Source organism: Kordiimonas sp. SCSIO 12603 (assembly GCF_024398035.1).
Lineage (GTDB): Bacteria > Pseudomonadota > Alphaproteobacteria > Sphingomonadales > Kordiimonadaceae > Kordiimonas.
Genome location: NZ_CP073748.1, coordinates 2,639,824 through 2,697,494 on the forward strand (window position 1 = coordinate 2,639,824; position 57,671 = coordinate 2,697,494).

The following is a 57,671-nucleotide window of genomic DNA, read 5'->3' on the forward strand; positions in this document are numbered from 1 at the left end:
GTTCTGTTGCACCATCCTTAATCAAATCTCTAAAGAATGGGATTACACTCCCCCTAGACCCAAGGACATTGCCGTACCGGACCACCGAAAACCGTGTCCCTGTTCCTGAAGCCAAAGCATTGGCTGCGACAAATATTTTATCAGAAGCAAGTTTACTGGCTCCGTATAAATTGATTGGGTTCACGGCCTTGTCCGTAGAAAGAGCCACCACTTTTTTCACACCAGCTTCAATCGATGCCTGTACAATGTTTTCTGCACCGATGACATTGGTTCTAATGCATTCGAATGGATTATACTCTGCCAAAGGAACTTGTTTTTGAGCAGCAGCGTGAATAACCAAATCCACTCCACGCAAAGCCATCTTCAAGCGGTCTCTATCTCTAACATCTCCGATAAAGAAACGAACACGCTTTCTATGTTCTTCTGGTAGGCTGTTTTGAGTTACAAAATGATTATATTCGCCACGAGCAAAAATTATTACCCTCCGAGGGGTATAATCTGTAAGTAACCGGTTGAGCAGCATGGTACCAAATGACCCTGTCCCACCTGTAATAAGAATAGATTTATTGTTCAGATCCAGCCCGGAGCAATCAAAATCGGTCAGCGCCACAGTCGCTTCTCCCCAAAATCACTTTTCATGCCATCAGCCTAGCACTTGTAAGGGAAGCTTAAAAGCCTTCTTTTTATAGAGGCTTACTGTGTTTTTTGAGTGAAATAGAATAGGTGTAATTTAGAGGCGAAACATACGAGGTAATATCTCCTGCACCTCTGGTAGATGTTTCATCACTTTCATGAGCACTCAACATAACTCTTACAAAATAATTACTCGCTACCTCTTGCGCATGTACCATCCCAAGAGCGGCAATATCTGACCGCCTGCATTCAAGTGTCATCGCCTTAGTGGCATCCCCTAATTCTATGACACCATCAGTCATACCAAGGGCTGAAGAAGAAGAAACCAACCGAGATACTGATTTACCTTGTTCTATAGGGAAACTTATAGGGAACTTCTCTCGCTTATCCCCACCATTTGCAACTTCGTAATATAGCGTTTCTCTATCAAACGCCTCAGGAACCAGTGTTATATTCCCCAAACGGAGACTTCCTTCTACTTGATCCAACCATTCAGCATCATAAAACACTTCCAATCTGGAACTATTTGCATCAAGAACGAGGCGCTTGAATAACGGCCCCCACCGTGTTTGTACCGTACCTTCGATCACCAACAAACCGTCCGAACCATATATTTCTGGCTCAAGATTGCTTAGATCGGTGACCTTATGACTATTTCCGGGTTCACACACCATATGGCCGCTATAAAAATCGGCTCCAAAAGAGATATCATCGTAATAACCATGCGCTAAAGTCCCGATAAGCGAGTTTGCGGCAGGTGCCCCGCCTTCAGAACCTGCATAATCACCAAATCCAAATGCCTGAATTGCCATACCACGATATAGATTCAGAACCAGATGCAGGTCTCCGCATTCTACCGTTAGAAACCTGCGATCACGAGAAACTCTATAGATATCCTGAATATGCCCCTGTTTTAAAACAGCCCTATTCGCTTTGATTTCTGGTAGTTTTTTAAGAAGGTTATCCCAACGTTCTTCAGTGATATGGGTACGAAAATCACTGGCCCAAATACCGCATAATTCACGCCAATCTCTGGCTGTACCTTCTTCATTGTTTTTAAGCTTTTCAAACTGCCGCCAACAATGGGTGTTCAATTGCAAATCTGCGCGCCCGGTCACTCCCCAACGGGTGATATTATATTTACGTTGTTTCTTTACGGGAACTGGAACTGCTGGTGTTTCAAGCCTGATACTGGTTTCAGCGTTATCCAGCAAAGAGAGAGCTTTCGAAGGTAAAACAATTTCCATTTCATTTTGCGCCTCCAAGGTTTTGAAAAGCATTTCTATACGAGCATGCTCAACTGCACCCGAAAGCTTACTTTCAGCTTCAAACCTACCTGGCCGATAATCAAACACTTCACCATCACTGGTATACAGGGGAAATGCCTGCACACCTTTTGCCAGCTGAAGATTGATAAATTCCAGATATTCATCAGCTTCTATCTCACCATGCGCATAGCGTTGAAACTTCTGAAAAGAAATAGCATCAGACCATAAAACAGGCAGCAGAACATTATCCTGACCTTCAAGCATGGCCGGACGGTGCATAATAGAGGCTGGCCATTCCGGGTGATGGCTTGCGGGTTCTGCCCAATCCATCATAACTGCCTTAAAGCCAGCTTCTTTATAAAGAGGTAATATTCCAGATGAATATGCCTGTTCATTCACCAAGGCTATTTCAGGCGTAACACCTAATATTTCTTGATAATCTTCAAGGCCCAGTTTCAGGTTCCACCTTGTTACTTCCGCAGGCACAAGGGGAGCAATCATTTGGGTGAAACCACTACCAATGAGTTCCGCCTTACCTTCGTTCAGCAATTGCTTAAAGGTGGCAATCCACGTCGGGTCGACACTCAAAATAGCTTGTAGTGTATAACTTGTTGCCTCAATACCAATTGGTATTCCATTTTCAGCGAGCTTGAGTAAAGGCCAATAGCATTTCTGAATAACCGTATAGTGATCTTTTTCCTCAATAGACGAGAAAGCCAAGTTCAGATGAAATGCTGTATAAAAATATGGGCTGCTCATATAGCTGGATAAGCCGTTATTGTTTCTGAATAATCGGATTAAACTCTAATAACGCGTTTTCCGCATTTTTAACAGCTTCAGAATATGAAGCACCGGTTGCTTGTACCATAGCAATAGAAGCCGCTGCGTTTTGTGGCCTGCTAATATAATCTCCGGGTTTCGCCCATGTTTCGAAAGCCAATACATTTTCAAGGGCTCTAATTTTAGCAGGATCAACGAAACTCTCCAGAACTCCTTCATCTACTAAACACCAGCGCGTACTGACGGGTTGATTAGAGATCGCGCACCAATCTGCCGGGTTCAATTCTTCACCCAAAGCTGTTCTGGCCGCAGCTTCAACTAAATACACTCCAGTTGAAAACGGAATTTGATGAGTACAAAAATAGCCGCCCGATAACCTTGCCGCTAATTCAATAATATAAGGCTCCCCATCATGAACAACGATATCGCCTTTCACAATACCATTTTCCACTCCTAAACTCGCAGCTGCTTGAGAAACCAACGCCTCTATTTTTACAGTTACTTCCTCAGGTAGCGAAGAAGGCATAGTACCACCATTTTCCACGATAAATGGATGGTATTTTTCAAGAAACTCATAGCTTCTGTCAGATAACGCAGGAGTAATAGCCTGACCTTTAATAACGATAGATTCAGTACTAACCTGAGGCCCTTCTATGTACCTCTCCGCCATAACCCTGCCCGACGGCGAGTTGTCTCTAGCGTTTTCATATGCCCACTGAGTACTGCCATTAGCATCAAGAACAGAAACTCCTTTAGAGCCCCTGCTATCAACTGGTTTGACAACCAGTTTACCCCACTCATTTCTCAAAGAAGAAAGAGCCTCATCATTAGCAATCAACTGATAATCAGGTACAGAAACACCATCTGCAACAAACTTATCCTTCATCGCAAGCTTATCAACAGCACGCCTTGCAGTCTCAAGAGAATTTCCTGGTAAATTCAGTTTATCTGCAATAACAGAAACAATATGTGGAACATCACAAGCTAAACACATTACTCCGCTAATTGGTTTTTTAGCATGATAAGCCACTATAGCAGGCAAACATTTCTCAATATGATAGACGCTCGCAAGGATACGATCTTCCGCATATTTAAAGCCGGGAGCATTTTCATCCATATCACAAACAACAAGATGAAAGCCCTTTTGCCTCAAGGCTTTCAAACCTTCTGCTGCTTGTCGACTACCGCCTAAAACCAATAATCTTTGATCTCCTGACATAGATCTAATTCTTCGCAACCGAATTCTAATCTAAATCAACGCGGGCAATGGCTTCTTCAACAGCAAGAGCGCGATTAAGCGTCTTCCCAACGAGGTTTCGATACTCAAGCCCGGTAAAGAACTCCCCTGAGTCTTTAAGAGGCTGCTTACACACCAAATCTTCTGCTGATATCACATGCCCTTTTTCCAGAGCAACTGCCGCTCTAACGGCTACATGGTAGTTTGTTCGTGCAGCCATTTCAGCTTCAAGTACATCGCCAGAAACACCGGAAGCTGCTGCGATGCGTTTTGCGGCCATTGAAAGTTCAGCAAACTCATGTGGCTCAAGTGAAATACCGTGATCAAGCCCTGGCATAGAGCGATTCAGTGTAAAATGACGTTCCACTACGCATGCCCCTTTTGCAATTGCAGCCATTGAAACAATAGTACCCACTTCATGACCAGAGAAACCAACAGGAAGATTATAGCGCTGCTTAAGCACATCAATAGTATCAAGCTTCACTTGATTATCAGGTGTTGGGTATGAACTTACACAGTGGAACAACAATAACGGATTTTTATCGAGGATACGAACAGCCTGATCTCTCTCCTCCCATGAGGTTCCCCCAACACTCAGCATAACTGGACGGCCTGTCGCAGCAACGGCTTCGAGGAGCGGCCCATTTGTAAGGCTGTGAGAAGCAATTTTAATGACAGGCATATCAAGCGCTTCAGCAAGTTGTAATCCTGGAATATCAAAGATAGAAGCGAACCAGATCATTCCTAAATCATTCGCATGATCCCTTAGGGCCTTATGTTCGTCGAGTGTTAGCTCAAGCTTCTCTCGTACATGTCGTTGCGTACGTCCAAGAGTTGGGCATTTTTCAAACGGAGCATCTAGAAAATCTGCCACTGCAAGGGCATCTGGTGTACGTTTTTGGAATTTAACCATAGTGGCCCCGCTCTCAGCAGCGGCATCTATCATGCGATGGCCAAGCTCAACACTACCATTATGGTTAAGCCCAATTTCTGCAATCATCTGTGCAGGAAGGCCATCACCAATTTCCGTATTGTTAATCGTAATACGTTTCATATTTTTCATTATTCTGTCCGCTTTTTTTCTAACCATTTGCTGAAACGGTCCATAATAAATTCCGGACCTGGAGGGTTTGGTGCGCCTATAGTTCCATTATCAATTGGTATAATATTCAACCATGGTGCTTTCACTGGTATTTCCGGTGTCTGTTGCTCACCTGTGGTTTCAAAACAGCGGTTATCCAGAACATACCATGTTAAATTCTCGATAGGCATCATTGCCGTTGCCGCGAGCCCCATCAGAGCGTTACCGTCTCCATCAACAACAACTATATGCAAATCTGGCCGAGACATCGCGAGGCCAATACCAACACTCAGCGCTTCTCCCATGGCATGAAGCATATAAAAATTATTTTCCTGATCGGCGACATGAGCAGCTTCTCTGGCGGTTAATCCATTTGAAAAAACAAAAGCAGCTTCAGGGTGTTTTTTAACCAGATTAGTAATCGCATCAGCCCGTTTCATCAATATTCCCCCGATGGAACAAAACTGCGCACGTCTTATTTTGTTCGAAAGCTAAATCGGCAGCCGCGTCTAAAGCGCCAAGCCCTTGTTTCCCGTAATCAAATGCTGGCATGTCAATCGCTTTAAGAAATTCAGAGGTTTTGTCACCCCAATGCTGATGTTGAATTTCTTCCCAATCAAGTTCACCTCGATTAGAAATCAAAAGAACAAGCCCATTGTTATAGAGATACTGAAGGCCAAAAAGCCCGTCCACAAGGAACCCAAGGCCAGAGTTTTGGATAAAAATACAAGGTCGGGCGCCTCCCAACCTAGCACCAAACCCCATTGCAAGCGCATGGTTTTCCCTCATGGCCAAAACCGTGTTATCAAGCCGTTTGTATAGAGGCTTAAAAACACTATCCGGCACACCGGAATACCAATCAAAAAGCGTATTCATCCTGTCAACTAAATCACCAACAGGGGCTATTTCTGGAAAGTAGTGCCGCCCATTTTCATGAATAACCAATTCATCTGTATTCATCATTTTAACCGTTAAAATCTGTCCCTAGAACTGAATGGATTATCCTATTCAAATCAGATGCCAAAAAAGGCTTTGGGTTCACATTAGGCAAGCCTTTATCCTGTTGTACTCTAGCTACTAAATCCTCAAACGAGAATTTATCCATACTATATTCGGTTACTACTTCAGGAATATTTAAGCCACCAAGCCACTCCGCAATGAAGGCAACAGCTGCTTTATCGCTTTCATACCCTCTACCACTCATGGCATGTGCCAATTCTTTAACGCTGCCACCATAGGCATCAACATTAAAGCGCAAAACATATGGTGTAATGATTGCATTCAATAACCCATGTGGCAATTCGCATATCTGGGATACAGCCACAGACACTGTATGTATCATACCTGTACGCCAATTTGATATAGCTTGCCCGGCAAGAAGCGAAGCATAGGCTAAATTTTCCCGGTCCTTGAGACTAGCTTTATTTTCTAAAGCTTTTGGCAAAGAACGATAAATCAAATTCATTCCTTGTTTAGCCATGTTTCTCGCAATTTCAGTAGCGTGCGTGCCTGTCGCCGCTTCAAACAAATGAACCCAAGCATCGAGAGCCGTTGCTAATGTTTGATCATTTGGCAAAGATACAGTCAAACTAGGCTGAACGATAGCAAGCGCCGGGCTGATATTATCGTGTGCCAACGTAAATTTACGCTTAGTTTCATCATTGGTAATAACCGTATATGGTGTTACTTCACTTCCACTTCCCGAAGTTGTCGGAATTGCAATAATATTTAATGCTCTATTCGGGATAAGCTCAGGATTGAATTCAAAATCGATTATCTTTCCTGAGTAATCAGCAAGCAACGCAATCGCTTTAGCTGTATCCATCACACTTCCACCGCCTATGGCAATAACGGTATCCACATTAGAATGCCTTACATATGTATCTGCTAAATCATCCACATGGCCACTTGAAGGTTCAGCAAGTACAGGCGGAGCAATTTGAACGGATATATCTTTTGCCTCTAGATCAGCCTTAATTTGGTGAACAATACCGCCTTCCTTTTGTGAATGCCCACCAGAAACTATCACAACAGAGCGTATGTTAACGTTCTTCATTGAAAGAACAATGTCCTCGCTGCCAAATACAACGGGAGTTTTCAGGGAAAAATCAGCCATTTTCAGAATATTTCATTCATCGTTTAGTGAGAGATTGAGAGCAACGGTATACATGATGCGATATTAATGCAATTGAATTACTATAGAATTCCCAGCACTACAGTTAGCCCCAATTCATAGTGATACAGACGATACTTCTTGAAACCACAACAGTTTTTTAACATCTTGGCATGGATATTGATTATTAGAATGTAAATTTAATCTACGCTCTCATGAGCTAAAATATTCAAGGATTTAAGATGACAGAAAACGCAGTCGATCCGTGCATGGTTTGTAAATCCACCAACTTTGATACTATGAAAAGTGTAAAATGGATCATCACTGGCTTAGGCCCACAGGACGTTCATTTTGGCGTTTGTAAAGATTGTGGCCATATCCAGCAAAATCCGCTGCCATCTATGGAAACTATTGAAGCTTTCTATCTTGAATATTCCAACTATTTTGTACTTGATGAAAACTATACTCCCCCACCCAAAGCACAACTATTTACTACTAAGCATATGCTTTCTTCCGCAAATCGACTAATGCCGAATAAAGGCAAGCTGTACGAAATTGGCTGCGGTTCCGGTATTCACCTGCACTATTTCAAACAAGACGGCTGGGACGTTGCAGGTTGTGAGCCATCTAGAGATACTGGGGCGCAAGCGCAAAAGCTTTTAGGTGATTGTATTTCATTAGGTTTCGCACACGAATGCTTAACTGGGCAGGAAAAATATGATGTAATTTTATTGAGCGGAGTACTGGAACATGTTCCTGCACCTCACGATTTAATAAAAATTGCCTACGACCACTTGAAAGATGATGGGTTGTTTATTTGCCAGGTACCATGCGCCAGACAACCCCATCTCTTCTGCCCCGGCTGGTTGGCCCTTGAACATCTTTCGTATTTCTCAACAGAGATATTGACACGAGTACTAGAGGAAAATGGTTTCCAGGCTCAGGAAGTTATTCTTGATGATACGCTTTCCGCTTACCCAAGCATATCGGCTGCCTGCAGAAAGGCAGACCTTTATTCTGGTCCACAGCCGAAGCATCACAATATGTACTCGATGAATAAACAGATGATTGAAGATCACCTGAGCATTGATCAACAACACTGGTCAGCTGTTGAAAGTCGTTTCCAACATATTGACGAAGCCTATATTTGGGCCGCAGGTGTTCACACAGCACAGCTTTTCTCCGAAACAAACATTCTGGAAAAGATAACCATCAAAAATGTTATAGATAGCAGCCCTTTGAAAGTTGGCCACAAACAAGGTCCTTATGAAATTTTAAGTAAAGATCAATTCGCAAGCAACTATAACGGCGAATATGTCATCATCTCCTCTCATCATTTTGAGCTGGAGATTGCGGCAGGCTTAAAAGAGATGGGAATTTCAGAAGACAAAATCATTCTCTTATATAATTAAGAGCTCGCCTTCAAAAGCATACTAATTTGATGAGCAAATCTCTCTGGAGCTTTGCTCATTTTGGTTGAATAGTTGATAAAACACTCACTCATTTCAGTGTTAGCCGACATGAAAGAAACAGCATTCACGGCCTCCTCAACTGAAGGATAGAATGTTTCAGGCATATGTGTTTTGAGATAGGTTTGCTCTTCATTAGTCGCCGCACCGATAACATCGAAACCTACTGTATTTACACCAGCTTTAATCGCTTCAAAGAAGCTCACTCCATATTGGCAAAGAACCATATCACTTGCTGATATCAATTGAGGGATATTCACCGGGGCTTTCAATATCTTAAAAACTGAGTTGTCTACTGCAGGCACAGATGGTGGTTGAGCATAACTTCCTTGCACCCACTGAATTTCAAATGTGTCACCAATCTTTCCAACAAGCAATTCAGGAAGCCATGCACTCAGCTTCGCAGGATCACTTCCTCCTGTAAGAACTAAGAGTTTCTTAACGCCACCTTCACGTTTCATCTTCGGGAAGGTGCGTAGTAAATATGTATCCCAACCATATGAAATGGCATCTGCATTATTTTTCTGGCGGTCTTTAGGCAGGTAAAAAGAAGGAACCCAGTTATGATCAAACATATCTTCATAGTTCTTGCCAAAATCAACACCTACCAAAGGTTTCAATAGGCTTTTAGCTTTTAACAACTCAGCTAGATCATCACTTAAACTTTTAAGATCAAAGATACAAAGATCAGCTGCTTCCGATGTATTCAAAACTACTGAGCTAGATAACCGTTGAACCCAAAGATGATCAATCAAATCCAAATCATCAAATTCAACTGGGTCTCCCTGAATAATCAATCGCACTTTCGCACTTAATCGATCCTGTAAAATGGTAGCCGCAGCCATCATACGCGACAGATGCCCTAATCCGGCATCTTTCCCAGCTTCCGCATAAATACTAATGGACGGAGATTTATCTTCTACACCTTTTTGTCGAACAAAACCGTTCATAGCTCGTAGATCGCCATCCTTGGATAACTGTTCAATCACCCATTTCAGGTCAACAATATCCTGCCCACGATCAAGAGAACTCCATCTAGAGTATACTTCTCGCATGAATCTGTAATCAGTTGGTGTATCTACTGAAATTCTATGCTGAATACTGCTGTATATCTCATCCTCATCAACATAGGCGATCTGCTGGGGTGCAACTTTACCAAGGCTATGATACACAGCACCAATATGCTCTCGCTCAAAGGGCAACTCAGCACAAGCAACCATTTGATCCCAGAAGGAACGACGATAAACATCAAACCCCTCATGGATATATTTTTGCTCAGGCGGCAAGGGAGAAAGCTGAACTAAATCAACAGAGTGTTTGTTCTTTATGGCTTTCAGTTTATTATTAATGGTTTCTGGCTCTATCAGCGGACAATCACCACAAACATAGAGCAACACATCAGCGTCAGCTTTTTGAACCACAGCATCTATACGTCCAACAAGATCATCCACATCGCCAGTGTGCGCATAACAATCAACGCCACTAGACAAAGCCCATTCTTTTAGAGGGATATTATAATCGTCTGCGGTTGTTGCGATAATGATATCATCAATCAATTCAACCTGTTGCAATCTCTTTACAATATGGCTGATCATTGGCTCGCCAGCCAATGACAACAAGTGTTTTCGGGGCAATCGTGAAGAATTTAACCGAGCACCAATAACTGCGATTATTTTTTCAGCCATTCTTGCCTGACCTCTATTAAAGGGCGTAGCCCATCACTGGGATCAGCCCGCCAGGGCCGGTCACCTATCTCAGCGGCGGTTGGCTTCTTTTGGCCGTCTCCATCTGCAGCCTGTAGACGTTTGCGCCCATCGATTACGGCTTTCATCTCGTGAGGCAACCAGCAATGTCCGGCTTTATACTCTGCTCCTTGTTCATCCAAATCTAGATGAAATTCAATAGCTGTGGCTTCATATCTATCTATAGCACGATTAACAATCGCACTATCGCGGCTATGATCGGACCACCCCACAGGAAGCCCTGTTGCCTCGCGAATAGTTTCAATCGCTGCAAGATTACAGCTATCCGCTGGGGCCGGATACCCAGAAACACAGTGCAATAATGTTAAATGTGTTCCCCCGGCCTTTTGAAAAACTTCAACGGCATGTGAGATCTCGCTTAAGTCTGCCATCCCTGTTGATAAAATAAGCGGCTTGCCAGTTCTCGCACACTCTGAAATCAAATCATCCCACAACAATTCGTATGAGGCTATTTTGTAGAAATCGACATATGGCTCCAGAATGCCCACGGCATCCAGAAAAAAAGGCGTGCAGGAAAACTGGATGCCGCATTGCGTGCTAACACTCTTCAATTCAGGCAAGAATTCTTCGGGTAACTCCCACTCAACACGCTTTCGGTGCTCCTCACTTCGTTCCAAAATTTCGGAGGCAAAAAGTTGATCAATCTTAAACAATTGAAATTTAACCGCCTGGCAGCCCATTTCAGCAGAAGCTTGGATGAACTTGCGTGCTCTATCTATTGATTTAGCGTGATTACTGGATACTTCAGAAATAAACAATGGCAGTGCAGACATTACTTAAGCCCTAACTTATGCTGAATAACGCCAGATGTCTTTTCCACAATCTTGTACCAATCTTCGCCTTTCTCAGCGACAACAGTATGCCCTGCCCGAACAAACGGTACTTTCCCACCTTCATTACCAAATAACCACCATGGTTCAGAAGTTGACATAATCAAGGTTTCAGTTCCTAGGGCCATTGCAAACATCGCGGGTGCAGATACACATGACAACACGAGATCACAATTCGCCATAATACCTAAGTTCGCTTCTATATCCTTTTTCAGATCAACACCTTCAAGGTTATGTACCTTGATACCAAAACGGTCCTCAAATTCCTGTAATTCGTCAGAACACTCATCATATTGAAGATTGACGAAATCCACTTGATCTTTAAACGCTTCGAATGGTCTAAAATGTTTAACGGAGCTGTAGATATAGCTTCGTGTAAGACTCTTGTTACCACTACGCCAAGCGAAACCAATTTTTGGCTTATCACTTATTTCATCAAGTTTTTCTTTAAATTTTTTCTTTAATTCAGGACACACAATCAAGTTATCTTCACCAGAAAACTTAACGTCTTCAGGTTTTTTCCAGAAAAACTTGGGAGCGCTGGCGAGTGGGATTGCGTAGTCTACATCCAACTCTCCATCTTTGATCATTTGTTGCGCCTTCGGGAAACTACGGTATCTATATCCTTGGCGAATGACATCCGACAGAGGGCTAACAATCGCCTCAGGATATGATCGTTCGTAAATACTGGTTAAACGAGGCTCACAGCCAATAACTAACTGTCCAGCTTCTTTTTCCAGTGAACGGAAGAAGTTACCCCACATGACTTCATCGCCAATTCCCTGCTCGGCTAAGAGAAGTACTTTTTTACCTTTTAGAGGCTGGCCATCCCAGATCGGTAGTTTATGTGTATATATCTGAGATTGATTATGGTGCCGTGAAGTATCCATACGATACTCATAGTGCTCCCAAGCCTCTTCTAATTTACCTAGGAAAAAGTATAGCACACTGAGCCCCAGGCGTGGCTCTGGCGACTTAGGATTTAATTCAATGGACTTTAAATCTGCCTCAACAGCCAAATCCCACTCGCCCATCTGCGTATAACTCATGGCAAGATTGCTATAAATCTTAAAATCATTCGGGCTTAAACGTATCGCCTCTTTAAAAAAGACCACACTCTCTTCGGCACCGTCTCTAGCTCTTACTTGGGTCGCAAGCACATTCCACAGATCAGAGTTTTCCGGAAATACAGGAATAATACCCTGCAGCATCTGGATACTTTCATCATAGCGCTCCTCAGCTGAATATGCCGTTGCCAAATTTACATAATGGCGTGCCTCTCTAGGCTGCATGCTAATCAGAATATTTCCTATTTTAACAGCAACATCATAAATACGCATATTAAGTGCGAGATTCATAATAACAGACACAATGTCCGGTGTTGGTGCATGAAACTTAAGGGCGCGTTCAATAACCAATATCGCTTTATCGCGCACACCAACAGAATTCAGGCAGTGCGCCAGAACCGTCAATAAATCCAGATCGTTAGGTAAATATTCCCAAGCTTCTAAAAAATACGGCAGAGCTTTATCAAAGCTATCTTTTTCAACCAGCCTACGTCCTTTATTCAAGGATTTTTGTAACTCTTTTACCTGCTTACCTGTCAGTGATTTTTGCGGATTATTGTGAAATTCCAAATCGGAAGATATACCATTTACAACTGATGACACATCTCTACCGTCCAACAGATCAGGCACTTGCAACCCATCAGCCGCGAGCGGATCATCAGGCAATTTGACCGCCTCCTCGGTTATAATGATCTCATCCATGAGAGCTTCATCATTTTTCACAGGCTGCATATTTTGTCTCCCTACCCGGTACAAATTACCAGCTAACCAGGTATTTTCTCCCAAACTTCGGCGGTTTGGTCACTATATTTGTATCTATCGAAGATTACTGCAAAGCAAATGCCAAGAAAATACTAGCATTTTCAAATCATATTTCCTTATGATATAAAGACTTAGTTTACTTTATTCTGATTTATTGGAATTCTAACGGGCAGAATTAGCTCCGGGGAGGCATGTATGGCACTGAAGCTGTCGTTAAAACCAGACGAAAAACTCGTCATAAATGGCGCAGTTATTGCTAATGCAGATAGACGCACAACATTGATTGTCCATAACAAGGCATCAATACTGCGGGAAAAAGATATTATGCAGGAGGATGAAGTAGACACACCGGCACGCCGTATCTACTTCCCTATCATGCTTATGTATATGGATCAGCAGAAGACTGATACTTATTACGAAGAATTTATGAAGAGAATGACAGAGTTCATGGCAGTAATAACCACCCCTGAAGCTATCAATCTCTGTGTTAAGATTAGCAAAGATGTGATGGAAAAGAACTTCTATCGCGCTTTAATGAACTGTAAAAAGCTGCTAGCTTTTGAAACAAGCAGATTGAATATGCAGGAATAAGAACCTGCGTTAGCAAACGAGTTCCGATGTAGTATGTCATATCAAGCTTATAAAACAGCGCAAAACACGACAGAGTCAGCGAGTCAAACCGAGTACAGGCTTCTTGCGCAGGTTACTAATGCCCTTATGACAGCTAAAGATAAAGAATACAGCGGCGTCCAACTCGTAGAAGCTCTTGATTGGAACAGGAGAGTTTGGTCAGTTTTCGCTGCAGATTGTGGCGCTAAAGGCAACCAGCTCCCTCATCAACTACGCGCCAATATTATCTCGCTTTCTATCTGGGTTTCAAAACATTCTTCCAAAGTCATGCGCAAACAAGCCAAGCTGGATGATTTGATCAACATAAACCGCACGATTATGGAAGGCTTGGCGGATCAAGCTAAACTTCAAGCTAAAGCCAACGCCGGCGCATCAGCCCCCACCAGCATTAATTCTACACTTTAACTCACTAGTAGGCACTTTTTTCCATTCAATGGGAAAATTATACCTTAAACACTCTAATAACAACCACTCAAGCTAGGTAATTTTTACCTAGTCAATTTTACATTAAACAAAAAGTTTAACCATATCAGACACTTAACAGAAGCGCGAAAAGACAACCATATGGCATAATTTATGCATCTAATGGTTTGGCAGCAAAATGCAGCCAAGGACAAAATGTCCGCCAAAACTCTCAGAATGGAGATGAAAAATGGCGTTTTCTGTAAACACCAATGCAGGTGCCTTTGCCGCCCTGCAAAATTTGAATCAGACTCAATCAGAGCTGAGAACTACTCAAACACAGATTAATACTGGCCTACGGGTCGCCTCCGCTAAAGACGATGCTGCGACTTTTGCAATCGCACAAACTCTGCGCGGCGAGGTTTCAGGCCTTCAGGCAGTATCTTCTTCTCTTGACCGTGCACAATCCACACTAGATGTGGCAATCGCGGCAGGGGAAGCTGTGTCTGATCTATTAATCGAACTTAAAGAAAAAGCGGTTGCTGCGAAAGACTCCGGTCTCGACACATCAAGCCGAAATTCTTTGAACGATGACTTTAAGCAACTTCGCGATCAGATTACATCTATCGTGCAAAATGCTGAATTCAACGGCACTAACGTAGTAAATGCCGGTGGAGATGCTGTTGTCGCAATTACAAACGACACAGGCAGCAACACCATTACCATTGCTGCGCAAGACCTTTCTCTTTCGAGCACTAACGTCACAATTACCTCTTCGCAGGAAATTAGTACAGCTACGCTTGCAGCTGATGCAGTGACAAAAATCGAAGCCTCAATTGCGAATGTGAACACTTCACTTTCAGCTTTGGGTTCAGGCTCTAGTCGAATTGAACTTCAACAGAACTTTGTGAATTCTCTTTCTGACTCGATTGAAGTCGGCATCGGTAACCTTGTTGACGCCGATCTTGCAGAGACAAGTGCTAACTTGCAATCACTTCAGGTACGACAACAGCTCGGCCTGCAAGCGCTTTCGATTGCAAATCAGGCCCCATCAACAGTTCTAGGATTGTTCCGATAAACAATTCTTTAACGAACAAAGTAGAGAGCCCTACGGGGCTCTTTTTTTTATGGTATTTACTTCCTCTACGGCAACTATTTCCGGCACTTTTTACCGCTTCTCACTCAACGGGTGACCCAGCACTAAAATAAACCATACATTTCAATAAGTTAAGACTGGCACATCAATTGCCATTAGGTGAGGCAGAGCAAAAGGCTCACGAAATTCTCAAAAGGAGACACCCAATGGCTTTTTCAGTAAACACAAATGCCTCTGCATTATCAGCACTTCAAAACCTGAATGGCACTAATGCAAGGTTGAGTACTATTCAGACTCAAATTAACACAGGACTTAATGTGTCTAGCGCAAAAGACAATTCAGCAGTATATGCCATCGCGCAATCATTGCGCGCTGAAAATGCTGGTCTGTCTGCCGCTAGCGCCTCTATTGATCGCGCACTATCTACTATTGATGTAGCGATCGCAGCAGGCGAAGCTGTTTCTGATCTGTTGATCGAACTGAAAGAAAAAGCTGTTGCAGCCAAAGATGCTGGCCTCGACACTGCAAGTCGCGCGTCTCTGAACAACGACTTCATTCAACTACGTGATCAAATTACATCGATCGTAAACAACGCTGAATTTAACGGCACCAATGCCGTTGAAAACAACGGTGACCCGATCATTGCGATCACAAATGACGATGGCTCCAGCCAAATTAGCGTAGCACCTCAAAACCTATCGCTATCTGGCTCCAACGTTGCTCTTACAGTAGCTCAAGAGATCAACACAGCTGCACTTGCGTCCGCTGCTGTTGATAACATTGAAAGCTCCATTCAAAATGTGAACTCTGTTCTTTCTAATCTTGGCTCTAATGCAAATCGCCTAGAGCTACAGAAAAACTTTGTTTCACAACTGTCAGACACAATTGAAATTGGTATCGGTAACTTAGTTGATGCCGATCTTGCTGAATCTTCTGCTGAACTGCAGTCATTGCAGGTGCAGCAGCAGCTTGGTCTGCAGGCGCTTTCAATCGCCAACCAGGCTCCACAGTCTGTACTAAGCCTATTCCAGTAAAATACTGGCCCACCGAGCGGGTTCGCCCGCTCGGTACACCTGCGCAAAAAATACCTACCCTGGCGGCATATTTTTCCATACCCTGCAAAAAATACCTACCCCAACCAGATATTACCGAAAGGTTAATATTGATATTTATCATTACAAATCAAATACATAACTGAAAAACATCTGCAATACAAAACGGCCTAATAATTGCATTGATCATTTTCGAGGTGAAACCTCACCAGCAAAATGCTGGAAATTCATAATCTCAGAATGGAGATGAAAAATGGCGTTTTCCGTCAATACTAACGCAGGTGCTTTTGCTGCCCTGCAAAATTTGAATCAGACTCAATCAGAGCTGAGAACAACTCAAACACAGATTAATACTGGCCTTCGGGTAAGTTCTGCTAAAGATGATGCGGCGACTTTCGCTATCGCGCAAACCCTGCGTGGTGAAGTTTCAGGTCTTCAGGCGGTATCTTCCTCTCTGGACCGCGCTCAGTCTACTTTGGACGTTGCGATCGCAGCCGGTGAAGCGGTATCTGATCTATTGATTGAACTAAAAGAAAAAGCGGTTGCTGCGAAAGACTCCGGTCTCGATACATCAAGCCGTAACTCTCTGAACGATGACTTCCAACAGCTTCGTGACCAGATTACATCAATTGTACAGAATGCGGAATTCAACGGCACAAATGTTGTTGAAAACGGCGGCGATGCAGTTGTTGCAATTACAAACGACACAGGCAGTAACACCATTACAATTGCGGCACAGGATCTTTCCCTTGGTGGCGCAAACGTAACAATTGGTTCTGCACAGTCTATCGGCACGCAAGATGCAGCCTCTGTAGCAGTTGCTAACATCGAAAGCTCAATTCAAAATGTAAACACAGCTCTATCCGCACTTGGCTCAGGCTCAAGCCGGATTGAGTTGCAGCAAACATTCGTGAATCAGCTTTCAGATGCGATTGAAGTTGGTATTGGTAACCTTGTTGATGCAGATCTTGCTGAAACAAGTGCTAACCTGCAATCACTTCAGGTACGACAACAGCTGGGCCTTCAGGCGCTTTCGATTGCCAACCAGGCTCCATCGACAGTACTTGGTCTATTCAGGTAATCCAATTTAAATTGAGTAACACTAGTAAAGGCCCTGCGGGGCCTTTTTCTATGGAAAAAATTTCCTGCCATCTAGGCACTTTTTGCACCACCCGGCACTTTTTTCCCACCTGACCGTTAATTAAAATTTTATCAAAATTATCTACAACTAATTGAAATATAATAATTTTATATCATTTTCTAAAGTTGGCACAACAAATGCTAGTTTGTCCTCGAAGCAAAAGGCTTCCCCCAGCAAAAAGCTAGGGCAACATATTCTCAGAATGGAGATACAAAATGGCGTTTTCCGTAAACACCAATGCAGGTGCGTTTGCTGCACTGCAAAACCTTAATCAGACTCAATCAGAGCTGAACACTACTCAAACACAGATTAACACTGGTCTTCGCGTAAGTTCTGCGAAAGATGACGCTGCGACTTTCGCCATTGCACAAACACTGCGCGGTGAAGTTTCCGGTCTTCAGGCCGTATCAGCCTCTCTTGACCGTGCCCAATCATCCCTTGACGTAGCGATTGCAGCTGGTGAAGCTGTATCCGATCTTCTCATCGAACTGAAAGAGAAAGCTGTTGCAGCCAAGGATAACGGCCTTGATACTGCAAGCCGTACATCACTGAATGACGACTTCCAGCAGCTTCGTGATCAGATTACCTCTATCGTACAAAACGCTGAATTTAACGGCACAAATGCAGTTGAAAACGGCGGTGATGCAATTATTGCTATTACCAATGACACAGGCAGTAACACCATTACCATTGGCGCTCAGGATCTATCTCTAGGCGGTGCGAACGTAACAATTGGTTCTGCACAATCTATCGGCACTCAAGATGCCGCTTCTGTAGCAGTTGCCAACATCGAAAGCTCAATCCAGAATGTAAACACAGCCCTTTCTGCTCTTGGTTCCGGCGCGAACCGTGTTGAACTTCAGCAGAATTTTGTGAACTCACTTTCTGATTCAATTGAAGTTGGTATTGGTAACCTTGTTGATGCGGATCTCGCTGAAACAAGTGCGAACCTACAGTCACTTCAGGTACGTCAGCAGCTTGGCCTACAGGCGCTTTCAATCGCTAACCAGGCTCCACAGTCTGTACTATCACTCTTCCGATAGTCTTTAAATCCAGCAAAATCAAAGGCCCTTTGGGGCCTTTTCATAGAACAAGTAATCTGCTTATCCAGCTTAAGCTCTGTTTTCTTTTTGCTTCTTTCTTACTGCCTTCAAAAGCGGTCAAAAAAGAACGAAAAAAAACAAAACGCTGGCAAAGTTATAGACATTTTTTATGTACATAACTGCACATTACCTGTAATATAAAAGATGAAGCAAAAGGCTTCCCCCGGCAAAAAGCCAGGGTCACATATTCTCAGAATGGAGAAACAAAATGGCGTTTTCAGTAAACACCAATGCAGGTGCTTTTGCTGCCCTGCAAAACCTTAATCAGACTCAATCAGAGCTGAACACTACCCAGACACAAATTAATACTGGCCTTCGCGTAAGTTCTGCGAAAGATGATGCAGCGACTTTCGCTATTGCACAAACTCTACGCGGCGAAGTTTCTGGCCTTCAGGCGGTATCTTCGTCTCTGGACCGCGCCCAATCATCTCTTGATGTTGCGATTGCGGCTGGGGAAGCTGTATCTGATCTTCTCATTGAACTTAAAGAGAAAGCGGTTGCCGCTAAGGATAACGGCCTTGACACTGCAAGCCGTACATCTCTGAACGATGATTTTGAACAGCTTCGTGATCAGATCACATCGATTGTACAGAACGCTGAATTTAACGGCACAAATGCGGTTCAAAACAATGGTGACGCAATTATTGCCATCACCAACGATACAGGCAGCAACACAATTACAATTGCTGCGCAAGACTTGTCTCTAGCAGGTACAAATGTAGCCATTACCGCCACACAGGATATCTCTACGCAAGATCTTGCATCTGCTGCTGTTGCTGATATTGAATCCTCTATCGAAAATGTAAACACAGCTCTTTCTGCTCTTGGTTCCGGCGCGAACCGTGTTGAACTTCAGCAGAATTTTGTGAACTCGCTTTCTGATTCAATTGAAGTTGGTATTGGTAACCTTGTTGATGCAGACCTCGCTGAAACAAGTGCGAACCTACAGTCACTTCAGGTACGTCAGCAGCTTGGTCTACAGGCGCTTTCAATCGCCAATCAGGCTCCACAGTCGGTGCTATCACTCTTCCGATAGAAAGCAATTAGCCAAAATATATGAGAGCCTTTCGAGGCTCTCCTTTTTAGGAATTTTTTTCCTAGCTAATGCACTTAGTAGGCAACTATGTGCTAATAAGGCAATTATTGCCTAGTTTTATTTTAGACCTAGTAATTGGAAAACATCAATTAAACCATAAGATTCAAAGCTTTATTTACCGACATTTTAATCAGCACTTTGGCTCATCTTTTGCATAGTATTAGGTGGACAAAAAGTCCTGCAGGCAAAATGCCTGACATAATACTCCAAAAAGGAGAAGCAAAATGGCTTTTTCGGTAAATACCAATGCAGGCGCTTTTGCAGCCCTGCAGAACTTGAATCAGACTTCGTCTGAATTGACGACGACGCAAAACCGGATTAACACTGGTTTACGCGTTAGCTCGTCCAAGGATGATGCAGCAACATTCGCTATCGCACAAACATTGCGTGGCGAAGTAGCTGGTCTTTCAGCGGTATCTGCCTCGCTCGATCGTGCACAATCCACTTTGGATGTTGCAATTGCGGCCGGTGAAGCAGTATCGGACCTCCTAATTGAGCTCAAAGAAAAAGCGGTTGCTGCAAAAGACTCTGGTCTTGATACAGCAAGCCGTAGTTCTTTGAATGATGATTTCGAGCAACTACGTGATCAAATTACCTCTATTGTACAGAACGCTGAATTTAACGGCACCAATGCTGTTGAAAACAACGGTGATGCAATTGTTGCTATTACAAGCGATGACGGCGGTAATACCATTACGGTTGCAGCTCAGAACTTGTCACTTTCAGGCTCCAATGTCGCACTAACGTCGTCGCAAGATATCTCTACACAGGCTCTTGCTTCTGCGGCGGTAACGGACATTGAAAACTCAATCGCAAACGTTAACACTTCGCTTTCTCAACTTGGTTCCGGTGCGGCTCGTATCGAACTCCAAAAAGAGTTTGTGAACCAGCTATCAGATACCATTGAAGTCGGTATCGGTAACTTGGTGGATGCAGACCTTGCAAGTGAATCTGCAAACCTGCAGGCCTTGCAGGTAAGACAACAGCTTGGTTTACAAGCCTTGTCGATCGCAAATCAGGCACCATCAACGGTTCTTGGTCTATTCCGATAGAACTACTGAGACTATGGCTGAACCGGTTCGCCGGTTCACCGCTCAAAGAGTTAGCAGTTTAATAATCGATGGAGATTGAAGCGAAAGGGAATTTCGCACGGAGTAAGAACAATGGCAGAGATTAGCAACATAAATGCAAGAGTTCAGGTTCCTGAACCTAGACAGACAAATGCTTCCCGGGTTGCCCCGCAGGATAACAATAGCTCTGTACTTGCAACAGATCAGGCGCCCTCTACCAACGAAGTAACCGCAAACACAATTGTAAGCGTGGACTTCACAGGAGAACAAGGTAGCCCTCTCGAACAAGCTGCTCGAGCAATTGAAGAAATTATTCCAGAGGAACAGACCACTAACACTCGTTTGCGCATTGACAGAGACGAAGAAACTGGACGTTTTATCTACAAAAACATCGACACCGACACAGGTGAAGTTGTTAGCCAGTTTCCGTTAGAGTCTATCTTGGAAATTGTTTCCCAATTCAGAGAGCCTGAGGGATTGATCCTAGACGACGAAGCTTAGTGCCACACCAGATAGAACTGGTACTAAGCTTATATAAATTGCCGTGACCGGTTATGGCCTAAGCATATGCTTCGGTTATACGGTCTTTTTGTGTTTGTATAATGTATCACAAGTGATTTTATAGGTTGGACTTTATGCCCCTCTGCACTATCTCATCTTTCTAATTAAAGTTTGTTTAACAGGAGATACGTCCGATGAAATTTACGGGCACTGATCAGTATGTCGCTACCGAAGACCTGAAAGTAGCAGTGAACGCAGCTGCCACACTGCGTCGCCCTCTTCTTATTAAGGGCGAACCCGGCACAGGCAAAACAGTGCTTGCAAATGAAGTTGCAGAAGCTTTTGGTATGGAACTGATTGAATGGCATATCAAATCCACTACCAAAGCCCAGCAAGGCCTTTATGAATATGATGCAGTTTCTCGCCTGCGAGATAGCCAACTTGGTGATGAAAAAGTAAAAGACATCAAAAATTACATTAAAAAAGGCAAACTCTGGGAAGCATTTGAGCGTGACAAAACGCCTGTGCTGCTAATTGATGAAATTGATAAAGCAGATATTGAATTCCCGAATGATCTTCTTCTTGAGCTAGATCGCATGGAATTTCATGTTTATGAAACTGGCGAAACCATCAAGGCGAAAAACCGGCCTATTGTTATCATCACGTCAAACAATGAAAAAGAACTACCCGATGCTTTTCTGCGCCGCTGTTTCTTCCACTTCATCAAGTTTCCCGAGCCTGAAACCATGAAAGATATCATTCAGGTACACTATCCTGATATCCAGCAGGCTCTTGTTAAGGAAGCACTCAGTGTTTTCTTTGATCTCAGAGAAGTTCCTGGCCTCAAGAAAAAGCCTTCAACAAGTGAACTCCTTGATTGGCTAAAGCTCCTAATGGCAGAAGAACTCCCGCTTGAGGTCCTCAAATCCAAAGACCCGAACAAACTGATACCACCGCTGCATGGCGCTCTACTGAAAAACGAGCAGGATGTTCATCTATTTGAACGTCTAGCCTTCATGAACCGCCGCCAAAACGGATAAAGCATGTTTGTTAAGTTCTTCTACGCACTCAAAGAAAGCGGCTTACCTGTCAGCATCAAGGAATATCTTACCTTGATGGAAGCCTTAAAGGCAGGCTGCTCAAATTACAGTGTGGATGACTTCTATTATCTTTCCCGATCCGTTTTTGTGAAAGACGAAACCAAACTGGATAAATTTGATCGTGTCTTTGGCAAAACTTTCGAAGGCATTGAATTTATCGCTGACGATGAAACCGCTGAAATTCCAGAAGAATGGCTCAAAAAAATGGCTGAGCTATATCTGACACCGGAAGAGATGGAAGAAATTCAATCTCTTGGTGATTGGGATGAGATTATGGAAACTCTCAAGAAACGGCTTGAGGAGCAGGAAAAACGCCATCAAGGCGGTAATAAATGGATTGGTACTGCAGGCAAAAGCCCCTTTGGTGCTTACGGCTATAACCCTGAAGGTGTGCGTATTGGTCAGAAAGAAGGCCGGCACGGAAAAGCGCTCAAAGTGTGGGATAAACGGGAATATAAAAACCTTGATGATAGCGTTGAGTTAGGCACACGAAACATCAAAGTAGCCCTCAAAAAACTACGACAGTTTGCAAGACAAGGCGAAGCCAGCGAGCTTGATCTAGATGGGACTATCAGGTCCACAGCTCATAATGGTTTTCTGGATATTAAAATGGTCCCAGAACGCCATAACGCCGTTAAGGTTCTTATCTTTTTTGATGTTGGCGGTTCTATGGACCCATATATCAAATTATGTGAAGAACTATTTTCCGCAGCCCGCACTGAATTTAAACACCTAGAATTCTTCTACTTCCATAACTGTCTCTATGAGCGAGTATGGAAGGATAACGTCCGCAGGCATAATGAAACCACACCAACCATGGATGTTCTGCATAAATACCCACATGACTATAAGATCATATTCGTGGGGGATGCATCTATGAGCCCATATGAAATCACCTACCCTGGCGGTTCAGTTGAGCATTGGAATGAAGAAGCAGGCGATGTTTGGATGAAACGGGTTACCAATATCTACCAAAAAGCTGTGTGGTTAAACCCAGTACCTGAAGAACACTGGCAATACAGCCAATCCATTCAACTACTTAAAGAATTGATGGATAACCGTATGTACCCACTGAACTTAGGCGGCATTGACCAGGCAGTGAAAGCTTTAAGATAAAAAAAAGAGAGGCATTTCGCCTCTCTTTTCCTTGAAACTAATCTATCTGCTAAATTAGTTGATATTTTGCGCAACCACGCGAATTGTATCTGAATTCTGTGCAATTTGTTGGCTAGTTACGTAGCCTTGGCGAAGGAATTTTTCGGCCTGTTCATCAGATGTTGCATAGCTTAACTGTAGAACAAACGTCAGCTTATCCTGGTTATATGATGCAGGAAGATCCGGGAAATCTACCTTTCTCAAGACTTTTCTAGCCGCAGCGCGAATGCCCATATCACTTGGCTTCTTAACTCTGATTGCATCAACAACATCGCCGTCACGGTCGATTGTTACCTGATAAAGAGCAAGGCCAGCACCTGAGCCTGTAGCTGAATAAAGAGTTGGCGCATTCATTACTGTGTTCACAGCTTCACCAGCTTCTTGCGCCCAATCTTTAAGCCCGTTCGAACCGCTATCGCCTGCCTGCGCTGCCACCGCAGCAAAAGGTAGTGAACAAGCCAATGCCAATTTCAAAAATGTCTTATTCGATTTCATAGTGTTTCTCCTCGCTATCATAGCCACTTGTATCTGTCGTAATTTATTTTAAGTGCAGTTTTCTGCTGTATTGAACATAATCACTCAGATAAGGATTTTAAGGGCCAATGCGACGAATGGGTGGAAATTCAGGCTGTATAGATAAACCCTAAACGTGCGTTTATAACGATATGGTCAAAATCGAAACAAGACCTTCATAAAAGCTCCTTAGAAGAAGCATGAACAACCTTATTGCAGGCACTCTCAAGCTGTGTCATAGGTCTAAATTAAACAATAAAGAGTATAGAGGGGAGCAATCATGCGCGTTAAATCGCTTCTTATAGCATCAGCTTTATCAAGCAGCCTGCTAATCACATCTGCATCAATAGCACAGGAAGTAACTAAAGATCATATTGGGACTACTCAATCCTGGCTTGAGCAAGGGGAAAAAGCAATCGCTGATCGTCTCGCCCAAAAACCAAACACAAACCGTGCGAAAAACGTTATTCTGTTTGTAGGTGATGGCATGGGTATTTCCACACTCACTGCCGGTCGTATTCTAGAAGGTCAATTGAACGGACAACCTGGCGAGGAAAACTATTTAAGCTTCGAACGCTTCCCGAATACCGCCCTTGTAAAAACATATAATGTAAATGCTCAGGTAGCAGATTCAGCTGGGACAGCCTCAGCACTGAATACCGGTACCAAAACTGAAATTGGTGTCATTAACACCGCTCCCAATCACCCGAATGGTATCTGCAAAGGCATGGAAAAAGATGCCCCTAAAACGCTGGCTTACTTCGCCGAACAAGCTGGCATGAGCACAGGTATTGTGAGCACAGCACGCCTCACACACGCAACGCCAGCGGCCGTTTTCGCTATTAGCCCAAGCCGGGGCTGGGAAAATGATACTGAACTTACCGAAGAAGCCATTGAGAACAAATGCACAGACATCGCGAGCCAGATTACGACAGACCTAGGCGGTAATGGTCTTGAAGTAGCCCTTGGTGGAGGTGCTCGCAATTTCCTTCCTTCTTCAGAAGGAGGTAAACGTGAAGATGGCCGCAATATAGTTACAGAATGGCAAAATAAATTCGAAAAATCAGCGTATGTAACAAACCGAGCAGAACTTCAGGCGACAGATATTTCTGGCATCGACCATCTTTTTGGTTTGTTCAGCAGCTCGCATATGTCTTTCACTCTTGAAGAAGTTCAAAATGAGCCAACTTTGGCAGAAATGACAGAAACAGCCATTAAAATGCTATCCAAGAATGACAATGGCTATTATCTCATGATTGAAGCTGGTCGCATTGACCACGGTCATCATGGCGGTAATGCTAACGCAGCGCTGAATGATACTGTTGCTCTTTCATCAGCCGTTAAAAAAGCGTTAGAACTTGTAGATACAGAAGAAACGCTCATTCTGGTAACTGCTGATCACAGCCACACATTTACCATGGCGGGTTACCCAAAGCGGGGTAATCCTATACTCGGACTCGTGTCTGGCCCTGGTCAGAAGGACGGTGAATATACGATGGCTAAGGATGGTAAGCCATACACAACAGTTGGATACCAAAATGGCCCGGGCGCTATTGAGGGCGAACGCGCGCATCTTACAAATGAAGATACGCATCACCCTGAGTTCCAGCAGCAAGCCGCAATTCCTCTTTGGTCAGAGACCCATGGCGGGGAAGACGTCGCTCTTTTTGGAATAGGCCCTTGGTCCCATCTGGTAAAAGGTACAATGGAGCAGAACGTAGTATTCCATATTATGAACCATGCACTAGGGCTGAAAGATCGCACCCAAAATTAGAAACGAAAAAGCCCCGCTTTTAGCGGGGCTTTCCATTGCAACCATTAACTCAAAACGAAAATCTTAGTTTACTGATTCAAGCTGGCTCTTGAGTGTTGTCAGAACTGCACCAGCACCAACAGCCCCTTCTCTATCTGCGGAATAAATCAACGCTAGAGAGAAAGTCATTTGATCAGCTTTATAGCTCTCCGGTAAAGCAGGATAATCTGTAGAAGCTACCAGATTAGTTGCAACGGCATTTAGTCCCTGTTCTTCAGATTTCCCTTTTTGCACATATGAAACCAGATCACCAGAACGGTCCACAGTAACGTTAAACTGAACAACGCTGCTTTTATCTACATCACTATCCAATCTTGATGGCAAAAGCGCAGATTGAACAATCACACTAGCTTCTCGTGTCCATTCTTTCATTGTATCAGGGGTATCTGCTGATGCAGTTTGAGACAGCATCGAAGCCGTCATCGCAGCAGCTACTACCGGAATAGCCTTCCAATTCTTCTTCATTTCTCATCCTCATTGTCGCGGCCTTATGTGACTATTATTTTTTATGTCACGGCTATCTTTAGAATGTAGATATAAGAAGAATTTTAGGAATTAAAACGGTCAACTGTAGAAATTTTGCGACCAAAAGATAAACTTTAAAACTTTAGTTTACAAAACAAGCCTACACCCAGCTATATAGACCTGTGTTTGTTACAAAGTTCTATGCAGTTTGTTGATACTTCTCGATAGCTTCATTCAAGCTATCAGTAAGCTTCTTACCAATTTCACCACCGTCACCGCTTACACGGCCTTTAATAACGGCACGCATGGCATCGAGGTGGCTCTTCACCAACTCAATCTGATTATCGGTAATCTCACCTGAACGCTTCACAGTGAAACCATAAAGGCTATCAGCGAAAGAAGTTATAAGCGGATACCCAAAGGTGCCACCTTGCCCCTTCATATCATGGGCGATATGATTGATTTCTTCAAAGCAATCATGGCGCATTTCTGGGCTATCTACACAGCGGCCATGCTGTTCTTGTAATTTAACAACAAGACCAGACACCCAATCAGGGTAATCTTCAGACATCTTGGTAAGCGCTTGCTCAGCGGCTTCTAGCGCTTCTCTGGATATACCAGTGTTTCCAGGAGCCAAACCCGCGGTTTTTTCCTTCAAACGGTTTTGAAAACGATAAAAACGGACAATAACTGGTTTATTACTAGCCACGGATAATCTCCACGCCTTCGCTCTTATCTTTCAACACACGCCTCTCAACGCCACCAGGAACATCACCCTTCATTCGCCTGCGATCTGGACCAAAGTAATCCTTTGTATGAACAAACTGCCTCGGCCGTTCAATAATCGACATAAGCTTTTCGCCAATACCGTTAATTGTGAAAGGCTTTGCGAGCATTTCAGTAACGCCCATTTCCCGCGCCTGAAGTACACGTTCAGGCTCAGTATAACTGGTAATCATTACAAATGGAGTAAACCTATCAGGGCTATCTTTATGACGGCGTACCCAGCGAAGAAACATCATGCCATCAATCGGATGCATATCCCAATTAGAGATAATTAAATCAATCTGCTGAACACCAATTTTCATTGGCTCATTTTTCACGCGTTGGAGAAAATGGATAGCATCGCCACCATGTTCAACGGCGAATACGTTACCAACACCAAGTACTTTCAGTGAATTCACCAACAAAGACCGAATAAAAGGACTGTCTTCAGCCAGAAGAACATTCACTCGGTCAAAATCATAGTCGCTCATATACCCATCGCCCTGCTATAATAGGCTAATTCTATTAGATTATTGAAACTACTACCTTAAAGCAGGCTATAGCGTCAAACAATACGGTTGATTTTATATAAGCAAACCGTCTTCATCTTTGGGAAGTTCCGCGATATAGGCGAGCAATTCTTCCATCCGTACATTCAAACAAGCACACACGCCGCTAGAGATTTCTTCTGTTAGCATACTGTTTTCCATAAGTTCCGCGCGTTCTGATGCTCTTGCAAGGCGCCATGCCCCAATACCTCTTGCAGCTCCTTTAAGTTTATGAGCGAGCGCTGACCAATCATCAACAGAAGCTTGTGACAGTTCCTCTAGATACCCTGGGGCATTCTGAACGAAAATATCCAGAACCTGTTTTTCAAAAAAGGGATCGCCGCTGGTAAATGCTTTCAGGTGATCACGGTCGAAAACAACATCTTCATCCCAATTAGATTCCTGCACTCTGCACACCCCGTTTTACCGCTTCTCGTCCTGTTTTCGTGAGCTTGCAAACAAGCCAATTCGTTTTAACAGGATTCCTACGCCATTCTTTACACCAACCATTTTTAAGGCAAGATCGAATCGTTTGTTCATTGATTCGTTGACCATCCCGATCAAACAAAGGGAGCTTACCTCCTGGCTCATTAACGCCACGGAGAAGATAACGCAATTGCGTTGCACTCGGTTTTTTCTCAGAAACAGACGCCATTTCCCGCCTTTCGTTCCAGCAAATATAGCAAAATCCCATATTTTTGCCACAGGAATAGCTATTATCATTCTTGTCATTATAAACTTGTGGTGCATTCCTCTGAAAATGTCGTAACAATTATGACAAGCATATGAATAGGGTGGCCAAGGGGGCGACATGTCGAAAGCTGAACTTGATTTTCCAAACGTAACAAAAACTGAAGGCGAGCCTCTGCCGCCCTCAGAGCCGCAAAAAGGGAAATCTCGAAACATCAGGCGACTGGCCCCGGTAATCATTGCAGCTTCACTAAGCCTTATCTGGTCAACGCTTACAGTTTATTTTCTTGTTACATCGCAACATACTTTTGCTGACATCTCGGTCACAACACTTGCTACCCTTATCGCAGGATACGCCACACCAGTAGCAATTTTCTGGCTCGTTGCTTTAGCTTTCCAGCGTACAGACCCTCTTCTAGAGCGCCGTCTAGCTATGGCGCAAAATCTGGATAAAGCTTTGTCTCCCGTTGAAATGGCTGAACAACGTATAAAATCTTTAAACAAAAACCTACGGAAAGAACTTGAAAGCATCGATGCTGTCGCAGATCTGGCTGCTGACCGCATTGAAAACCTCGAAAATCGTTTTCAGGAACAAATCAGCAATCTATTTTCCGCAACAGCCGATACCGAAGCCCGCACCACAAGCATTCGAGATACGCTTGCTAGAGAACGAGAAGCCATTGGCACGACTACACAAGATGTCGAAGAGCGGTTTACACGCCTTGAGGAACTAGTCACATCAATTGCCGCCAGCCTTGATAATGCGGGGCACACATTCGCCTCAACAGCCGACAGCGCCAGAGACCGTATTGATGAAAGCCTTGATAACATCAGTTCCATGGCAGAAAATTTTGAAGCACGACTTGATAAGGCAACAGAAACAGTAACTGAACGCGCCAGCCAAGTTCAGGATATAGCAGAAAACGTTGAACTCCGTCTTCACACAGCAACAGAAAGTGCACTCGCAGGCATGGAACGTTTCCGGCATGATGTGGAAGGCCTGGAAGGACGCTCAGCAGAGCTTTCAGAACATATGAAAACTCAAGGAACTGTTCTTCATGATCTTGCTGAGTTAGCTGCTGCAGAGTCTGCTAAAATTGAAGAAAGCCTGCGTACACATGTAGGTGAAGTACGCTTGGCCGCTACAGAAGCACTTGAGCGCACAAGTGATGTAAGTGACTTATTCTCCGACAAAGCAACAGCTATGTCTGAACAGGTTATCGAAACTGTAGAAAATGCAAAACAACTTCTTGAAGAAGCCGGTCAATCGCTCGAAGCGCACTGTCAATCTGCCCTTTCAACAAGTGAACGTGTAAACGAACAAACACTTGAAACCACAAAAGCAACTGGTGAAGCCGTGCTGGAGCATGCGGCTAAAGCAGATGATATTTTAATAAGCGGTCTCGAACGTGCCAAAACCGCCCTTGAAAACACTATGGCTGCCATATCTGATCATTCCAACTCCGCCGTTCAGGAAGCCGAAGATACAGCCACACGCACGCTTCAACATATCAGACAGCTTCGCGCAGGTGTTGAAGAACAAATAGCTGAACTCGCACAGGCAAGCCAAAATGCATATGAACTTTCAAACGATGCAGCGGGCAAAATTTCTGAAAAAACTGCAGAACTGAGACAGGAATCTGAAGATACAGTTCAGGAGCTTACATCCGTACGTGCGCAAATGGATGTTCAAAGCGATCTTATCGGTGAAGTTCTCAATGAAACCCGTATGAAACTTGCCCGTCTTGAAGATGATCTTTCAAGTCAGCGTGACGCCTTGAGCAGCGCATCAAATGAAGCGGCTGAAAAGGTAATCGAAGCCGCAGAGCGATTTGCAACCAACAGCCTTAATCTCCAGAACACTGCTTCCGTTGTTGAAGAACAACTCAGCAGTAAATCGGGGGAACTCGTTTCACTGATTGACCGTGTGGGTGATACATCTGCACAAACTTCTGAACGGTTAGAAAAAGCTGTTGGTGAACTAAGTGAACAAACCACTGGCCTTCGGGAAGAATTAACAGATTCAGGTGGTGCGCTTGGGCAAGCCGCAGAAGCTTTTGCCGGTGAGCGCCACCGCATCAAGGAAGAAACCGAGAGTGTTATCAGTGAACTGAACCGAGCCTCCGATAACATGGGTACGGAAGTAACGCGTTTTACTGACAGTTCCATGGAAGCTGCAAATCGCCTCGATGCTGCCAGCCAAGTACTGATGGACCAGACACAGCGTGCACAAGACCAGATGCATAAATCTGTTGATGAAACTAGGTCTGAACTCTCTCAAACCATGGATGAAATCGGCAACAAAGCAACTGAGCGTATCACATACCTGCAAGAAGAGATGCAGGCCACCCTTGCCCGTGTTCTTTCTGAGTATCAAGAAACCGCTGATCAAGCAGAAAAAGAAAGCGCTCTACTAGCTATGCGTCTTGGTAATGAAGCAGAGAAAATCAACCAAACAACTGAGCAGTTTATCTCTAAAACTGAAGAGATTGAAAAACGTATTGCTTCAGCCACAAAGAATGATTTCGCACGTACCTCTGCTCTCTTGATGGAAAGCCTTCAATCTAATTCAATCGAAATTAATAAAGCTCTGTCTGACGACCTCCCAGATACTGTTTGGGAGGACTATCTTGCTGGCGATAAATCCGTCTTTATCCGCCGGACACTTAAGGTTGGCAGTCGAAAGAGCCGCAAAATTATCGGTGAAAAATTTGCATCAGATCCAGAATTCCGTGAAGCAGTTAGCCGCTACTGTCGGGATTTCGAAGGCATGATGGAACGAGCAATGATGGGCGACAAAGGCAGTGCCATGTCTGTCACTTTGATTTCAAGTGACATGGGCAAGCTCTATGTGCTTCTTGGGCAAGCACTGAAGAAATTTAGTTAAGATTACGCGGCGGGGGCCGCAAGGGGAGGAACATGGGTATCAAACGTTCACTGGCCACTGGTTTGGCCATTTCTGCCGTTATGCTGGTTGCAGCATGTGGTAGCAACGAACAGGCTACTGAAAAGGAAACACAAGAAAGTAAACCTGTGAACTGGCGCATGACCAGTACCTATCCTTCTACACTCCTGCAAATTGGCACTATGGGTAAAAAAATCACCGAAGAAGTAGATAAAATCTCTGGTGGATCCATGAAGTTTGAGTTTTTTGAGCCTGGTGTTCTTGCCCCACCCTTCGAAACATTTGATGCTGTGAGCTACGGCGCTGTGGAAGCTGGTTGGTCTACCCCCGGATACTGGGCAGGCAAAGAACCTGCACTTCAACTTTTTGCTTCTGTACCCTTTGGCCCTTCTGCCCCAGAATATCTCGCATGGTTCGATTATGGTGGTGGCCGCGAACTGTTTGAAGAGATCTACCATAAGCACAACATCCACAGCATTATCTGCGGCATGACCCCGCCAGAAGCTTCAGGCTGGTTTAAAAAAGAAATGAAAACTATTGAAGACTTCAAAGGTCTGAAAATTCGTTTCTTCGGCTTGGGCGGTAAAGTTCTTCAGGAAGTAGGTGCTGCCCCACAGCTCATCGCAGGGGGAGAGATCTATCAAGCGCTCGAGTTAGGCACCATTGATGCTACTGAATATGCCATGCCTGCAGTTGATCTGAAGATGGGCTTCTATGAAGTAGCAAAGCATTATTATTTTCCCGGCTGGCATCAGCAGTCCACCTTCTTCGAGCTGATGATCAATCTGGACAAATGGAACAGCCTATCTGAAACACAGAAGTATCAGATTACCACGGCATGCGCGGCTAACGTACGGTACGGTGTTTCTGAAGGTGAAGCCCTGCAGCCTGATGCTATAGCAAAACTTGAAGCCGAAGGTGTGCAAATCCACACATGGCCACCAGAAATTCTAGCAGAACTAAAAGCAGCCTGGGACAAGGTCTCCACTGAGCTTGCAGCAGACGATGAGAACTTCGCCCGGGCTTGGGAAAGCCTGCAAACCTTCCGAGCCAAATATAAAGGCTGGGCTGATCGTGGTTACCTGAAGGATTAAGTCTGTGCAGTCTCTGTATTCGCTTTCAAAAAAGCTGGAGAGCATCAGCACAGCTGTGGGACGCCTATCCGTTTGGCTGATCCTTGTTTTGATGCTTGTTATCGTTACAGACGTAACTCTCCGCCACTGGTTTGTAATTGGCTCCACTAAATTGCAGGAACTTGAATGGCATTTGCACGGCGCTTTGTTTCTTCTATGCCTAGGCTGGGCCTATACCAAAAACGCCCATGTGCGTATTGAGCTTCTTTCTGAAAAACTCAACCCTAAAGCTGGCGCAGTAGTAGAAGCTCTCGGCTGTCTCCTGTTCCTATTGCCGTATACTTTTGCCGTGATCAGTTTCGGTATCGATTATGTGAGCTACAGTATTGAATATAATGAAGCTTCTGCCTCAGCCACCGGCCTGCCCAACCGCTGGATTATCAAATCCGTGATCATTGTTGGCTTTGGTTTTCTTGTAATTGCTGCTTTTGCACGTTTGCTGGAAAGTATTGTTTTCCTATTCGGAGATAAAACGCTCGCGGACCAAACATTCTTCGCGACCGATCATGCACAGAAGGGAGAAAGCTGATGGAGGCCTTCATCGACTTCCTACCCTTCCTGATGTTCCTGGTATTAATGCCTCTTTTGTTTTCAGGTTTTCCTGTAGCCTTTGTACTTGGTGGTGTTGGCCTTGGTTTCTGGTTACTGGCCGTGGCGCTCGGCATTGAAAATTCAAACAGCTTCTTCCTTGTGGTCAGCCGCATCTTTGGAGGTGTTGTCAGCAAGTTAGTGCTTGTGGCAATCCCAATGTTCATCTTTATGGGAACCATGCTGGAGCGTAGCGGTGTTGCCAAAGACCTGCTCCATACGCTCCAACTGATGACAAGACGTGTGCCTGGCGGACTTGCACTTTCAGTAACTATCCTTGGCGTTATTCTCGCGGCAACAACAGGCATTATCGGCGCAAGCGTAGTGATGATGACCCTGCTCGCGCTGCCAGTGATGCTGGAGCGCGGCTATCATTCACCACTGGCGACAGGTACTATTGCTGCATCAGGTACGCTTGGTATCCTTCTGCCACCATCTATTATGCTTGTGGTAATGGCGGACCTTTTGTCTACGTCCGCTGGTAGCCTCTTTATGGCGGCGATCGGCCCAAGCCTTCTGCTCGCTCTGCTATATTTGCTCTATATTTTCATTACCACATGGCGCAATCCATCACTTGCGCCGCCTCTCGAGGTAACTGAAAATACAGAAAAACTATCTATCATGATGGTGATCCGCAGCTTTGCGCCTCCCGTGCTACTTATTATTGCTGTGCTTGGTTCTATCTTCGGCGGTTTTGCGACCCCAACAGAAGCGAGCGGTGTTGGCGCCTTAGGTGCGCTTTTACTTGCTGCCTTCAAGGGTAAACTAAATATCAACATGCTACAGGATGTTATGGAACGTTCTGCGCTGACTACGGCTATGCTATTTGGCCTTTTTGTTGGAGCTACTGCCTTTTCATACGTATTTGCGCTCCTTGGCGGTCATGAAGCTATTATTCATTTAATGGAAAGCACAGGCACGGGACCATGGGCTATCCTCACCCTCTTGATGATTGTTGTATTTATCTTGGGCTTCTTCTTTGACTGGATCGAGATCACCTTGATCATTTTGCCTGTATTTGCCCCAGTCATTGCCAAGCTAGATTTCGGCGCTCATCTCTTTGATCCAAGCCTAACGGTGCACTGGTTCGCAATCCTGATGGCAGTGAACCTGCAAACAAGTTTCCTTACGCCTCCATTTGGCTTTGCTCTGTTCTATATGAAAGGCGCAGCGCCAAAAAGCGTGAAACTGGCACATATATACAAGGGCATTGTGCCGTTCGTGCTACTACAGCTTCTTGGGCTTGTACTCTTACTCATCTGGCCAGAAATTGCTTTGTGGCTGCCATCTGTCAGCAAATAACAGCCGGCCTGAGAGCTATACTCTCAGGCTTCAAAATATTCCCAGACAGGAAGGGCCAGATAAGCCGCAGCAAAGCCAATAAACCAAACAGCAATTGAAGCCCACCATAGCCTAACATTCCAGAGATGCGCCTTTTCACATTGCTCTGCCAATCTTTGGTCTGCAGGGCATACTCTACCACTGCGGAACAAGAACCAACCACTGAACGCCAGCAAAAGCGCTGAGCCAGTAAACATCCAGATCTTATGCTGAGCAAGCTCAACAAGAAATGGAAATGTTGCAAACATGGAGGCGGAAACCGCCCCCATACCCAGTGTTACAAGTAAAATAGGCAGCGCACAGCATATCAGTGTCGATGATGAGCTAAAGAGGATAAGCCACCCCCATCTGCCCTGCTCCAACCTACTGGGTGTATCACCAACCCTCATTTATCGGCATCCTTCTTCATCGCCTTACTATGCTCCGAAGAACAACTGTTTGATTTCTTGAACTCTCGGTAGGTAAAACCCTTTTTACGGAAAAGCTTCCGTAGCTGCTCTTCCGTCAATTCTAAATCTTCAACACCACACACTGAAATAATACCAGTTTCAAGATTTGCAGTTACAGAACGCACACCCTCAATTTTCTTCAATGCTTTTTCTGATGTAGCCACACAGAAAGGGCATGTAATACCGTCTACTTTGATATCATATTGCACATCTTCAGCTATCGCAGGGACGAAGGTTCCAGCCACTAAAAGGCCTAATGCTGTGATAGTATTTTTCATTGTCTTTTCCTTTTAGAAGTTGAAACGCATGCCAGCAAAGAGGGAATAATCCGCCTCCAGAAGCGCGCCATTTGTGTCATTGATAAGTGGAATTTTAATACCCAGATCGGCAACCCAGCGCCGCGCGGTATATTGTAAACCCGGAGTAATCGAGACCTGTGTACCGCCAGAGTTCACATCATCAATTCCACCAAACTGGTTCTGCTCACTATAGGTAACGTTCGCTTCCAGTACGCCAAAGAAAAATCCTTTGGTTGATGTGGTAATTTCAGAAGGTAATAAGCGTTTTTGATAAGATGCATCAAAACTAATGCTGTTACCTCTATCAAAACCACCATGTTCACCATTTACGTTCCAGCGTATTTGCGCATCAAAGTTTCCTTTGATGGATGCAGAGGTAAGGATCAGTCCTCCGAAATAATCGGTGGACCCATCACCTGTTTCGCCTTCTTCTCCAGAAGGCACGCGAATACCTGCAAAAGGCGAGATACGAAATGTTCTTCCTTGCCCATCTAATCTGAGCAACTCAAACCGGGCAAAAAGCTCTGCATCCCCGATACCAAAATCATTCTGCTGATTAGAAGAAAGCTCCCTATCAATATACCGAGTTGGCAATATACCAAATACAGCAAGACGAGGTGTAATCCCGTATCCCGCAACGGACTGAACAGTATAACTTGTAACGCTTTCGTCGACTTGTGCGCCGTCGCTAGATTGCTTATTAATGATCAACAAACTACGCAAAAGTAATTCATCTTCACTTAGAGGCAGTGCGGTATTGAAGGTTATTGGTGAAGCAGAAACATCGCCTGCCATTATACAAAAAGCAGTAGCTGTTACCGCTTTTAAAACTATCATTTTCATTGGTTTAATCGCTTGATTGTTAAGATAAAACTGGGCCCAAGTGGCCAACGGTTACCTTCAAGCGTTCGGTGGTGGTGAAGACAGGCCCGGTAACGTGCCTTCAAGGAAGTATTCCTGAATATCAATATGCTCCGAAATCACTATGGCTTCAGGCGCGACCTGGTAGCTTAAAACCAATGCCGTATTCAGATGCATTTTGGACTGACAACAATCGAGACATGATTGTCCATTGAAACCACAATCATTGGGGCACTCCTTCATGTCATCCATCTCAGAGTTTCCCATATACATGGTGGCCATTTCCATTACCGTACAGCAAGATTGGTTAAGGCGTAAATCCGCCGCAGCACTAGCTTGGGCAAAAACAGCCCACAACAAAATGCATAAACCAATTTTCTTTAAGTACGTCATAAAACCAGATAGACACACAGCCTTCCGTGGAGCAACGATAAAACCTCAGCCTGACACACTCGTGAAACTCCGTGAACCATCAAGAAAAAAGGCGCCCAAAAGCGCCTTCCATTATTCAACATAAAGATTTTAACGTTTAACCAACGTGATTATCAGCTTGCACGCCGTGAAGCTTACCAATCAGATAATCAAGGTTATCTGTGTCAATTTCGTCTTCCACCGCGGTTAGAACCCGTTCAATCATCAACTGTTTGAACATATCCTGATCATCACCAGCTGTTTCCAGCATCTCATCAAACAAATCAAGTGCTGAACGAGCTACCAACAATAACTGAGGAGGCATTTTTGCAGCCTCGAACAAACGTTGAAGCCCCATACCTCCCTTATCGTGTACAAGTTTATATGCATTCACCACTGGGATATTCACGCGCTTAGCAAGTGCAACTTCGAAGAAGGTGACATCACCCATGACAAGCGCTCGCAACATAAGTGTTGGTGTAAGGCGACCATTCGCATGAAGCTGGTCCACCAAAGCCTGTACGGTGTTTTCGTCACCGTCTAGTAGTGAAACTGTTGCTTTCTCTCGGCTTTCAAGAAGCAGATCGCTTGCCATGCCGGGCGATACTTCATGGTGCGTAAGAATATGGTCTTTAAGTTGCTCTGACACGAGAGTAACCAACCGCTCAGCTACAGCAACTGGTAGTTCCTGACGGTTAGCCATTGGCCCCTGCACCAGTTCGCTATCCCCGTGTTTATCCAAGACTTTGCCAAAGGTAGCATCACTGATAGCTGCACTATTATTGCCCACAAGTGCCGCAACTGCTTCTTCGCTACCCTCTTCTGCAATAACATCAGATAAATTCTCTGAAACATCATCTCGGCCAGCAACTGCCTTCTGAACATCAGAGCCACGTGTTTTAACAAGTTCTATTAAATCGGCATCTGTAAGAACTACCGAGCTTTCAATCAGCGGCATCGCCACTTCATCAACATCTTTGGCAAGTGCACTCGCAACATCATGAGGAACTTCGGGGTTTTCTTTCAGGCTTTCAGATAAGGCCTGCCTTACCCTTACTTCCGCATCCTTAAGCATATGACGGAAAATACTTTCCGCAATTTCACGTTCTTTATCGGATAAGGAATCGGCACTAAAAGTGGAAGCAACTTTAGAAGCCGCGACAGCTCTGTTTTCGCCACTTGGATCCTGCAGAAGTTTTGCAACATCAGCACTAGATAGGGTTGTTTTCTCAGCCAAGGTAAAATCTCACAATTAGTCTCACCTTCCTACGCTAGGAGAAACTGGTTAATCGGTCGTTAAAAATCTTCCAGCATTTTAGCTGTTTGATCAAGTTTTCTGGAGCATACCACATGTTTCCATTGAGGATTTCACTTTTTATGGCTAGCATGCGTGGAATTTTGACCAGAGTGGGGGCAAGCTCTGGCTAAAGAAAACGATAATCATTCAGCTAGTTTTGCTGATAAAACAAGAACTTGGGGAGTCTCCATGAAACGCCTTCTGGCTGTATTGGCCTCTGTGTGCTTCGCCACGCAAGCCGCTCTTGCACAAGATTCTGGGAAAACTTTCTCAGATATGATCAATGATTTCATGACACCTATTAGTAAAGCTATTTCTTCGGTCGTATTTTATGCCGTTGACATGAGCTGGCTATATGATGGTGCTCCGGCACTGCCGCTTATCGTAGTATGGCTGCTTGGTGGTGGTATTTTCTTCACATTTTATATGGGTTTCCCAAACATTCGCGGCTTCAAACAGTCCATGCGTATTGTCAAGGGTACATATGATGACCCTGAAGACCCGGGCGAAGTAACTCACTTCCAAGCGCTATCTGCTGCGGTTTCCGGTACGGTAGGCCTCGGTAACATCGCAGGGGTTGCTCTTGCAATTTCAGTGGGGGGTGCAGGCGCTACCTTCTGGATGATTATTGCAGGCCTCTTCGGCATGACATCAAAATTTGTGGAATGTACACTCGGTGTTAAATACCGTGAGATCGATGAAAATGGTGTGGTTTCTGGCGGCCCTATGCATTACCTGAGTAAAGGTCTCGCTAACATGGGTTTGGCTGGCCTTGGTAAAGTACTTGCTGTAGCTGCTGCGATGATTTGTATCGGCGGTGCTTTCGGTGCTGGCGCTATTTTCCAAGTAAACCAGTCTGCAATGCAGTTCACCAACGAAGTATCAGCGCTTACAGGCGGCACGGAGAGCTTCTTCTACGGCAAGGGTTGGATTTTCGGTATTATCTTTGCGTCTGTCGTAGGCCTTGTGATTATCGGCGGTATTAAAAAGATTACACACGTAACCGAGTTCCTAGTACCTATTATGGCGATTGTCTATGTCAGCGCCTCGATGATTATTATCTTCAGTAACATTTCGATGTTACCAGATGCTCTTAGCCAAATCTTCATTGGTGCATTTACAGCTGAAGGTGTTCAGGGCGGCATCCTAGGCGTGCTTATTCAAGGTTTACGCCGTGCATCATTCTCTAACGAAGCTGGTCTTGGTTCCGCATCTATTGCACATGCTGCTGCGAAAACAAAAGAACCAGTGGCGGAAGGTCTTGTTGCCCTTCTTGAGCCGTTTATTGATACAGTGGTGATCTGTACGATTACAGCACTTGTAATCATCATCACAGGCTCTGTTGATGCATCGGCTTCAGGCAATGCGGCAGGTATTGCATTGACATCAAAAGCATTTGCTTCTGTGATTGATTGGTTCCCATATGTTCTGACTGTAGCCGTTATTATGTTTGCATTCTCAACATCCATTACATGGTTCTATTACGGACAACGTTCTTTCTTGTGGTTAGTTGGTGACAAACCAATGGCTGACTTACTGTTCAAGATCGCTTACCTGAGTGCACTTATTGTCGGTTCCGCAATGTCACTTGGAGCAGTAGTGGATATTGCCGATGCACTTCTACTGGCAATGGGTGTTCCAAACATTCTTGGCCTCTTCCTTCTTCGTAAGGAAGTAAAAGGTATGCTGACTGATTATTTCGCCCGTGTTAAGTCAGGTGAAATCAGACCATACGAAGGCTAATACCGCAGGAACCTGCCGTTGACTATAAAAGTTGATTGCAAATTGTTCATGCTACATTAAGTATAGAAAACCATGATATGGCGGGCTCAGGCCCGCCAATTTGTTTAGAAGGACTATAAGTTTTATGCCGATGCTGTTGAAAGTTTGTACGCTTGCGCTGATGACGACATTTTCAGGAACAGTCGTAAACGCGGTTGATGCAACAGATACTAGCCTTTCAAGCCTTGGTGATGCGGCAAAAGGCAAGCGTGTCTTTAATCGTTGCAAAGCTTGTCATAACCTTACACCAGCTAAGCGTACACGACTTGGCCCTAACCTGGACGAGCTATTTGGCCGTAAAGCAGGTTCGGCTGAAAATTATAAATATTCAAAAGCCATGCTGGATACAGATATTGTGTGGACGGAAAGCACAATCAATGAATGGCTAACCAAACCAAATGCCTTCTTGCCGGGTAATAAAATGGCCTTCGCAGGCATTCGTAAAGAGCAAGATCGCAAAGATTTGATAGCCTTTTTACGACAGTCCACAGCAAAAACAGAATAATACTCGGGAAAGAGTGAGGATACTATGATGAAGAAATTGATTGCCGCATGTGTGCTTTTCCTGTTTGCACCTCTAAATATTGTTGCTGCCCAAGACAAGGCGGTAGATGATCCAAAAGGTGCTATTGAATTCATCGAAAGACTATCTTCTGAAACAGTTGCTGTTTGGAGCGACGCGAAGATGAATGAGATGGAACGTGATACAGCGTTCAAAGCTATCTTTGCGGAAGCAACAGATATCAACCTTCTTGCCCGCGGCATGCTTGGTCGTCATTACCGCTCCCTAACCTCGGATCAGCGTACACAATATATGGCTGCAATGCGGGATTATATTCTGGCTGAATTCGACAGCAACATGTCTGAAATCGGCTTCAAAAACCTTGATGTAGTAGGCACCAAGCCAGCATCCGGTAAGCGTGGCCACCTCTACGTACGCACAGAAATTCTGCGTGACGAAGGCGCAGCTATCCTTGCTAACTGGCGTGTCCGCAAGAAAAACGGTCAGTTCCATATTGTTAACCTGGAATTTGAAGGTATCAATCTGATGATCACAAACCGCGACGTGTTTTCATCAAAGATTAAACGCGACGGTATTGATGGGTTAATTGCATGGCTACACAGGCGCGCGGCTGAAGCGGCAGCTGAAGCCGAAGCAGCTTCAGCTTCTTAATCACACAGCCTCGACTGTAAGGTCGAGGCGCATGCTCCCAGCGGTGTTAAACAAAGCCGCTTCCAAAAGCTTTAAATCTTCATCAGCAATATTCACTGCAAAACGGGTTCTATAATCAGCGCCATGATTTGTTGAAATACGGCGACTGTTCATCCGAACAATATTGGCGCCGTGATTGACGAGCACTTCACTGATCCGCGCAACAAGGCCCGGCCTATCACCTCCAGTGATTTCCACCGTATGGCTAACTGTCCCCCTGTCATCTCTCATTAACTCAAACGGAAACGCACAAGCAGTGATTCTCGCACCCTTAAGTAAATCTAGGGCAGCAAGACCTTCTTCAAGTTCCCTAGCCTCTGTAGCGCCTTCAAGTTCTGCCACACACGAAAATTCAAACCCTTCACCCAGCACAGCAAAGGCAGAATCCGCCAAATTTGCCCCAGTATCAAATAGATAACTGGTAACAGCGGAAACAATTCCAACCCTGTCTTTACCCATGATTGTTAGCAATACGGCATTAGATTGCGAGCCAGTCATACAAGTCTCCTGAGAAAAAGGTGGTGTTTTCAAATAAGTTTGATAAATAATCGCCGCGCACACAATCACATTTTAATATGGAAAGAGACTATGGCGGACGAACAGCTTCTTCATCTTGTTTTTGGCGGTCAGGTAAAAAACCCGCAAGAGCTTACTTTCGCAGATATCCAAAAGCTTGATATCGTAGGCATCTATCCTTCGTATCAGGAAGCCGAAGCGGCTTGGCGTAGTGTTAGCCAGGCAAATGTGGATGACGCTATGACCAAATACGTTATTGTTCACTTGCACAAGCTTCTACAGCCTAGCGAATAAGATACAAAAAAAGCCTCAAGCATCATGCGCTTGGGGCTTTTTCTTTAAGGATACACAAGATTAGTTAGCAATCTTGCGCCCCGAAAAATAGCTATTGATGCCTGCCTCAATAGCTGCACCGCTTTTATCGTACGCACCAACGCGGCCATACATTACCCGCGAAGCTTCTTCCCGCGTTGAAGGAACGAGCCTGTTCAGCTCTAATTTTACAAGTCTTGTCAGACCATCATGATTTACTAACTGGTTCATATAACCACCTACATTTTCTAAATTCACATTTGTCATACTGAATTTTTAACAGCTGCTTGCTGCAGTGCCATGTAGGTTTCATGACAAAAAAAATACAGTAGCAAAGGCTTTACTTCGCTACTGTATCAATTATTTCGGCCTTTAGCCCTTCAACTTAGCAACCTAGGCATTCACGTTTTCTTCAAGTATCGAGAGCGGTACGGCGCCATTTGCAAGCACAACCGAATGGAAACCACGCCAATCAAATTTATCGCCAAGCTCTGCTCTGGCTTTCTCACGCAGTTCCATGATTTTAAGCTTGCCAACCATATAGGCAGTCGCCTGGCCTGGCATAACTATGTAGCGTTCAATTGCTGCAATGTTATCACCGAGAGGATTTGGTGTATTATCACTCAGATACTGAATTGCCTGCTCACGTGTCCATTTCTTATGGTGAAGGCCTGTATCTACCACCAAACGACACGCGCGCCACAGTTCCATCGCCAGGCGTCCAAAATCAGAGTATGGATCAGCATAAAAGCCCATGTCCTTACCCAGTTCTTCGGTATATAAACCCCATCCTTCAGAGAAAGCAGTGAAACGCGCTGTACGCTGGAAGAGCGGTACACCATCAAGCTCCTGCGAAATTGCAATCTGGAAGTGGTGCCCAGGAATACCTTCATGATAGGCAAGTGCTTCAAGCTGATATGTTGGCATCAGGCGCGTATCACGGAGGTTCGCATAGAAAATACCTGGGCGTGAACCATCAGGTGCTGAGCGTTGATAAAAAGCCTTACCGGCGGAATTTTCACGGAATTTTTCTACCGCACGTACTTCCATCGGTGCTTTAGGCATCAGATCAAAATACTCAGGCACCTTAGTGCGCATTGCATCAACATATTCGTTGGCTTTTGCGATATATTCTTCTTTGCCTGCGTCTGTATTTTCATAATAAAAACGAGGGTCATCACGCGTAAAGGCAAAGAAGTCCTGCAAGCTGCCTTCAAACTCCACCTGCTTCATGATCTCTTTCATAGCACCGTGGATACGTTCAACATTATCGAGACCTAGTTGATGAATTTCATCCGCAGACATATCAGTCGTAGTGTTATTCTTCAGCGCTTGCGCATAGAAAGCTTCACCGTCCGGGAACTTCCAGGCACCATCATCAGTAGTCGCTATCCCCTGTTCACGCTTTAATTCAGCAATCAACATATCATAGCCACTTTTAAAACCACCAAGCAGGGCAGCGGTCGCAGCTTCAACAAGTTCTGCCTCTTCACCATCAGGCAAGTTCAAAGTTCCAACTTTGCGCTTAAAGTTCGCGAGGATAATACCATCCTCACCTTCTTCAAATGGCGCGCCCTTAAAGAGATTTTCAGAAGCTGTAATAACGTACGGGTAAACGAACTGGGGTGCCATCACCCCCATATCAGCACGTACCTTCATATCCGCAGCTACTTGCCCAAGGAATGTTTCAACCCGCTCAAGACGCTTAACATAAGCTTCAGCATCAGCTTTATTGGAAACGCTGTGAACAGTCATCAAATGTGATGGTACTGTAGTTTGCCACCCGAACATCTGGTTTACCGGATATCCGTGATGACGCCATTGATGGTTTGCAAGGAAACGTTCTGCAGTAATTTCAAAAATACGGTAAGATAGCTGTGTCTTTGCATCCAGCGCATTAAAGTCAAACGTTCTAAGGGCAGCTAACTGCTCCTTATAAAGAGCCAGCATCTTTTCAGCGGCAGCATCTGTCACTTCCGGCCACTTATCATTGTTTGATTTATCACCTAAACGTTCTGCCTGAAGCGGGTTTAGAGCAAGGCGCTCTGCCATAGCTTCATCGAAAAACTCCATAATCGCGGCATTCTGATTTACTTCAGACATCTCCGGCGCGGCTTGAGTCGTTTCATTTTTGTTTGTTTGGTTACCTGCATCACAGGCTGCAAGAGCAAGCACAAGTGCAATAGTTGAGATAGATTTTTGTATCATTTGTAATCCCCTGACCTCTAGCGAACTTTCAAAAGTTCAGCCCCTATCAAATATTTATCTGCCTTCCTTAAGAGTTTGCCAACCCCTTTAGCGCTATTGTGATGCACTAGAGCGCTCAGTGGTTATCTTGACAAAACTGTCAGTGGTGATTATTTGACGCGTGAGTAAAGGAGTTTTCCATGCAAGAACCGTTAAATATTACAAAAGATCCTATATTCACGATTGGCCAGGTGGTGAAACACCGGGTGTTCTCGTTTCGTGGTGTAATATTTGATGTGGATCCAGAGTTTTCTAATTCTGAGGAATGGTGGGAATCTATCCCTGCGGAAATTCGTCCGGCGAAAGATCAACCTTTCTACCATATTTTCGCTGAAAACGAGGAAACAAGCTATGAGGCTTATGTTTCTCAACAAAATTTGCTTGCGGACGATTCAGATGAACCGGTTAACCACCCGGATGTAAGTGAGTTGTTTGGTAACCTTGTTGAAGGTAAATACGAACTGGGATCATTCCCACACCACTAAATCTCTGCAGTGATTTAGATACAAAAAAAGCGGCGCCTCACACGCCGCTTTTTGTTTTGGCAAATACTGTTTTGTGCTTACGCAACAAACATTGCCAGAAAAGCTACAACAGCCAAGATAGCTACGGTCGCACGGACACCGATTTTCAGAAAACCCGTATATGTATCTTCCTGATCTTTGATTTCCATTTTTCCCACTCCAGGAGTTAGAATTATTTTTTTCTAACTAATATATAGCGAAACAAAGTTTCGCCGCCAAGTGTTAATGCGCCAAGCATTCGATTAACATTGCAGGGTCAATATTTCCTCCACTGATCACACAAACAGTGGTTTTATCCTTCGCATCCAGCTTACCCGCCAGCACCGCAGCGAGAGAAACCACACCACCCGGTTCCCCCACGATTTTAAGTGTTCGAGCTGCATAACCAACGGCAGCCTTAGCTTCGTCATCAGTAACCGTTAGCCCTTTAATACCAAGACTTTTCAAAACAGGAAAAGTCAGGCTTCCAGCACTTGGCGTGAGGAGCGCATCACATATAGAACGCGCACCAAAATCAACCGTTTGAATCTCGCCACTTTCAAGGGACCGCATAACATCATCAAATTCATTTGGCTCAACTGCATATCCATCAAGGCTGGGGAAAGCCTTATAAAGAGATGTGAATGTACCTGAGCACAAACCGCCGCCACCACAATTCACTAGCACTTGATCCGGTGTAGTCCCTAGTGCTTTCAGGTCTTCAGCAATTTCAAGCCCAACAGTCCCCTGCCCAGCCATGATGTATTCATTGTTATACGGAGGTACGATAACTGCACCACTATCCCCTGCTACACGTTTAGCAACTTCTTCGCGATCCTCATTATACCGATCATAGAATACCACCTCAGCGCCATACCCTCGCGTGCCGTCCACCTTCAATTGTGGTGCATCTGCAGGCATAATAATCGTTGCCTTGATACCCAGCATTTGTGCTGCACGAGCAATACCTTGAGCGTGGTTACCACTGGAGAACGCAAGCACACCCGCCGCTTTCTCATCATCAGATAACCTTGAGAGACGATTATAAGCGCCGCGAAACTTAAAAGAACCCGTATGCTGCAGGTTTTCACACTTCAGAAATACACGCCCACCAACACGTTCATTAAGTAGCGGACTTTCAATAAGAGGTGTCCTGACAGCAACACCTTTAAGTTGCTCCGCAGCATTCTGAACCATATCGTAAGAAAACATACCGGTTTATCTTTCTTTTTTCTTTTTACGTTCCTGCCACCAGCGACCAAGCTTAACTTCCTGCTTGCGGCGGAAACGGCGAACAAAAGGGAAATCAACGGAGAGGATAATCAACCCCACAGGGATCATCCAGAAGCCAAGTACAGGTAAAAACCCTAGAAACCCGCCGAGGATACATAATACCCCAACTATTATCCTGCCAATTCGGGAAGCTGGCATAATCTTATTAACTGCGTCTTTAACCATAAGGTGTGAACTTTTCTTATCGTTTAAATATATTCACTGCTGTCCCTATGGCAGATAAGGTCTCTCGCACCGATTGCCAACCAGAATTTTTACCATTCACAGAATTTGACAATGTTTCAAATCGATCACTTTCTCCCGTTACTGCCTCAGCAATCAATTCAGCAACTACGTGGGCTGATGCAATGCCTTGCCCTTCATATGCATGGGCAAAAAGAATATTGTCACTCACTCTCCCTAACTGAGGGAAAGGCTGCGTTCCAGCTCCATAATAACCACCCCATTCAAACTCTACCTTCACACCTGACAGATCGGGAAAATAATGAGCAAGTTTTGGTTGAAGATGCTCTCTAATACTGGATGGATGAGAACCTGCCACCATATCTCCTCCTGCAAAAAGAAGGCGATTGTCGGCACTCTTTGATATGATTTCCGTATTATCGCCGCAGAAAGAAAGTGAAGAAGCATATTTAAAAATATCAGGCACTCGGCCTTCGCCAAGCTGTTCAGTTGCTATTACATACCGGCCTACGGCCTTAACGGATTTCCCAAGCTCTGGTACCAGATCTCCAAGGTAAGCATTTCCGGCGAGAATAACCTTGTCAGCGGTTACACGGCCATAACCGGTATCAACTACAAGTTTTTCACCGCGGTCGATGTGCTGTACCCGTGCATCTTCGAATATTTTTACACCCTGGTTTTCGGCAGCCCGGGCTTCTCCCCTGATCAAGTTCATAGGATGACAGCTAAACCAGTTTTTATGGGCATACCCGGCAACAGCGGTTTGAATACCGCCTGCCTGTGCAATCATATCCTCACCTAACAATTCCGCATGGTTATGAAGGCCATGCCTTGCCATCACCTCGATAGATTGCTGTAATTGCTCAACGTGTTTGTCTGACTGATACAGCTCAACAACTCCGCCTTGCGGCGCACATTCTATGCCGTACTTGCGGATAGTATCTTTGACATAATTCAAACCTTCACGACCAAGCGCCCATACGGCTGGAGCAACATCTTCCCAAAATTCACTATATTTAGGGTAATCAAGTGCTGCAGGGCCATATGTACCCTGTATTATGCCAACACTACGCCCACTTGCCCCCCAACCAATATAATTTTGCTCTACAAGGACAACATTCTTACCCCGTTCCGCTAAAGCTAGTGCAGTGGCAACACCGGTGAAACCACCACCAATAACACACACTTCAGCGCGAACATTGCCTTCTAGCCTTCTAAAGACATCAAGATCATTACATGTCGCAGTGAAATAGCTATGTGGTAGCTGATCTTCATGAATGCTGTCGCGAACGCGCATAAACCTACCTGAATTAAATCCCTGACATGCAGAGATACTTCATTTCAATATAATCTTCGATACCGTACTTTGAGCCTTCACGACCAAGGCCGGACTGTTTAACCCCACCAAACGGCGCAACCTCTGTTGAAAGAATGCCCGTGTTGATACCCACCATACCATATTCAAGCGCCTCCGCCACTCTCCAAACGCGAGAGAGATTATTGGCATAAAAGTATGAGGCTAGACCAAATTCCGTATCATTGGCTTGAGCAATAACATCTGCTTCATCATCAAATTTAAAGATTGGCGCCAGTGGGCCAAAAGTTTCTTCTCTGGCTACCTTCATTTCTCTGGTTACACCACGAAGAATTGTTGGTTCAAAAAAAGTACGGCCTGAAGCATGCCGTCTGCCACCCAATACAACTTCAGCGCCCTTGGAGACAGCATCTTCAATATGCTCTTCAACCTTTTCAACGGCGCTTTCACTGATGAGTGGTCCTTGTACGACACCAGCTTCCATACCGTTACCTACTTTCATTTCAGCAACAGCTTTAGTGTATTTTTCAAGGAACTCCTCATATACGCCAGATTGTACATAAATGCGGTTTGCACACACACAGGTTTGGCCGCTATTTCGGTATTTGGAAGCAATTGCACCGTCAATCGCTGCATCTATATCTGCGTCATCAAACACAATGAATGGTGCATTCCCACCAAGTTCCAGCGATACCTTTTTAATATCATCAGCACATTGGCGCATCAGAATACGGCCAACACCAGTTGAGCCCGTAAAGGTAATTTTACGCACTGTTTGATTTTCACAGAGCTCGGCACCAATCGCTCGTGCGTCCGTACCTGTTACCACACTCATGATACCTTTCGGCAATCCAGCCTCTTCACCGAGCACCGCTAGAGCAAGTGCTGAAAGCGGTGTTTCTGAAGCAGGTTTCACAACAACGCCACATCCAACGGCAAGCGCAGGGCCTACTTTACGGGTAATCATAGCGTTCGGGAAATTCCAGGGGGTGATGGCACCCACAACGCCGATTGGCTGCTTCAGCACCACAATACGACTGTTAGCGTTATGCTGAGGGATAACATCCCCATACACACGCTTACCTTCTTCGGCGAACCATTCAATAAAACTGGCACCGTAAGCAATTTCGCCTGTCGCTTCGGCAAGGGGTTTACCCATTTCTGCTGTCAGTATTTGCGCCAGGTCAGCTTGATTTGCCATGATGAGCTCATACCAGCGGCGAAGAATAGCTGCGCGTTCTTTTGCTGTTCGTGCGGCCCAGCCCTTCATTGCTTCTTCTGCGGCATCAATTGCAGATTTTGTTTCTTCTCTGCCAAGGCTAGGAAGAGTAGCAAGCTTTTCCCCCGTCGCAGGATTGAACACATCAAAGGTATCCGGTGAAGAAACCCATTCACCGCCAATATAAGCTTCATTTTTCAGAAGGTTGGTGTTGCGCAGTTCCATTTCTGGCTCCCCCGAGTAGCTGGCACAATTAACTTGTTGTAATTGGTGCCAGATTTTAAGAAGTCAGACAATGGAGAAGTGTTAAAAGAGCCAAACAACACCGAAGAAAGAAGAAAATTGTACACGCTCACCAACTTCACTGCGAGTGATTGTGCTGTCCGCTGCACTATTTTTAAGATCAGACAGGCGCACGGTACCTTTGATAAGCCAGTTTTTCCCTAGTCGTTGTTCAACAGCGGCTTCAGCATACAGTTCGTATATACCGGCTTTCGCACGGAACGGTTCGAAAAGAACACTATCTTCCTCAACACCAAAAAACACCTGATTAAATTTCTGGGAACCCCAGTTCGCGCCCACAATAGGAGTAACCCTCAAACCTGAATTCAGCTCGAAAGTGTATCCCATTTCGGCTTCGATATTGGAACCACGGTGTGCACCGCTTACTCCCCAATAGGCTTCTGCACTTAGGAACAATTTATAAAATGAGGTCCCTGCGAAAGCACCTAATTCAAATGTATCCAGTGTTTCGCCAGAATTAATATCAGCAACCAGATCATTAGCGCGCCCCAAATTCCAACGAGCAATAGGCCCAGCCCTTAAAAAGCGGCTTTTATAGAGCGCAACACCTGCTCTGTCGCCTTCGATAAAAACCGTATCATTCCAGGTTACATTAATATCTAATGTTGCTTGAACATCATATCTGCTTGAGCCGATAAACTGCGGAGCCAGACCAAGACCAAAACCGATCTGCCCACCCCAACGATCTTTTTTTCGTTCCGTTTCCAGTTCAACAGATTCTATGTAATTAGGTTTACCAATAGTGGTAGATGCTGTCTGCCCATAAGCAGATGTACTCAAGAAAACCAAAACCACCAGCACACAAACGTGCCACAGGGTTGATCTTACCGGCTCCATACAGCTTCCCTCTCACCTTGAACTGATGCACCCAATTTATAGTGCACTTCATATCCTAAGTGATCGGAAAGTGGTTTTCCATCAAGAAGTTCGGTAAAATTCCGAGTAATATAAATTGGCTTCATGCCAATCCCTGCCCCATCATAATAGAACTGCTTATCATTGGTTTTATAGAGAATTTCTTCAACCCGCGTTTCTGCACTCAGCGCACAGTCCATAGTGCCACGTACACAGATTTCAGCAGAGTCTTCTGCCTTAATCGCATTTCGGAAATATTCATAACGTGGTGTATATTTCGTATTAAAATCGCCCGCAATAATCTGGGAGTTTCCCTGATCGGTCTTTTCAAGGAACCACTGCAAAGTTTCCACTTGCGCCTTATGTGCCTTTGTCTTTGTTTTTGTTGGCGCCACCGCTGCACGGTGAGAATTGAAGTGGGAATTAATAACATCCACAGGGCTATCAACACCGGGTACTTTAACCCTAGCCAACAAGATTGATTTGTTCGAGAGGCAATCAAAACCCGCACACATATCTGAATCAAAGGCTTTGTGTGTTGCTTCTATAATCGGGAAATCAGAAAGAATATAAAGGCCGCTTCCCAACAACTTCTGAGGGTCAGAAAAGCTTGTATAGGTTTTCCGTGTGTTCGTTGACCAATGACTTTTACCGCGCTTTGAAGTATCCTTCCGCCCCGGTCCTTTAAGCACATATTTGTAGCCAGTGTTTTCTGCAATGATTGATACATCGCTCACGAAGGCTTCTTGAAGCAATACAATATGGGGTTGAGTACCTTCTTCCCGGCGTTCACGTAAAATCTCCGCAATCCGCTCAAAATATGGCTCTTTGCCGCCCCTCAGCATATTCGGCAAACCCTGAACGTTATAAGACAAGACACGAAGTGAACGAACATGTGCATCTTCAACAACAGCTTGCGGAGCTATTGGATCAGCAACATCACTCGCTGCTGCCTCTCCAGAAATAAATGCCAAAAGGCCTGCAAAAATAAATGGTTTCATAACTCTACCTATTAAACTGCATATCTTAATAAACAGAAAATTTGGACCCTAAATGACAGTTACATGGCAGAAATAAGACAGTCATCATCAAATTCGTAAACCGCTCACACAAAGAGCAAAACCACACTAACGCAAAACTAATGTATATAATAAAGAGTGTTAAGGCGTAACCCAGGCAGTGGTCCTACAGGTATTAAAACTGATAACTACACCAAGCCATCAACCTGCGCTGTCATCAAAATTTCATATTCCAACTGATCATTACTGTATGAACATTTTCATAACATTCACGCCAACAATCTATACTATGTTGCATTTAGAATAAATGCTGGAAATCTTGGATAATACTGATCCAAAACTTACCTACCAGGTATATCAATTGAGAGCCTAATAACAATCTTGCTCCGTAATCCGGAAGCTCCCAAGCGCACCCACGCAAAGCCTTATTAAATTAATACTGCAACAATTTTATCTAAATCTCACTGATAAAAGAGAATTATTTTGCAAGATTATGAAGCCGCGAAAGTGAGAGGTGCTGCCCTTCTCCACCATTTTCACCCACCTTCAATGTACAGGAGTGCATCAAAATTCAGTAAAATTCTTCTTGACTCAAATGCGAGAATCACTCCATATGGTCGCAGAGGCAGATAGGGGTCGACTTCGGAAATAGCCGTGGATGTTGTTGATCGTAAGAGAGCTTCTATAGCTTTCATTACTCTCCACTGCTTCTGCCATAAGTAGATATTCTACTCGGGTGCAGGAACCCTCGATTGGATTGCAGTCATTTCTGCACCCACACTTTATATACTTTTTTATAATTTCTATTTCCACTCTAACTCGCTATTTGCGAGTTTTTTTATTGACATCACCGCTATTTAGTTCTTTATATGTCCGCGTAAGGGGGTGACTGCACCCGCTTCGGTAACAAATCATTATTATAAGGATTTAAATAATGGCTAATGAAAGATTTGGTACTAGCGGAAACGACGTTTTTGAGGGTACTGAAAACAACGATCTGCTTACTGGTGCTGCAGGCGATGACAGCCTTGTTGGTGCAGGCGGTAACGATACACTCAGAGGCGACGAAGGTAATGACACGCTAGACGGCGGCGCTGGCAATGACCTAGTTAACGGTGGTGACGGTAACGACGAAGTTACTCTAGGCGACGGTGACGATACATTCTTCGCTGGCCCAACAGACACAGGTGCTGATACTGTAGATGGCGGTAACGGCGACGATACAATTTTCACAAGCGCAGGCGACGACGTTGTAACTGGTGGTGACGGTAACGACGAAATCGGTACAGGCGAAGGTGACGACAACATCGATGCTGGCGCTGGTAATGATGCGGCGTTCGCAGGTGCAGGCGATGACGTTCTAACTGGTGGTGCTGGTAACGATACACTTGGTGTTGGTACTGGTAACGATGAAGTTGATGCTGGTGAAGGCGATGACATCGTATTCGCAAACACTGGTGACGACACTGTAGAAGGCGGCGCTGGCGACGACACACTATTCGGTGGTGCTGGTGACGACGTTGTAAACGGTGGCGAAGGTAACGATGAGCTATTCGCTGGCGCTGGCGACGACACACTAACTGGTGGCGCTGGTGATGACTTCTACGGTCTTGGTACTGGCGAAGGTTCAAACACAATCGTTCTTTCTGGTGAGTTTGGTGACGACACAGTTGCTAACTTCGGTGAAGGCGATCAGCTTGTTATTGAAGGCCTAACATTCGGTGACGGTCAGCTTGTAACAGGTCTTACAGACATTTCTGACTTTGCTACAGCAAACGACGATGGTGTACTTCTTACTTTCGACCAAGGTACAGTACAGCTAAACGGTGCTAGCCTTGACGACCTATCTGCTGCTAGCTTCGTTACATCTGCTGCTGGTACAGTTGGTACAATCACAGACGCTAACGGCTTCTTCGATTCTGCGACTGCAAATGGTCAGGTAGTAGAAGATGCATCTGTTGGTACAGTTGTTGGTCTAACAGCAAGCGCTACACACAGCGACGGCAACGACATTACATACAGCCTTTCTGACGATGCTGGCGGCCTGTTCGCTATTAACGCAGAAACTGGTGTTGTAACTGTAGCTGGTGGTCTAGACTTCGAAACAGCAACTAGCCACACTATTGAAGTAACAGCTACTGCAAACGGTGGTGCTACATCTACTCAATCGTTCACAATTAACGTGACAAACGATAGCGCTAACCTAAGCGACACAGATGGTACTAACGACCGTGCTGATAATCCAGCTACAGATGCTAATGAAGCAAGAGACGGTGCAGTAACAGAAGGCGCAAGCTTTGGTACAACAGTTGGTATTACAGCGGACTTCCGTGAAGGTACAACTGACGTTGCAGGCGTAACTTACTCACTATCTGACGATGCTGGTGGTCGCTTCACAATCAACCCATCAACTGGTGTTGTTTCTGTTGCAAGTACTATCAACTTCGACGAAGGCGCAAGCCACACAATCACTGTAGTTGGTACAGCTCCAGATGGTCGTACAGAATCTGAAGAGTTCACAATCACAGTTGCTGATGATGGTGATCGTCTTGTTGATACTGACGCTACTGGTGACGTTTCTAACAACACTGAAACAGACGAAGATGAGACAAGAAACGGTGTAATCGGTGAAAACGATGCATTCGGTTCAACAGTTGGTATTGATGCAAACTACATTGATAACTCTGGCTCAATCACAGGCGCTACATACAGCCTGTCTGATAGCGCTGGTGGTCTATTCACTATCGATACAGTAACTGGTGTTGTTCGTCTTGCTGGTGATGTTGACGCTCTTGATAGCGACGATGTAACTCACAGCATTACTGTTGTAGCTACTGCGCCAGACGGCCGTACAGCTGAAGCAACATACACTATTGACGTAACAGACGATGGTGATCGTATCATCGATGCTGACGCTACTGGTAACGTTGCAGAAAACACAGCTACTACAGCAATTGAACTAAGAAACGGTTCTGTTGATGAGAACGCTACTTCTGGTACAGTTGGTATTACAGCTGATTATGTTGATGGTACTGGTGGTGCTACTAACCAGATTACTCCAGCAACATACTCTCTAACTAACAGTGCTGGTGGTCGTTTCACTATCGACTCTACAACAGGTGTTGTGTCTGTTGCTTCTGGTGCAAACATTGACTTTGAAACAGATCAAACACACACAATTACTGTTCGTGCTACTACAACAGACGGTCGTTCTGCTACTCAGGACTACATCATTCAGGTTAACAACCTTAATGACAACACACGTAGCGCAATCACTGACTCTAACTCTGCTGCTAACACAATCAGCGAAGCTGCTACAGCAGGTACAGTTGTTGGTCTGACAGCAAGTGCAACTGACGGTGACGGCGGTCTTGAGTACAGCCTAACTGACAATGCTGGTGGTCGCTTCACTATCGACGAAGATACAGGTGTTGTAACAGTTGCAAACGGTGCAGTGTTTGACTTCGCTAGCGCGACATCTCACACAATTACTGTACAGGTTGAAGATGCTGCTGGTGAAACATCAGTTCAGAACTTCTCAATTGCTGTAACAGACTCTGCTTCTGTTGGTGCTGCTGTAGGCGATAACTTCGTTGGCACAGGCAACAGTGAAGTGTTCGACGGTCGCGGCGGTGACGATACAATCAACGGCGGCGCTGGTGACGATACACTAAGCGGTGGTGCTGATGTTGATATCATCAACGGTGGTAACGGCGATGACGTTATCAACGGCGGTGACGGTGCCGAAGCGGTAGTTACTGGCGGTAACGGCGATGACGTTATCAACGGTGACGGCGGTAACGATACGCTACAAGGCGATGCTGGTAACGACGCTCTAAACGGCGGTACTGGTGATGACTCTCTAGTTGGTGGTTCTGGTAACGATACGCTAACTGGTGGTGCTGGTAACGATGTCCTTAATGGTGGCGGGAACGACGATACATTCGTATTCTCTGGTTCTTCAAACTTCGGTAACGACACTGTTGAAGACTTCGTATCTGGTACAGACCAGCTATCACTACAAGGTCTAACGGTTACTAACGCGACAACAGGTCTTGTTACAGAAATTACCGCTTCTAACTTCGCAACTCTAGCAGGTGCAAGTAACGGTTCTTTCGTAGCTGGTGACCTAATCCGCATCAGTGGTGGTAATACAACAATCATCACAGACCAAGGTCAGATCGTTCTAACAGGTACAGGCCTGAATGCTGCTACAGACCTAGTATTCGGTTAATCCTGATACGAAAAACAAATTTAAAGGGGCCTCACGGCCCCTTTTTTTATGCCTGATGTATATGCCTATCTGTCATCGGTAGATTGATCTATAGAAGTATCTAAACCTTCATATAATAGATCGATCGCCATAGCCCTCTGGACGCCTGCAAATACTCAGGCTTAACACTCTCCACACCGAACAACCTGCTTAAAGCAATGCCAGGACCAGGACCACATCCTGGTACGTTTTGTCCCCTGCCCCTCAAGCTCAATTTAGCCAAAGCCACAAGGGCTATTATTTCCAATATGATAAAAAACGAAGTGTAAGAGATAGGCTGGTAACTCTTTCATATGCATAGGCATGAGGGATTGATTTCGCAGCTCGAGGGCCATCAGCGCTCTGCATTGGAGCTTCAACGCTAAAGTGCTTCAAAAACATAAGTGAGGTAAATAGATAAAAGCAGATAACAAAAAAGCACCGTGCCAGAAGGCAACGGTGCTTTTTGTTTTTAACTGGTGATCCCTACGGGACTCGAACCCGTGTTTCCGCCGTGAAAGGGCAGCGTCCTAGGCCACTAGACGAAGGGACCTTACCAGTATATTCAAACTTAAGACCATTGCTTGGTGATCCCTACGGGACTCGAACCCGTGTTTCCGCCGTGAAAGGGCAGCGTCCTAGGCCACTAGACGAAGGGACCATTCAAGCAATCAGGTCAAAGACTTTGGTGATCCCTACGGGACTCGAACCCGTGTTTCCGCCGTGAAAGGGCAGCGTCCTAGGCCACTAGACGAAGGGACCAAAAGTCTGTCTGACGGGGGGTTAGATACTCACCCAGCCCGCCGCGGTCAACCACTTTTTTACATATTTCTTAAACAGGGCCAATTATTGCAACGTCATCAAGCATGAATTCAGCTTTGGGTGTTCCTCCCCAGGTATCTTTCTTAAGCTTTCCAGCTATATGAAACCGCCTGCCAGTGCCAGTTTGAAGCATTTCGCCCATGGGTTCATCCGCCATACGGAAGGCCATAGCCTTAATTGACTTTCCGTCCCGTGATTTAAAGATACAGCGCAGGTGATTTTGCCCAACACGGTCCGCTTTTATGAGATCGACCTCGGGAATCACAAACCTAGGGCCAGGATTACCTGCACCAAATGGCCCCACCTGTTCAATTTGATCAATCAAATCCGGTGTCGCACCGCTAAGCGCGATAACACCATCAATCTTTAAGGAACGATTCTGCTTCGCCAGCTCCACCTGTTTACGCAAGTGGTCCCGTAGAAACTCTGAAAACTCATCGAGCTGGCCTTTGGCAATGCTGAGCCCAGCAGCCATTGCGTGCCCGCCGCCTTTAATCAGCAACCCTTGTTGTACGGCCTCGATAACAGCGGCTCCCAGATCAACACCAGAAATCGAACGAGCGGAGCCTTTACCTTCGTCACCTTCGAAACCAATCACCAGCGTTGGCAGGCCGTATTTATCTTTAAGCCGACTGGCTACAATGCCAATCACCCCAGCATGCCAACCATCACCAGCCGCAATCACCACTGTATCCGAGCTACCAGTTATGCCGACGCTTTCTTCTACCTGTGTTAAGGCTGCTTCCAGTACTTCAGCTTCTATATGACGCCGTTCTTCATTATATTTATCCAGTCGCTCAGCAATCTGGACCGCTTCAGCCGGGCTATCAGATGTTAAAAGCTTAGCCCCCAAATGAGATTCACCCACACGGCCACCAGCATTCACCCTAGGCCCCAATACAAAGCCTGCATGATATGCATTAGGCGCTTCGCTCACACGGCCAACATCTGCAAGAGCAGTGATACCTGCATTACGGCGCTGGGCCATAATTTTCAGACCTTGCTTTACAAAAGCCCTATTCGCGCCTGTAAGGGGTACTACATCCGCAACTGTACCAAGCGCGACCAAATCCAGCAGAAGACGCAAGTCGGGCGCTCTACGGCCTTCAGAATAGTATCCAGCATCACGTAGCAGTCTGTTAATTTCCACAACAAGCAGAAAAGCAACCCCCACCGCTGCTAATTGCCCCTGCCCGCTTTCATCATCAAGCCTGTTTGGGTTAATCGCGGCAACCGCCTCAGGTAAGTCCGCTTCCGCTTTGTGGTGATCTACGATAATCACTTCAAGCCCTGCGTCTTTTGCAGCCCTCAGAGGGTCATAAGAAAGAATTCCGCAGTCCACGGTAATGACAACATCAACTCCGGCCTTCCTGAGGCCTAAGAGAGCATTTGTGTTGGGACCATACCCCTCCGTCATACGGTCAGGGATATAAATGCGCACCTTGGCACCAATTGTGGTGAGAAAACGGTATAAAACCGCGCTTGAAGTTGCCCCGTCCACATCATAATCGCCAAAGATGGCAATTTCTTCGCTTTGCTCTAATGCTCGAACAATACGGCGTGCGCCTTTTTCCATATCCAGCAAGCTCGACGGATCAGGCATACATTCTTTAAGGGAGGGATTATAAAAAGTCGAAGCATCTTCAATGGAAATACCACGCGCTGAAATAAGCTGGCCCACAATAGGCGGTACACCAAGCCTGTCAGCAATTGCTTCTGCTTCCCGATTTACAAAGGAGCGCTGTTCCCACATTTGCCCCAAAGCAGAACGGCGCACCCCCAAAAGAGGGTCCGCCGCCATATCTTGTTCAACTGTAGACGCCAAAGCGCCAATCCTTATTTCTTGCCGTGAAGCGTGTGCACGCGGCGGATTGTTTTTGTTTTAGAACGCATTGTGATGGTTTCAGTTGTGATGCCTTCTGGTGTGTAGTGAACACCTTCAAGCATGGAACCATCTGTAACACCGGTTGCGGCAAAGATAACATCGCCCGGTGCCATTTCCATCATGCTGTATTTACGGTCGAGGTCTTCGATACCCCATTTTTTCGCACGAGCGCGTTCGTCATCATTGCGGAACAACAAACGACCCTGCATCTGACCACCTGTACAGCGAAGCGCTGCAGATGCCAGAACGCCTTCTGGAGCACCACCAGAACCCATATACATATCAATACCAGTTTTCGGGTCAGTTGTTGCGATAACACCAGCAACATCACCATCACCAATAAGGATAACTGGGCAACCCAGCTCACGCAGCTCAGCAATAAGCTCAGCATGGCGTGGGCGATCCAGCACACACACAGTTACATGGTGTATGGGCTTGCCTTTAGCTTCAGCAACAGCTTTCACGTTTTCTGTTGGTGATTTATCTAGATCGATCACGCCTTCAGGAAGACCGCCACCGACGGCA

The 57,671-nt window shown here is 45.0% G+C and carries 56 protein-coding genes and 3 tRNA genes (2 of these 59 only partly in view); 23 read left to right on the top strand and 36 right to left on the bottom strand.

The window, feature by feature from the left end; genetic code table 11:
* From pseB to KFE96_RS12300, 7 genes are all read right to left on the bottom strand, one after another.
* A protein-coding gene (pseB, locus tag KFE96_RS12270) for a UDP-N-acetylglucosamine 4,6-dehydratase (inverting) (protein ID WP_255832850.1) crosses the window boundary here: on the bottom strand, window positions 1-610 show its 5' portion. It extends 425 nt beyond the left edge of the window; the window shows 610 of its 1,035 coding nt (coding positions 1-610); its start codon is at window positions 608-610; its stop codon lies beyond the left edge, outside the window.
* A gap of 73 nt (window positions 611-683) precedes the next feature.
* Window positions 684-2,660 carry a hypothetical protein gene (locus KFE96_RS12275; RefSeq protein WP_255832851.1) on the bottom strand — a complete coding sequence of 659 codons (1,977 nt, stop codon included), beginning with the start codon at window positions 2,658-2,660 and terminating at the stop codon, window positions 684-686.
* Between the two features lie 16 nt (window positions 2,661-2,676).
* Window positions 2,677-3,900 carry an ATP-grasp domain-containing protein gene (locus KFE96_RS12280; RefSeq protein ID WP_255832852.1) on the bottom strand — a complete coding sequence of 408 codons (1,224 nt, stop codon included), beginning with the start codon at window positions 3,898-3,900 and terminating at the stop codon, window positions 2,677-2,679.
* Between the two features lie 25 nt (window positions 3,901-3,925).
* Complete coding sequence (locus KFE96_RS12285; RefSeq protein ID WP_255832853.1) at window positions 3,926-4,981, bottom strand: N-acetylneuraminate synthase family protein; 1,056 nt, start codon at window positions 4,979-4,981, stop codon at window positions 3,926-3,928.
* Window positions 4,981-5,439, bottom strand: coding sequence for a thiamine pyrophosphate-dependent enzyme (locus KFE96_RS12290; protein WP_255832854.1), 459 nt, complete (start codon window positions 5,437-5,439; stop codon window positions 4,981-4,983). The genes KFE96_RS12285 and KFE96_RS12290 overlap by 1 nt, the downstream gene beginning before the upstream one ends.
* On the bottom strand, window positions 5,426-5,962 hold the full coding sequence (locus KFE96_RS12295) for a hypothetical protein (RefSeq protein ID WP_255832855.1): 537 nt from the start codon (window positions 5,960-5,962) through the stop codon (window positions 5,426-5,428). Before KFE96_RS12295 ends, KFE96_RS12290 begins: the two co-directional genes overlap by 14 nt.
* A 1-nt stretch (window position 5,963) precedes the next feature.
* Entirely contained in the window at window positions 5,964-7,115 is a 1,152-nt protein-coding gene (locus tag KFE96_RS12300; protein WP_255832856.1) for an iron-containing alcohol dehydrogenase family protein, read from the bottom strand.
* 239 nt (window positions 7,116-7,354) lie between these two features.
* Here KFE96_RS12300 and KFE96_RS12305 point away from each other — a divergent pair, with 239 nt between their 5' ends.
* Window positions 7,355-8,524: a bifunctional 2-polyprenyl-6-hydroxyphenol methylase/3-demethylubiquinol 3-O-methyltransferase UbiG gene (locus tag KFE96_RS12305; protein WP_255832857.1), complete on the top strand. Its 1,170-nt coding sequence runs from the start codon at window positions 7,355-7,357 to the stop codon at window positions 8,522-8,524.
* Here KFE96_RS12305 and KFE96_RS12310 read toward each other — a convergent pair.
* Genes KFE96_RS12310 through KFE96_RS12320 form a run of 3 tightly spaced genes read right to left on the bottom strand, consistent with a single transcriptional unit; the run spans window position 8,521 to window position 12,973 of the window.
* Complete coding sequence (locus tag KFE96_RS12310; protein ID WP_255832858.1) at window positions 8,521-10,266, bottom strand: cytidylyltransferase domain-containing protein; 1,746 nt, start codon at window positions 10,264-10,266, stop codon at window positions 8,521-8,523. The two genes, KFE96_RS12305 and KFE96_RS12310, sit on opposite strands and share 4 nt — an antisense overlap.
* The gene (locus KFE96_RS12315) at window positions 10,251-11,117 is read right to left on the bottom strand and encodes an N-acetylneuraminate synthase family protein (RefSeq protein WP_255832859.1); all 867 of its coding nucleotides are present in this window, start codon (window positions 11,115-11,117) and stop codon (window positions 10,251-10,253) included. Before KFE96_RS12315 ends, KFE96_RS12310 begins: the two co-directional genes overlap by 16 nt.
* Window positions 11,117-12,973, bottom strand: a complete 1,857-nt coding sequence (locus KFE96_RS12320) for a lipopolysaccharide assembly protein LapB (RefSeq protein ID WP_255832860.1) — start codon at window positions 12,971-12,973, stop codon at window positions 11,117-11,119. Before KFE96_RS12320 ends, KFE96_RS12315 begins: the two co-directional genes overlap by 1 nt.
* 225 nt (window positions 12,974-13,198) lie before the next feature.
* Here KFE96_RS12320 and flbT point away from each other — a divergent pair, with 225 nt between their 5' ends.
* From flbT to KFE96_RS12375, 11 genes are all read left to right on the top strand, one after another.
* Window positions 13,199-13,594, top strand: a complete 396-nt coding sequence (gene flbT / locus KFE96_RS12325; RefSeq protein ID WP_255832861.1) for a flagellar biosynthesis repressor FlbT — start codon at window positions 13,199-13,201, stop codon at window positions 13,592-13,594.
* 33 nt (window positions 13,595-13,627) lie between these two features.
* Window positions 13,628-14,038 carry a flagellar biosynthesis regulator FlaF gene (gene flaF, locus KFE96_RS12330; RefSeq protein WP_255832862.1) on the top strand — a complete coding sequence of 137 codons (411 nt, stop codon included), beginning with the start codon at window positions 13,628-13,630 and terminating at the stop codon, window positions 14,036-14,038.
* Window positions 14,039-14,285: 247 nt separating this feature from the next.
* Complete coding sequence (locus KFE96_RS12335) at window positions 14,286-15,113, top strand: flagellin (protein ID WP_255832863.1); 828 nt, start codon at window positions 14,286-14,288, stop codon at window positions 15,111-15,113.
* 224 nt (window positions 15,114-15,337) lie between these two features.
* Window positions 15,338-16,165, top strand: coding sequence for a flagellin (locus KFE96_RS12340; protein WP_255832864.1), 828 nt, complete (start codon window positions 15,338-15,340; stop codon window positions 16,163-16,165).
* Window positions 16,166-16,436: 271 nt separating this feature from the next.
* The gene (locus KFE96_RS12345) at window positions 16,437-17,264 is read left to right on the top strand and encodes a flagellin (RefSeq protein ID WP_255832865.1); all 828 of its coding nucleotides are present in this window, start codon (window positions 16,437-16,439) and stop codon (window positions 17,262-17,264) included.
* Between the two features lie 275 nt (window positions 17,265-17,539).
* Complete coding sequence (locus KFE96_RS12350; RefSeq protein WP_255832866.1) at window positions 17,540-18,367, top strand: flagellin; 828 nt, start codon at window positions 17,540-17,542, stop codon at window positions 18,365-18,367.
* Between the two features lie 268 nt (window positions 18,368-18,635).
* The gene (locus KFE96_RS12355; RefSeq protein WP_255832867.1) at window positions 18,636-19,463 is read left to right on the top strand and encodes a flagellin; all 828 of its coding nucleotides are present in this window, start codon (window positions 18,636-18,638) and stop codon (window positions 19,461-19,463) included.
* 284 nt (window positions 19,464-19,747) lie between these two features.
* Window positions 19,748-20,575 carry a flagellin gene (locus tag KFE96_RS12360; RefSeq protein ID WP_255832868.1) on the top strand — a complete coding sequence of 276 codons (828 nt, stop codon included), beginning with the start codon at window positions 19,748-19,750 and terminating at the stop codon, window positions 20,573-20,575.
* Window positions 20,576-20,686: 111 nt separating this feature from the next.
* Window positions 20,687-21,094, top strand: a complete 408-nt coding sequence (locus KFE96_RS12365; RefSeq protein ID WP_255832869.1) for a flagellar protein FlaG — start codon at window positions 20,687-20,689, stop codon at window positions 21,092-21,094.
* Between the two features lie 194 nt (window positions 21,095-21,288).
* Window positions 21,289-22,134: a MoxR family ATPase gene (locus tag KFE96_RS12370; protein ID WP_255832870.1), complete on the top strand. Its 846-nt coding sequence runs from the start codon at window positions 21,289-21,291 to the stop codon at window positions 22,132-22,134.
* A gap of 3 nt (window positions 22,135-22,137) precedes the next feature.
* Complete coding sequence (locus KFE96_RS12375; protein ID WP_255832871.1) at window positions 22,138-23,310, top strand: VWA domain-containing protein; 1,173 nt, start codon at window positions 22,138-22,140, stop codon at window positions 23,308-23,310.
* Between the two features lie 54 nt (window positions 23,311-23,364).
* Here KFE96_RS12375 and KFE96_RS12380 read toward each other — a convergent pair whose 3' ends face one another.
* Window positions 23,365-23,844: a hypothetical protein gene (locus KFE96_RS12380; protein WP_255832872.1), complete on the bottom strand. Its 480-nt coding sequence runs from the start codon at window positions 23,842-23,844 to the stop codon at window positions 23,365-23,367.
* A 298-nt stretch (window positions 23,845-24,142) separates the two neighbouring features.
* Between KFE96_RS12380 and KFE96_RS12385 the strand changes: the two genes are divergently transcribed.
* Window positions 24,143-25,636 (top strand): alkaline phosphatase, encoded by a 1,494-nt coding sequence (locus KFE96_RS12385; RefSeq protein ID WP_255832873.1) that lies wholly within the window; start codon window positions 24,143-24,145, stop codon window positions 25,634-25,636.
* Window positions 25,637-25,699: 63 nt separating this feature from the next.
* Here KFE96_RS12385 and KFE96_RS12390 read toward each other — a convergent pair whose 3' ends face one another.
* From KFE96_RS12390 to KFE96_RS12410, 5 genes are all read right to left on the bottom strand, one after another.
* Window positions 25,700-26,140 carry a TonB C-terminal domain-containing protein gene (locus tag KFE96_RS12390; RefSeq protein WP_255832874.1) on the bottom strand — a complete coding sequence of 147 codons (441 nt, stop codon included), beginning with the start codon at window positions 26,138-26,140 and terminating at the stop codon, window positions 25,700-25,702.
* A gap of 199 nt (window positions 26,141-26,339) precedes the next feature.
* Complete coding sequence (locus KFE96_RS12395; RefSeq protein WP_255832875.1) at window positions 26,340-26,849, bottom strand: Hpt domain-containing protein; 510 nt, start codon at window positions 26,847-26,849, stop codon at window positions 26,340-26,342.
* Window positions 26,842-27,396, bottom strand: a complete 555-nt coding sequence (locus KFE96_RS12400; RefSeq protein WP_255832876.1) for a response regulator — start codon at window positions 27,394-27,396, stop codon at window positions 26,842-26,844. Before KFE96_RS12400 ends, KFE96_RS12395 begins: the two co-directional genes overlap by 8 nt.
* Window positions 27,397-27,489: 93 nt before the next feature.
* Window positions 27,490-27,861 carry an Hpt domain-containing protein gene (locus KFE96_RS12405; RefSeq protein WP_255832877.1) on the bottom strand — a complete coding sequence of 124 codons (372 nt, stop codon included), beginning with the start codon at window positions 27,859-27,861 and terminating at the stop codon, window positions 27,490-27,492.
* Window positions 27,862-27,876: 15 nt separating this feature from the next.
* On the bottom strand, window positions 27,877-28,185 hold the full coding sequence (locus tag KFE96_RS12410) for a hypothetical protein (RefSeq protein WP_255832878.1): 309 nt from the start codon (window positions 28,183-28,185) through the stop codon (window positions 27,877-27,879).
* 79 nt (window positions 28,186-28,264) lie between these two features.
* Here KFE96_RS12410 and KFE96_RS12415 point away from each other — a divergent pair, with 79 nt between their 5' ends.
* The 4 genes from KFE96_RS12415 to KFE96_RS12430 are packed head-to-tail and all read left to right on the top strand — an operon-like array spanning window position 28,265 to window position 34,071.
* Window positions 28,265-31,030, top strand: a complete 2,766-nt coding sequence (locus KFE96_RS12415) for a hypothetical protein (protein ID WP_255832879.1) — start codon at window positions 28,265-28,267, stop codon at window positions 31,028-31,030.
* A gap of 32 nt (window positions 31,031-31,062) precedes the next feature.
* Window positions 31,063-32,142 (top strand): TRAP transporter substrate-binding protein, encoded by a 1,080-nt coding sequence (locus KFE96_RS12420; protein ID WP_255832880.1) that lies wholly within the window; start codon window positions 31,063-31,065, stop codon window positions 32,140-32,142.
* A 4-nt stretch (window positions 32,143-32,146) separates the two neighbouring features.
* On the top strand, window positions 32,147-32,710 hold the full coding sequence (locus tag KFE96_RS12425) for a TRAP transporter small permease subunit (RefSeq protein WP_255832881.1): 564 nt from the start codon (window positions 32,147-32,149) through the stop codon (window positions 32,708-32,710).
* Window positions 32,710-34,071: a TRAP transporter large permease subunit gene (locus KFE96_RS12430; RefSeq protein ID WP_255832883.1), complete on the top strand. Its 1,362-nt coding sequence runs from the start codon at window positions 32,710-32,712 to the stop codon at window positions 34,069-34,071. The genes KFE96_RS12425 and KFE96_RS12430 overlap by 1 nt, the downstream gene beginning before the upstream one ends.
* A gap of 23 nt (window positions 34,072-34,094) precedes the next feature.
* Here the strand turns inward: KFE96_RS12430 and KFE96_RS12435 are convergent, their stop codons facing one another.
* The 5 genes from KFE96_RS12435 to KFE96_RS12455 all read right to left on the bottom strand — a co-directional run bounded on the left by KFE96_RS12435 (window position 34,095) and on the right by KFE96_RS12455 (window position 37,367).
* Window positions 34,095-34,358 (bottom strand): hypothetical protein, encoded by a 264-nt coding sequence (locus KFE96_RS12435; RefSeq protein WP_255832884.1) that lies wholly within the window; start codon window positions 34,356-34,358, stop codon window positions 34,095-34,097.
* A 137-nt stretch (window positions 34,359-34,495) separates the two neighbouring features.
* The gene (locus KFE96_RS12440) at window positions 34,496-34,837 is read right to left on the bottom strand and encodes a heavy-metal-associated domain-containing protein (RefSeq protein WP_255832885.1); all 342 of its coding nucleotides are present in this window, start codon (window positions 34,835-34,837) and stop codon (window positions 34,496-34,498) included.
* A gap of 12 nt (window positions 34,838-34,849) precedes the next feature.
* A complete protein-coding gene (locus KFE96_RS12445; protein ID WP_255832886.1) occupies window positions 34,850-35,701 on the bottom strand; it encodes a hypothetical protein in 852 nt (283 codons plus the stop codon).
* Between the two features lie 57 nt (window positions 35,702-35,758).
* Window positions 35,759-35,992, bottom strand: a complete 234-nt coding sequence (locus KFE96_RS12450) for a hypothetical protein (RefSeq protein WP_255832887.1) — start codon at window positions 35,990-35,992, stop codon at window positions 35,759-35,761.
* Window positions 35,993-36,248: 256 nt separating this feature from the next.
* Window positions 36,249-37,367: a DUF2336 domain-containing protein gene (locus tag KFE96_RS12455; protein WP_255832888.1), complete on the bottom strand. Its 1,119-nt coding sequence runs from the start codon at window positions 37,365-37,367 to the stop codon at window positions 36,249-36,251.
* Between the two features lie 249 nt (window positions 37,368-37,616).
* Here KFE96_RS12455 and KFE96_RS12460 point away from each other — a divergent pair, with 249 nt between their 5' ends.
* The 3 genes from KFE96_RS12460 (at window position 37,617) to KFE96_RS12470 (ending at window position 40,383) form a co-directional block, all read left to right on the top strand.
* Window positions 37,617-39,170: a sodium:alanine symporter family protein gene (locus KFE96_RS12460; RefSeq protein WP_255832889.1), complete on the top strand. Its 1,554-nt coding sequence runs from the start codon at window positions 37,617-37,619 to the stop codon at window positions 39,168-39,170.
* Window positions 39,171-39,294: 124 nt separating this feature from the next.
* Window positions 39,295-39,714 (top strand): cytochrome c family protein, encoded by a 420-nt coding sequence (locus KFE96_RS12465; protein ID WP_255832890.1) that lies wholly within the window; start codon window positions 39,295-39,297, stop codon window positions 39,712-39,714.
* Between the two features lie 24 nt (window positions 39,715-39,738).
* Window positions 39,739-40,383 carry a phospholipid-binding protein MlaC gene (locus KFE96_RS12470; RefSeq protein ID WP_255832891.1) on the top strand — a complete coding sequence of 215 codons (645 nt, stop codon included), beginning with the start codon at window positions 39,739-39,741 and terminating at the stop codon, window positions 40,381-40,383.
* Here KFE96_RS12470 and KFE96_RS12475 read toward each other — a convergent pair whose 3' ends face one another.
* The gene (locus tag KFE96_RS12475; RefSeq protein ID WP_247020419.1) at window positions 40,384-40,920 is read right to left on the bottom strand and encodes a glycine cleavage system protein R; all 537 of its coding nucleotides are present in this window, start codon (window positions 40,918-40,920) and stop codon (window positions 40,384-40,386) included. It abuts the gene before it with no gap.
* Window positions 40,921-41,010: 90 nt separating this feature from the next.
* Here KFE96_RS12475 and KFE96_RS12480 point away from each other — a divergent pair, with 90 nt between their 5' ends.
* Complete coding sequence (locus KFE96_RS12480; protein WP_247020421.1) at window positions 41,011-41,232, top strand: DUF4170 domain-containing protein; 222 nt, start codon at window positions 41,011-41,013, stop codon at window positions 41,230-41,232.
* Window positions 41,233-41,292: 60 nt separating this feature from the next.
* Here the strand turns inward: KFE96_RS12480 and KFE96_RS12485 are convergent, their stop codons facing one another.
* Both KFE96_RS12485 and KFE96_RS12490 read right to left on the bottom strand, forming a co-directional pair.
* Window positions 41,293-41,517, bottom strand: coding sequence for a hypothetical protein (locus KFE96_RS12485; protein ID WP_255832892.1), 225 nt, complete (start codon window positions 41,515-41,517; stop codon window positions 41,293-41,295).
* A gap of 126 nt (window positions 41,518-41,643) precedes the next feature.
* Window positions 41,644-43,458 (bottom strand): DUF885 family protein, encoded by a 1,815-nt coding sequence (locus KFE96_RS12490; protein ID WP_255832893.1) that lies wholly within the window; start codon window positions 43,456-43,458, stop codon window positions 41,644-41,646.
* A 179-nt stretch (window positions 43,459-43,637) separates the two neighbouring features.
* Between KFE96_RS12490 and hspQ the strand changes: the two genes are divergently transcribed.
* Window positions 43,638-43,982 (top strand): heat shock protein HspQ, encoded by a 345-nt coding sequence (gene hspQ / locus KFE96_RS12495; RefSeq protein ID WP_247020428.1) that lies wholly within the window; start codon window positions 43,638-43,640, stop codon window positions 43,980-43,982.
* 77 nt (window positions 43,983-44,059) lie between these two features.
* Here hspQ and KFE96_RS12500 read toward each other — a convergent pair whose 3' ends face one another.
* The 7 genes from KFE96_RS12500 to KFE96_RS12530 form a co-directional block, all read right to left on the bottom strand.
* The gene (locus KFE96_RS12500) at window positions 44,060-44,170 is read right to left on the bottom strand and encodes an aa3-type cytochrome c oxidase subunit IV (RefSeq protein ID WP_247020430.1); all 111 of its coding nucleotides are present in this window, start codon (window positions 44,168-44,170) and stop codon (window positions 44,060-44,062) included.
* Window positions 44,171-44,243: 73 nt separating this feature from the next.
* Window positions 44,244-45,212 carry a threonine/serine dehydratase gene (locus KFE96_RS12505; protein WP_255832894.1) on the bottom strand — a complete coding sequence of 323 codons (969 nt, stop codon included), beginning with the start codon at window positions 45,210-45,212 and terminating at the stop codon, window positions 44,244-44,246.
* Window positions 45,213-45,218: 6 nt separating this feature from the next.
* On the bottom strand, window positions 45,219-45,458 hold the full coding sequence (locus tag KFE96_RS12510) for a hypothetical protein (protein WP_247020434.1): 240 nt from the start codon (window positions 45,456-45,458) through the stop codon (window positions 45,219-45,221).
* Window positions 45,459-45,474: 16 nt separating this feature from the next.
* Window positions 45,475-46,773 carry an FAD-binding oxidoreductase gene (locus KFE96_RS12515; RefSeq protein ID WP_255832896.1) on the bottom strand — a complete coding sequence of 433 codons (1,299 nt, stop codon included), beginning with the start codon at window positions 46,771-46,773 and terminating at the stop codon, window positions 45,475-45,477.
* 13 nt (window positions 46,774-46,786) lie between these two features.
* Window positions 46,787-48,235: an NAD-dependent succinate-semialdehyde dehydrogenase gene (locus tag KFE96_RS12520; protein ID WP_255832897.1), complete on the bottom strand. Its 1,449-nt coding sequence runs from the start codon at window positions 48,233-48,235 to the stop codon at window positions 46,787-46,789.
* Window positions 48,236-48,316: 81 nt separating this feature from the next.
* On the bottom strand, window positions 48,317-49,150 hold the full coding sequence (locus KFE96_RS12525; protein ID WP_255832899.1) for a MipA/OmpV family protein: 834 nt from the start codon (window positions 49,148-49,150) through the stop codon (window positions 48,317-48,319).
* Window positions 49,138-50,169 carry an endonuclease/exonuclease/phosphatase family protein gene (locus KFE96_RS12530; protein ID WP_255832901.1) on the bottom strand — a complete coding sequence of 344 codons (1,032 nt, stop codon included), beginning with the start codon at window positions 50,167-50,169 and terminating at the stop codon, window positions 49,138-49,140. The genes KFE96_RS12525 and KFE96_RS12530 overlap by 13 nt, the downstream gene beginning before the upstream one ends.
* 952 nt (window positions 50,170-51,121) lie before the next feature.
* Between KFE96_RS12530 and KFE96_RS12535 the strand changes: the two genes are divergently transcribed.
* Entirely contained in the window at window positions 51,122-54,421 is a 3,300-nt protein-coding gene (locus tag KFE96_RS12535) for a cadherin domain-containing protein (protein WP_255832902.1), read from the top strand.
* Window positions 54,422-54,916: 495 nt separating this feature from the next.
* On the opposite strand, the gene KFE96_RS12540 is transcribed toward KFE96_RS12535, so the two are convergent.
* From KFE96_RS12540 to glpX, 5 genes are all read right to left on the bottom strand, one after another.
* A tRNA-Glu gene (locus KFE96_RS12540) sits at window positions 54,917-54,992 on the bottom strand.
* 32 nt (window positions 54,993-55,024) lie between these two features.
* Window positions 55,025-55,100: transfer RNA gene (locus tag KFE96_RS12545), tRNA-Glu, on the bottom strand.
* Between the two features lie 25 nt (window positions 55,101-55,125).
* Window positions 55,126-55,201: transfer RNA gene (locus KFE96_RS12550), tRNA-Glu, on the bottom strand.
* Between the two features lie 70 nt (window positions 55,202-55,271).
* Window positions 55,272-57,086: a single-stranded-DNA-specific exonuclease RecJ gene (gene recJ, locus KFE96_RS12555; RefSeq protein ID WP_255832903.1), complete on the bottom strand. Its 1,815-nt coding sequence runs from the start codon at window positions 57,084-57,086 to the stop codon at window positions 55,272-55,274.
* Window positions 57,087-57,097: 11 nt separating this feature from the next.
* A protein-coding gene (gene glpX, locus KFE96_RS12560) for a class II fructose-bisphosphatase (RefSeq protein WP_247020449.1) crosses the window boundary here: on the bottom strand, window positions 57,098-57,671 show its 3' portion. The gene runs 383 nt beyond the window's last position; the window shows 574 of its 957 coding nt (coding positions 384-957); its start codon lies beyond the right edge, outside the window; its stop codon occupies window positions 57,098-57,100.

Excerpts from the sequence above, each read along its gene's own strand:
- KFE96_RS12450 (WP_255832887.1), bottom strand. The coding sequence starts at position 35,992 with ATGTATATGGGAAACTCTGAGATGGATGACATGAAGGAGTGCCCCAAT.
- KFE96_RS12460 (WP_255832889.1), top strand. The coding sequence starts at position 37,617 with ATGAAACGCCTTCTGGCTGTATTGGCCTCTGTGTGCTTCGCCACGCAA.
- KFE96_RS12470 (WP_255832891.1), top strand. The coding sequence starts at position 39,739 with ATGATGAAGAAATTGATTGCCGCATGTGTGCTTTTCCTGTTTGCACCT.
- KFE96_RS12340 (WP_255832864.1), top strand. The coding sequence starts at position 15,338 with ATGGCTTTTTCAGTAAACACAAATGCCTCTGCATTATCAGCACTTCAA.
- KFE96_RS12365 (WP_255832869.1), top strand. The coding sequence starts at position 20,687 with ATGGCAGAGATTAGCAACATAAATGCAAGAGTTCAGGTTCCTGAACCT.
- KFE96_RS12475 (WP_247020419.1), bottom strand. The coding sequence starts at position 40,920 with ATGACTGGCTCGCAATCTAATGCCGTATTGCTAACAATCATGGGTAAA.
- KFE96_RS12465 (WP_255832890.1), top strand. The coding sequence starts at position 39,295 with ATGCCGATGCTGTTGAAAGTTTGTACGCTTGCGCTGATGACGACATTT.
- KFE96_RS12505 (WP_255832894.1), bottom strand. The coding sequence starts at position 45,212 with ATGTTTTCTTACGATATGGTTCAGAATGCTGCGGAGCAACTTAAAGGT.
- KFE96_RS12515 (WP_255832896.1), bottom strand. The coding sequence starts at position 46,773 with ATGCGCGTTCGCGACAGCATTCATGAAGATCAGCTACCACATAGCTAT.
- KFE96_RS12390 (WP_255832874.1), bottom strand. The coding sequence starts at position 26,140 with ATGAAGAAGAATTGGAAGGCTATTCCGGTAGTAGCTGCTGCGATGACG.
- KFE96_RS12305 (WP_255832857.1), top strand. The coding sequence starts at position 7,355 with ATGACAGAAAACGCAGTCGATCCGTGCATGGTTTGTAAATCCACCAAC.
- KFE96_RS12490 (WP_255832893.1), bottom strand. The coding sequence starts at position 43,458 with ATGATACAAAAATCTATCTCAACTATTGCACTTGTGCTTGCTCTTGCA.
- KFE96_RS12485 (WP_255832892.1), bottom strand. The coding sequence starts at position 41,517 with ATGACAAATGTGAATTTAGAAAATGTAGGTGGTTATATGAACCAGTTA.
- KFE96_RS12370 (WP_255832870.1), top strand. The coding sequence starts at position 21,289 with ATGAAATTTACGGGCACTGATCAGTATGTCGCTACCGAAGACCTGAAA.
- KFE96_RS12410 (WP_255832878.1), bottom strand. The coding sequence starts at position 28,185 with ATGACAAGAATGATAATAGCTATTCCTGTGGCAAAAATATGGGATTTT.
- KFE96_RS12290 (WP_255832854.1), bottom strand. The coding sequence starts at position 5,439 with ATGAAACGGGCTGATGCGATTACTAATCTGGTTAAAAAACACCCTGAA.
- KFE96_RS12500 (WP_247020430.1), bottom strand. The coding sequence starts at position 44,170 with ATGGAAATCAAAGATCAGGAAGATACATATACGGGTTTTCTGAAAATC.
- KFE96_RS12430 (WP_255832883.1), top strand. The coding sequence starts at position 32,710 with ATGGAGGCCTTCATCGACTTCCTACCCTTCCTGATGTTCCTGGTATTA.
- KFE96_RS12415 (WP_255832879.1), top strand. The coding sequence starts at position 28,265 with ATGTCGAAAGCTGAACTTGATTTTCCAAACGTAACAAAAACTGAAGGC.
- KFE96_RS12525 (WP_255832899.1), bottom strand. The coding sequence starts at position 49,150 with ATGGAGCCGGTAAGATCAACCCTGTGGCACGTTTGTGTGCTGGTGGTT.
- KFE96_RS12535 (WP_255832902.1), top strand. The coding sequence starts at position 51,122 with ATGGCTAATGAAAGATTTGGTACTAGCGGAAACGACGTTTTTGAGGGT.
- KFE96_RS12435 (WP_255832884.1), bottom strand. The coding sequence starts at position 34,358 with ATGTTTGCAACATTTCCATTTCTTGTTGAGCTTGCTCAGCATAAGATC.
- KFE96_RS12510 (WP_247020434.1), bottom strand. The coding sequence starts at position 45,458 with ATGGTTAAAGACGCAGTTAATAAGATTATGCCAGCTTCCCGAATTGGC.
- KFE96_RS12355 (WP_255832867.1), top strand. The coding sequence starts at position 18,636 with ATGGCGTTTTCAGTAAACACCAATGCAGGTGCTTTTGCTGCCCTGCAA.
- KFE96_RS12335 (WP_255832863.1), top strand. The coding sequence starts at position 14,286 with ATGGCGTTTTCTGTAAACACCAATGCAGGTGCCTTTGCCGCCCTGCAA.
- KFE96_RS12385 (WP_255832873.1), top strand. The coding sequence starts at position 24,143 with ATGCGCGTTAAATCGCTTCTTATAGCATCAGCTTTATCAAGCAGCCTG.
- KFE96_RS12400 (WP_255832876.1), bottom strand. The coding sequence starts at position 27,396 with ATGAGCGACTATGATTTTGACCGAGTGAATGTTCTTCTGGCTGAAGAC.
- KFE96_RS12375 (WP_255832871.1), top strand. The coding sequence starts at position 22,138 with ATGTTTGTTAAGTTCTTCTACGCACTCAAAGAAAGCGGCTTACCTGTC.
- KFE96_RS12295 (WP_255832855.1), bottom strand. The coding sequence starts at position 5,962 with ATGATGAATACAGATGAATTGGTTATTCATGAAAATGGGCGGCACTAC.
- KFE96_RS12440 (WP_255832885.1), bottom strand. The coding sequence starts at position 34,837 with ATGAAAAATACTATCACAGCATTAGGCCTTTTAGTGGCTGGAACCTTC.
- KFE96_RS12315 (WP_255832859.1), bottom strand. The coding sequence starts at position 11,117 with ATGTCTGCACTGCCATTGTTTATTTCTGAAGTATCCAGTAATCACGCT.
- KFE96_RS12280 (WP_255832852.1), bottom strand. The coding sequence starts at position 3,900 with ATGTCAGGAGATCAAAGATTATTGGTTTTAGGCGGTAGTCGACAAGCA.
- KFE96_RS12350 (WP_255832866.1), top strand. The coding sequence starts at position 17,540 with ATGGCGTTTTCCGTAAACACCAATGCAGGTGCGTTTGCTGCACTGCAA.
- flbT (WP_255832861.1), top strand. The coding sequence starts at position 13,199 with ATGGCACTGAAGCTGTCGTTAAAACCAGACGAAAAACTCGTCATAAAT.
- KFE96_RS12420 (WP_255832880.1), top strand. The coding sequence starts at position 31,063 with ATGGGTATCAAACGTTCACTGGCCACTGGTTTGGCCATTTCTGCCGTT.
- KFE96_RS12285 (WP_255832853.1), bottom strand. The coding sequence starts at position 4,981 with ATGAAAAATATGAAACGTATTACGATTAACAATACGGAAATTGGTGAT.
- KFE96_RS12360 (WP_255832868.1), top strand. The coding sequence starts at position 19,748 with ATGGCTTTTTCGGTAAATACCAATGCAGGCGCTTTTGCAGCCCTGCAG.
- KFE96_RS12445 (WP_255832886.1), bottom strand. The coding sequence starts at position 35,701 with ATGAAAATGATAGTTTTAAAAGCGGTAACAGCTACTGCTTTTTGTATA.
- hspQ (WP_247020428.1), top strand. The coding sequence starts at position 43,638 with ATGCAAGAACCGTTAAATATTACAAAAGATCCTATATTCACGATTGGC.
- KFE96_RS12275 (WP_255832851.1), bottom strand. The coding sequence starts at position 2,660 with ATGAGCAGCCCATATTTTTATACAGCATTTCATCTGAACTTGGCTTTC.
- flaF (WP_255832862.1), top strand. The coding sequence starts at position 13,628 with ATGTCATATCAAGCTTATAAAACAGCGCAAAACACGACAGAGTCAGCG.
- KFE96_RS12530 (WP_255832901.1), bottom strand. The coding sequence starts at position 50,169 with ATGAAACCATTTATTTTTGCAGGCCTTTTGGCATTTATTTCTGGAGAG.
- KFE96_RS12520 (WP_255832897.1), bottom strand. The coding sequence starts at position 48,235 with ATGGAACTGCGCAACACCAACCTTCTGAAAAATGAAGCTTATATTGGC.
- KFE96_RS12320 (WP_255832860.1), bottom strand. The coding sequence starts at position 12,973 with ATGCAGCCTGTGAAAAATGATGAAGCTCTCATGGATGAGATCATTATA.
- KFE96_RS12480 (WP_247020421.1), top strand. The coding sequence starts at position 41,011 with ATGGCGGACGAACAGCTTCTTCATCTTGTTTTTGGCGGTCAGGTAAAA.
- KFE96_RS12310 (WP_255832858.1), bottom strand. The coding sequence starts at position 10,266 with ATGGCTGAAAAAATAATCGCAGTTATTGGTGCTCGGTTAAATTCTTCA.
- KFE96_RS12380 (WP_255832872.1), bottom strand. The coding sequence starts at position 23,844 with ATGAAATCGAATAAGACATTTTTGAAATTGGCATTGGCTTGTTCACTA.
- KFE96_RS12345 (WP_255832865.1), top strand. The coding sequence starts at position 16,437 with ATGGCGTTTTCCGTCAATACTAACGCAGGTGCTTTTGCTGCCCTGCAA.
- KFE96_RS12300 (WP_255832856.1), bottom strand. The coding sequence starts at position 7,115 with ATGGCTGATTTTTCCCTGAAAACTCCCGTTGTATTTGGCAGCGAGGAC.